51 protein-coding genes are annotated in these 50,955 nt (G+C 73.1%); 35 read left to right on the top strand and 16 right to left on the bottom strand.

Translation table 11 applies throughout. The features are described from left to right. Positions 1 to 78 precede the first annotated feature (78 nt). Positions 79 to 696: a phosphatase PAP2 family protein gene (locus ACFVHB_RS31390; protein ID WP_380328974.1), complete on the bottom strand. Its 618-nt coding sequence runs from the start codon at positions 694 to 696 to the stop codon at positions 79 to 81. 205 nt (positions 697 to 901) lie between these two features. Then, entirely contained in the window at positions 902 to 2,074 is a 1,173-nt protein-coding gene (locus ACFVHB_RS31385) for an NlpC/P60 family protein (RefSeq protein ID WP_380328977.1), read from the bottom strand. Between the two features lie 248 nt (positions 2,075 to 2,322). Between ACFVHB_RS31385 and ACFVHB_RS31380 the strand changes: the two genes are divergently transcribed. The 6 genes from ACFVHB_RS31380 to ACFVHB_RS31355 all read left to right on the top strand — a co-directional run bounded on the left by ACFVHB_RS31380 (position 2,323) and on the right by ACFVHB_RS31355 (position 9,933). Beyond that, positions 2,323 to 2,673, top strand: coding sequence for a hypothetical protein (locus ACFVHB_RS31380; protein ID WP_360190542.1), 351 nt, complete (start codon positions 2,323 to 2,325; stop codon positions 2,671 to 2,673). A gap of 172 nt (positions 2,674 to 2,845) precedes the next feature. Next, positions 2,846 to 3,658, top strand: coding sequence for a hypothetical protein (locus ACFVHB_RS31375; RefSeq protein ID WP_380328972.1), 813 nt, complete (start codon positions 2,846 to 2,848; stop codon positions 3,656 to 3,658). Continuing rightward, positions 3,648 to 4,949, top strand: a complete 1,302-nt coding sequence (locus ACFVHB_RS31370; protein ID WP_380328970.1) for a hypothetical protein — start codon at positions 3,648 to 3,650, stop codon at positions 4,947 to 4,949. The genes ACFVHB_RS31375 and ACFVHB_RS31370 overlap by 11 nt, the downstream gene beginning before the upstream one ends. A 7-nt stretch (positions 4,950 to 4,956) precedes the next feature. Next, the gene (locus ACFVHB_RS31365) at positions 4,957 to 6,531 is read left to right on the top strand and encodes an SCO6880 family protein (protein ID WP_380328968.1); all 1,575 of its coding nucleotides are present in this window, start codon (positions 4,957 to 4,959) and stop codon (positions 6,529 to 6,531) included. An 18-nt stretch (positions 6,532 to 6,549) separates the two neighbouring features. Next, positions 6,550 to 7,899: an ATP-binding protein gene (locus ACFVHB_RS31360; RefSeq protein ID WP_380328966.1), complete on the top strand. Its 1,350-nt coding sequence runs from the start codon at positions 6,550 to 6,552 to the stop codon at positions 7,897 to 7,899. Positions 7,900 to 8,139: 240 nt separating this feature from the next. After that, positions 8,140 to 9,933 (top strand): bifunctional metallophosphatase/5'-nucleotidase, encoded by a 1,794-nt coding sequence (locus tag ACFVHB_RS31355; protein ID WP_380328964.1) that lies wholly within the window; start codon positions 8,140 to 8,142, stop codon positions 9,931 to 9,933. A 67-nt stretch (positions 9,934 to 10,000) separates the two neighbouring features. Here the strand turns inward: ACFVHB_RS31355 and ACFVHB_RS31350 are convergent, their stop codons facing one another. The 5 genes from ACFVHB_RS31350 to ACFVHB_RS31330 all read right to left on the bottom strand — a co-directional run bounded on the left by ACFVHB_RS31350 (position 10,001) and on the right by ACFVHB_RS31330 (position 15,657). Beyond that, a complete protein-coding gene (locus tag ACFVHB_RS31350; RefSeq protein WP_380328962.1) occupies positions 10,001 to 11,551 on the bottom strand; it encodes a sensor histidine kinase in 1,551 nt (516 codons plus the stop codon). After that, on the bottom strand, positions 11,548 to 12,321 hold the full coding sequence (locus ACFVHB_RS31345) for a response regulator transcription factor (RefSeq protein ID WP_380328960.1): 774 nt from the start codon (positions 12,319 to 12,321) through the stop codon (positions 11,548 to 11,550). The genes ACFVHB_RS31350 and ACFVHB_RS31345 overlap by 4 nt, the downstream gene beginning before the upstream one ends. Before the next feature lie 131 nt (positions 12,322 to 12,452). After that, positions 12,453 to 13,661 carry a S1C family serine protease gene (locus tag ACFVHB_RS31340; protein ID WP_380328958.1) on the bottom strand — a complete coding sequence of 403 codons (1,209 nt, stop codon included), beginning with the start codon at positions 13,659 to 13,661 and terminating at the stop codon, positions 12,453 to 12,455. 89 nt (positions 13,662 to 13,750) lie between these two features. Beyond that, a complete protein-coding gene (locus ACFVHB_RS31335; RefSeq protein WP_380328956.1) occupies positions 13,751 to 14,803 on the bottom strand; it encodes a LacI family DNA-binding transcriptional regulator in 1,053 nt (350 codons plus the stop codon). 122 nt (positions 14,804 to 14,925) lie between these two features. Further along, positions 14,926 to 15,657, bottom strand: coding sequence for a response regulator transcription factor (locus ACFVHB_RS31330; RefSeq protein ID WP_380328954.1), 732 nt, complete (start codon positions 15,655 to 15,657; stop codon positions 14,926 to 14,928). 727 nt (positions 15,658 to 16,384) lie between these two features. On the opposite strand from ACFVHB_RS31330, the gene ACFVHB_RS31325 reads away from it, so the two are divergent. The 7 genes from ACFVHB_RS31325 to ACFVHB_RS31295 all read left to right on the top strand — a co-directional run bounded on the left by ACFVHB_RS31325 (position 16,385) and on the right by ACFVHB_RS31295 (position 21,003). After that, positions 16,385 to 16,678, top strand: a complete 294-nt coding sequence (locus tag ACFVHB_RS31325) for a MoaD/ThiS family protein (protein WP_380328952.1) — start codon at positions 16,385 to 16,387, stop codon at positions 16,676 to 16,678. A gap of 5 nt (positions 16,679 to 16,683) precedes the next feature. Next, the gene (locus ACFVHB_RS31320) at positions 16,684 to 18,003 is read left to right on the top strand and encodes a hypothetical protein (RefSeq protein ID WP_380328950.1); all 1,320 of its coding nucleotides are present in this window, start codon (positions 16,684 to 16,686) and stop codon (positions 18,001 to 18,003) included. Positions 18,004 to 18,246: 243 nt separating this feature from the next. After that, entirely contained in the window at positions 18,247 to 18,966 is a 720-nt protein-coding gene (locus tag ACFVHB_RS31315) for a DUF2993 domain-containing protein (RefSeq protein ID WP_380328948.1), read from the top strand. 223 nt (positions 18,967 to 19,189) lie between these two features. Beyond that, positions 19,190 to 19,270: an Ms5788A family Cys-rich leader peptide gene (locus ACFVHB_RS31310; protein WP_350517234.1), complete on the top strand. Its 81-nt coding sequence runs from the start codon at positions 19,190 to 19,192 to the stop codon at positions 19,268 to 19,270. 229 nt (positions 19,271 to 19,499) lie between these two features. Next, on the top strand, positions 19,500 to 20,333 hold the full coding sequence (locus ACFVHB_RS31305; RefSeq protein WP_380328946.1) for a sulfurtransferase: 834 nt from the start codon (positions 19,500 to 19,502) through the stop codon (positions 20,331 to 20,333). 40 nt (positions 20,334 to 20,373) lie between these two features. After that, complete coding sequence (locus tag ACFVHB_RS31300) at positions 20,374 to 20,664, top strand: DUF1416 domain-containing protein (RefSeq protein WP_093861460.1); 291 nt, start codon at positions 20,374 to 20,376, stop codon at positions 20,662 to 20,664. Positions 20,665 to 20,727: 63 nt separating this feature from the next. After that, positions 20,728 to 21,003, top strand: a complete 276-nt coding sequence (locus ACFVHB_RS31295; protein WP_380328944.1) for a DUF3099 domain-containing protein — start codon at positions 20,728 to 20,730, stop codon at positions 21,001 to 21,003. Between the two features lie 104 nt (positions 21,004 to 21,107). Here the strand turns inward: ACFVHB_RS31295 and ACFVHB_RS31290 are convergent, their stop codons facing one another. Then, complete coding sequence (locus ACFVHB_RS31290) at positions 21,108 to 21,473, bottom strand: DsrE family protein (protein ID WP_380328942.1); 366 nt, start codon at positions 21,471 to 21,473, stop codon at positions 21,108 to 21,110. A gap of 284 nt (positions 21,474 to 21,757) precedes the next feature. Between ACFVHB_RS31290 and ACFVHB_RS31285 the strand changes: the two genes are divergently transcribed. The 3 genes from ACFVHB_RS31285 to ACFVHB_RS31275 all read left to right on the top strand — a co-directional run bounded on the left by ACFVHB_RS31285 (position 21,758) and on the right by ACFVHB_RS31275 (position 23,933). Continuing rightward, positions 21,758 to 22,342 (top strand): FABP family protein, encoded by a 585-nt coding sequence (locus ACFVHB_RS31285; RefSeq protein ID WP_380328940.1) that lies wholly within the window; start codon positions 21,758 to 21,760, stop codon positions 22,340 to 22,342. A 153-nt stretch (positions 22,343 to 22,495) separates the two neighbouring features. Beyond that, the gene (locus ACFVHB_RS31280; protein ID WP_380328938.1) at positions 22,496 to 22,960 is read left to right on the top strand and encodes a Fur family transcriptional regulator; all 465 of its coding nucleotides are present in this window, start codon (positions 22,496 to 22,498) and stop codon (positions 22,958 to 22,960) included. A 10-nt stretch (positions 22,961 to 22,970) separates the two neighbouring features. Next, entirely contained in the window at positions 22,971 to 23,933 is a 963-nt protein-coding gene (locus ACFVHB_RS31275) for a YgfZ/GcvT domain-containing protein (protein WP_380328936.1), read from the top strand. Between the two features lie 3 nt (positions 23,934 to 23,936). On the opposite strand, the gene dtd is transcribed toward ACFVHB_RS31275, so the two are convergent. Further along, positions 23,937 to 24,377: a D-aminoacyl-tRNA deacylase gene (gene dtd, locus ACFVHB_RS31270; RefSeq protein WP_380328934.1), complete on the bottom strand. Its 441-nt coding sequence runs from the start codon at positions 24,375 to 24,377 to the stop codon at positions 23,937 to 23,939. Between the two features lie 467 nt (positions 24,378 to 24,844). On the opposite strand from dtd, the gene ACFVHB_RS31265 reads away from it, so the two are divergent. The 3 genes from ACFVHB_RS31265 to ACFVHB_RS31255 all read left to right on the top strand — a co-directional run bounded on the left by ACFVHB_RS31265 (position 24,845) and on the right by ACFVHB_RS31255 (position 26,849). Next, positions 24,845 to 25,468, top strand: a complete 624-nt coding sequence (locus ACFVHB_RS31265; protein ID WP_380328932.1) for an ABC transporter substrate-binding protein — start codon at positions 24,845 to 24,847, stop codon at positions 25,466 to 25,468. 78 nt (positions 25,469 to 25,546) lie between these two features. Continuing rightward, a complete protein-coding gene (locus tag ACFVHB_RS31260) occupies positions 25,547 to 26,506 on the top strand; it encodes an asparaginase (RefSeq protein ID WP_380328931.1) in 960 nt (319 codons plus the stop codon). Positions 26,507 to 26,633: 127 nt separating this feature from the next. After that, entirely contained in the window at positions 26,634 to 26,849 is a 216-nt protein-coding gene (locus tag ACFVHB_RS31255) for a dodecin (protein WP_360188980.1), read from the top strand. Positions 26,850 to 27,031: 182 nt separating this feature from the next. Here the strand turns inward: ACFVHB_RS31255 and ACFVHB_RS31250 are convergent, their stop codons facing one another. Continuing rightward, positions 27,032 to 27,523 carry an inorganic diphosphatase gene (locus tag ACFVHB_RS31250; protein ID WP_030244505.1) on the bottom strand — a complete coding sequence of 164 codons (492 nt, stop codon included), beginning with the start codon at positions 27,521 to 27,523 and terminating at the stop codon, positions 27,032 to 27,034. 76 nt (positions 27,524 to 27,599) lie between these two features. On the opposite strand from ACFVHB_RS31250, the gene dacB reads away from it, so the two are divergent. The 6 genes from dacB to folE all read left to right on the top strand — a co-directional run bounded on the left by dacB (position 27,600) and on the right by folE (position 35,572). Further along, positions 27,600 to 29,225: a D-alanyl-D-alanine carboxypeptidase/D-alanyl-D-alanine-endopeptidase gene (gene dacB, locus ACFVHB_RS31245; protein WP_380328929.1), complete on the top strand. Its 1,626-nt coding sequence runs from the start codon at positions 27,600 to 27,602 to the stop codon at positions 29,223 to 29,225. 119 nt (positions 29,226 to 29,344) lie between these two features. Beyond that, entirely contained in the window at positions 29,345 to 30,526 is a 1,182-nt protein-coding gene (locus tag ACFVHB_RS31240) for a zinc-dependent metalloprotease (protein WP_380328927.1), read from the top strand. 291 nt (positions 30,527 to 30,817) lie between these two features. Beyond that, complete coding sequence (gene tilS / locus ACFVHB_RS31235) at positions 30,818 to 31,945, top strand: tRNA lysidine(34) synthetase TilS (RefSeq protein ID WP_380328925.1); 1,128 nt, start codon at positions 30,818 to 30,820, stop codon at positions 31,943 to 31,945. A 70-nt stretch (positions 31,946 to 32,015) separates the two neighbouring features. Beyond that, positions 32,016 to 32,570, top strand: coding sequence for a hypoxanthine phosphoribosyltransferase (gene hpt, locus ACFVHB_RS31230; protein WP_030059589.1), 555 nt, complete (start codon positions 32,016 to 32,018; stop codon positions 32,568 to 32,570). Positions 32,571 to 32,805: 235 nt separating this feature from the next. Beyond that, complete coding sequence (gene ftsH, locus ACFVHB_RS31225; protein ID WP_380328923.1) at positions 32,806 to 34,857, top strand: ATP-dependent zinc metalloprotease FtsH; 2,052 nt, start codon at positions 32,806 to 32,808, stop codon at positions 34,855 to 34,857. 109 nt (positions 34,858 to 34,966) lie between these two features. After that, positions 34,967 to 35,572: a GTP cyclohydrolase I FolE gene (gene folE, locus ACFVHB_RS31220; RefSeq protein WP_030309924.1), complete on the top strand. Its 606-nt coding sequence runs from the start codon at positions 34,967 to 34,969 to the stop codon at positions 35,570 to 35,572. A 56-nt stretch (positions 35,573 to 35,628) separates the two neighbouring features. Here folE and ACFVHB_RS31215 read toward each other — a convergent pair whose 3' ends face one another. After that, entirely contained in the window at positions 35,629 to 36,417 is a 789-nt protein-coding gene (locus tag ACFVHB_RS31215; protein ID WP_380328921.1) for a ferritin-like domain-containing protein, read from the bottom strand. A gap of 142 nt (positions 36,418 to 36,559) precedes the next feature. Then, positions 36,560 to 37,720 carry an alpha/beta hydrolase gene (locus tag ACFVHB_RS31210; RefSeq protein WP_380328919.1) on the bottom strand — a complete coding sequence of 387 codons (1,161 nt, stop codon included), beginning with the start codon at positions 37,718 to 37,720 and terminating at the stop codon, positions 36,560 to 36,562. 375 nt (positions 37,721 to 38,095) lie between these two features. Between ACFVHB_RS31210 and ACFVHB_RS31205 the strand changes: the two genes are divergently transcribed. The 7 genes from ACFVHB_RS31205 (at position 38,096) to ACFVHB_RS31175 (ending at position 44,654) form a co-directional block, all read left to right on the top strand. Next, a complete protein-coding gene (locus tag ACFVHB_RS31205; RefSeq protein ID WP_380328917.1) occupies positions 38,096 to 39,931 on the top strand; it encodes a phosphatidylglycerol lysyltransferase domain-containing protein in 1,836 nt (611 codons plus the stop codon). Between the two features lie 86 nt (positions 39,932 to 40,017). After that, complete coding sequence (gene folP, locus ACFVHB_RS31200) at positions 40,018 to 40,890, top strand: dihydropteroate synthase (RefSeq protein WP_380328916.1); 873 nt, start codon at positions 40,018 to 40,020, stop codon at positions 40,888 to 40,890. Positions 40,891 to 40,921: 31 nt separating this feature from the next. Then, positions 40,922 to 41,404, top strand: a complete 483-nt coding sequence (locus tag ACFVHB_RS31195; protein WP_380328914.1) for a nuclear transport factor 2 family protein — start codon at positions 40,922 to 40,924, stop codon at positions 41,402 to 41,404. 247 nt (positions 41,405 to 41,651) lie between these two features. Then, the gene (folB, locus tag ACFVHB_RS31190) at positions 41,652 to 42,011 is read left to right on the top strand and encodes a dihydroneopterin aldolase (protein WP_030288941.1); all 360 of its coding nucleotides are present in this window, start codon (positions 41,652 to 41,654) and stop codon (positions 42,009 to 42,011) included. Positions 42,012 to 42,051: 40 nt separating this feature from the next. Next, entirely contained in the window at positions 42,052 to 42,651 is a 600-nt protein-coding gene (gene folK, locus ACFVHB_RS31185) for a 2-amino-4-hydroxy-6-hydroxymethyldihydropteridine diphosphokinase (RefSeq protein WP_380328912.1), read from the top strand. A gap of 206 nt (positions 42,652 to 42,857) precedes the next feature. Beyond that, complete coding sequence (locus tag ACFVHB_RS31180) at positions 42,858 to 43,346, top strand: DUF3180 domain-containing protein (protein ID WP_380328910.1); 489 nt, start codon at positions 42,858 to 42,860, stop codon at positions 43,344 to 43,346. Positions 43,347 to 43,469: 123 nt separating this feature from the next. Next, positions 43,470 to 44,654: a hypothetical protein gene (locus tag ACFVHB_RS31175; protein WP_380328908.1), complete on the top strand. Its 1,185-nt coding sequence runs from the start codon at positions 43,470 to 43,472 to the stop codon at positions 44,652 to 44,654. A 187-nt stretch (positions 44,655 to 44,841) separates the two neighbouring features. Here ACFVHB_RS31175 and ACFVHB_RS31170 read toward each other — a convergent pair whose 3' ends face one another. Together ACFVHB_RS31170 and ACFVHB_RS31165 are read right to left on the bottom strand one after the other, a co-directional pair. Further along, the gene (locus tag ACFVHB_RS31170) at positions 44,842 to 45,417 is read right to left on the bottom strand and encodes a TerD family protein (protein WP_380328906.1); all 576 of its coding nucleotides are present in this window, start codon (positions 45,415 to 45,417) and stop codon (positions 44,842 to 44,844) included. Positions 45,418 to 45,542: 125 nt separating this feature from the next. Then, positions 45,543 to 46,040, bottom strand: a complete 498-nt coding sequence (locus tag ACFVHB_RS31165; protein WP_380328904.1) for a hypothetical protein — start codon at positions 46,038 to 46,040, stop codon at positions 45,543 to 45,545. Between the two features lie 53 nt (positions 46,041 to 46,093). On the opposite strand from ACFVHB_RS31165, the gene arfB reads away from it, so the two are divergent. Beyond that, positions 46,094 to 46,528: an alternative ribosome rescue aminoacyl-tRNA hydrolase ArfB gene (arfB, locus tag ACFVHB_RS31160; RefSeq protein WP_380328902.1), complete on the top strand. Its 435-nt coding sequence runs from the start codon at positions 46,094 to 46,096 to the stop codon at positions 46,526 to 46,528. Positions 46,529 to 46,590: 62 nt separating this feature from the next. On the opposite strand, the gene ACFVHB_RS31155 is transcribed toward arfB, so the two are convergent. Continuing rightward, on the bottom strand, positions 46,591 to 47,118 hold the full coding sequence (locus ACFVHB_RS31155) for a flavin reductase family protein (protein WP_380328900.1): 528 nt from the start codon (positions 47,116 to 47,118) through the stop codon (positions 46,591 to 46,593). 367 nt (positions 47,119 to 47,485) lie between these two features. Between ACFVHB_RS31155 and ACFVHB_RS31150 the strand changes: the two genes are divergently transcribed. Further along, positions 47,486 to 49,300 (top strand): diguanylate cyclase domain-containing protein, encoded by a 1,815-nt coding sequence (locus tag ACFVHB_RS31150; RefSeq protein WP_380328898.1) that lies wholly within the window; start codon positions 47,486 to 47,488, stop codon positions 49,298 to 49,300. 144 nt (positions 49,301 to 49,444) lie between these two features. Beyond that, on the top strand, positions 49,445 to 50,431 hold the full coding sequence (locus ACFVHB_RS31145) for a hypothetical protein (RefSeq protein ID WP_380328896.1): 987 nt from the start codon (positions 49,445 to 49,447) through the stop codon (positions 50,429 to 50,431). 77 nt (positions 50,432 to 50,508) lie between these two features. On the opposite strand, the gene ACFVHB_RS31140 is transcribed toward ACFVHB_RS31145, so the two are convergent. Beyond that, positions 50,509 to 50,955: amidohydrolase family protein (locus ACFVHB_RS31140; RefSeq protein WP_380328894.1), on the bottom strand; the 447-nt coding region annotated here is incomplete at its 5' end.

The raw sequence follows: 50,955 nt of genomic DNA, 5'->3' as shown, positions 1-50,955 counted from the left end.
TTGGACTTGAGCGGACGTCACGACGGCGGGCGGCAGGGCGGCGGGGCGGCGGGGTTCGGCGGGCGCCCCGGCCCGGGGTCACGGGGCCGCGATCAGCGGGGCGACGGCGGTCCGGCTGAGCGCGTGGCAGAGCGGGACGAGGACGGCCATCGCGATCGGCGCCAGCAGCAGCACCACCGCGGTGGCGAGCGCGAAGCCGCCGATCACGTCGGTGGGGTAGTGGACGCCCATGTACATCCGGCAGAAGCCCTGCAGCAGGGCGAGCCCGCCGGCGATCCAGCCCAGCCGCCGGTTCACCAGGAACAGCGCCACGGCGATGCCCATCGACATGGTCGAGTGGTCGCTGACGAAGGAGTGCGTGCCGGCCTTGCCGTCCACCAGCACGTCCAGCCCGGGGTGGTCGACGAACGGGCGCGGCCGGTCCACGATGGCCGCGATCGGGAGGTTGGCCAGCTCGGCGATGGCCACCGAGAGCGGGGCCCAGAGCAGGCCGGCCACGGCCACCGGGGCGTCCGGGCGGCGTCTGGCCTGCAGCCAGCCGACCAGGCCCAGCATCGCCAGGCCGATCAGGATGCCGTACTCGCCGATCCAGGAGACCACGTGGTCCAGCCAGTCCGGGGAACGCTTGGCCAGGCCGTTGACGGCGTAGAGCAGGCCGAGGTCGGGGTTGGTCGTGTCGGCAAGCGGCGTCGACACGCCGCACCTCCTTCTGGTCCGCAGCACCTGTTCGTTCCGGCCGTGGGCCCGCCCAGCCCCTCCCGGCTCGGACCGGTGCGGAGGGGTGACGCGCAACCACCGGACACAACGTCATAACCGGCGCACAGCGTTCCACGGAAACGCGCGGTTATGGAAACTTGACTCAGCGTCCACACCGCACTCACACCAGCGGGCCCGGGGCGGGTCAGTTCTTTGCAGGCGTTTGACCTGGACCTGTCGGGGCGGGGCCGGCCGCGACCGCCGCCCTGGACGTCGGGGCCGCGGGCGCGGCGGCGGCGGGCTGGTTGGCGGGGGCGGGGGTCGGGGACTCGGGAGCGGTGGTGCCGGGGCGGCTCGGGGCGGTGATGCTGCCGTCCGCGTTGCGCCCCGGCAGGGCCTGGGCGCCGTCGGAGGTGACCCGGGTGGCGCCGATGTACTCCCTGGTGTCGATCTTGTCGTAGCGGATCACCGCACCCGTGTGCGGCGCGTTGATCATGTAGCCGCCGCCGACGTAGATGCCGACGTGGTGGATGCTGCGCGGATCCGTCAGGTCCGTCGCCCAGAACACCAGGTCCCCCGGGCGCAGTTGGTCGCGCGAGGGGTGCGGACCGGCGTACCACTGGTCGTTCGCGACCCGGGGGAGGGTGATGCCCACGCTGGCGTACGCGGCCTGGGTGAGCCCGGAGCAGTCGAACCGCCCGTTCTGCGAGGGCAGGCCCTCGCCGCCCCACAGGTACGGGGTGCCGAGCTTGGTCTGGGCGAAGTAGATCGCGCCGGACGACTGCTGGGAGACCTCCACCGGCGCGGTCGGCGCGGTGAAACTGCGGGCCATCGCCTGGATGTTCCGCACGTAGCCCTGCGTCTCCTTGTACGGCGGCACCCCGTTGTACTTGGTCACCGCGTACGGGCCGGCGTTGTAGGCGGCCAGCAGGTTGGCCTGGCGGTCGCCCGGAACGCCGGCGACGTCCTTGGCGAGCGCGCAGTCGAAGGTCGCCGCCGAGGCGATCGCGTCCATCGGGTCCCAGACGTCCTTCCTGCCGTCATTGTTGCCGTCGGTGCCGTATGTCGCCCAGGTGCCCGGCATGAACTGCGCCATTCCCTGCGCACCCACGCCGGACTGGGCGCGAGGGTCGAAACCGCTTTCCTGGTACAGCTGCGCCGCGAGCATCGGCGGCGAGATCTCCGGACAGAGCGAGCCCCACTGCTGGATCGGCGCCTGGTAGGCGGCCGGAACGGTGCCCGGCGAGAGCGCGGCGCGATTCGCCGACTGCTGCGGCGCACCACTCGCCGCATACGTCCCGACCGTGACCAGTCCGATGAAGCCGACCGCGACAACTCCCGCAGCGGCGGCGGCCGTACCGCCCTTCCGGAGTACCATCAGCACCATCCCGACGAATCGTCAGTCGAAGTGTCCCGGAAGGCGTTGCTCACCGCAATCATCAGAGATACAAAGAGTGAGCGCTATCCTTCGTACGGTGGACATCCTCGCGTACGTGTCCGATGCCTCACGACCAATCCGCGAGAAGCAGCCAAGTCGACATCAGATCTGGCCAAGAATAGGTACCGACCCTTCGCGCGGACGGGGTCTGGGGCCTTGAATTTGCCTGATCGGGCGGTGAGATGGAAATGAACCTGAGCAGCGTGGACAGCATCGCGATCGGCCACCTGGCCGAGGACCCTCCTAAGAAGCCGAATATCGACACCATCATCGGCGGGATCGCCCCGGACTGGGGCCCGTTCGCGAGCCTCGGGTCGGAGGCCCGGGTGATGGTCGAGGTCGTCATGGCCGTGGCGATCCTGGCCTGCCTCGGCATCGCCGTCTGGGGCGCGGCCAAGCAGCGCATCGGCGCGACCGCCATGCGGGACAGCTTCGGCGCCGAACAGGGCAAGGGGCTGATCATCGCCGGCCTGACCGGCGTGTTCATCATTGGATCACTCGGCACTCTGTTCACCATTGTGTACGGCATGGCCATCTGACGATCGGACAACCCGGACGCGCACCGGCGGGCCACCCATCCGCCCCGCCGTCCGGCCGTCCTGATCCGCCGGATTCCCCGCCGGGAACCCGTCCATCACCCCGCCCTCCGCCCCCGTCCACGGGCGGAGGGGCCCCGGAGCCGCCCCGGCTCCCCGCACCAGGAGGGCCGCCGTGCCGTTGTCCGACGACCAGCCGCACACCCGTACGCGGTTGCCGGTCGGCGAACAGGCCTCCTCCCAGCCGAGCGCCCGTCAGCCCAGGCCACTGCGCACCCTGCTGACCGTCCTGGCCGTCGTCACCCTGCTCGTGGTCGCGATCTCCATCGCCAACCGCGGCAAGGCCGACCCCGGCACCGGCGGCCGCTCCGCCGACGCCGCCCCCACCGCCGCCTCCGGCGCCGGCCCCGCCCCCAGCGGCGACCAGCCCGTCGGCACCACCACCAACGGCATCGCGAGCGGCTTCCCGCGCACCGACCAGGGCGCGCAGTCCGCCGCCGCCAACTACGCGGTGGCGATCGGCTCCGCCGACATGTTCCGCACCGACAGCCGCCACACCATCGTCGCCACGATCACCGACCCGTCCGCCACCGCCACCCTCCAGTCCCGCCTCGACCAGGGTTTCGGGGGCGACACCGCCGCCCGCTACGGCCTCGACGCCCAGGGCCGCGCGCCGAAGGGCCTCACCTTCGTCAGCCGCACCGTCCCGGCCGGCACCAAGTCGGTCAACTACAGCGACAACGACGCCAAGGTCGAGGTCTGGTGCACCGGCCTCACCGGCCTCGCAGGGGAGCGCTCCGTCCAGCCCGTCACCGCGAACTGGTTCACCCTCACGCTCACCCTCCGCTGGACGGGCACCGACTGGAAGCTCGCCGACTACGCAAGCCGGCAGGGCCCGGCCCCCATGCCGGGCGACCAACAGGCCGCCACCGCCGAGGAGATCACCGGCGCCGTCCAGCAGTTCGGGGGTTTCCGCTATGCCCGTTGATGCCGTTACCAGGAGATTGTCCCGGGTCGGTGGGGTCTTTGGTGCTCTGGTCGTCCTTCAGGCAGCCGCAGTGGCGGTTGCCTCCCAGGCGTTCGCCGATCCCAGCCCCAGCCCCAGTCCCACCGCGTCTCCGACCGGGAACGACTGTGATGTTCTGCCGCTGCCCGGTAGCGGCGTTTACTGTGCCTCCAAGCCGGGTGGCGGCTCCCTCCCCGGGACCGGGGCCGTCGGGAGTGTGACCGATCCGCTCGGGTCGTTGGCGAAGGGGTGTGCGCAGGCGGCGGCGTGGGTGGTGCGGAGCCTGTCGGGGGCGATCGACGGGACGACGCAGGTGGACTTCACCAACGCGTCGTTCCTGCAGCAGTACGCGGTGGTGTTCGCCGCGTCGACGATCATCACGCTGGTGCTCTGGCTGCTGGCGGTGACGAAGCGGGCCGTGCGCGGGGCGCCGTTGACGACGGCGATCTCGGAGGCGATCGGCTTCCTCTGGCTGACCGTGGTGGCCTCGGCGTTCACGCCGCTGATCCTGTACACCGTGGTGAGCGCGACGGACGGGCTGACCAAGGCGATCGCGGTGGGGACGAAGTCGGACACCGGGACGTACCTGGGCGGGTTCGCGGACACGTTGGAGAAGGGCAACATGGGCGGCGGCCCGCTGATCCTGATCATCGTGTCGCTGGTGGCCGTGCTGGCGGCGGCGGTGCTCTGGGTCGAACTTCTGATCCGGGCGGCGATGCTGTACGTGGGCGCGCTGCTGGGGACGGCGGTGTACGCGGGGCTGGTGGACAAGCAGTTGTGGAAGCACGTGCGCCGCTGGGCGGGGGTGATGCTGGCGGTGGACCTGGCGAAGCCGATCATCGTGATCATCCTCGGTCTGGCCGGCGCGGTGGCGACCGGTGCCGGGGCCAGTGACGACTTCGCCCGGGTGCTGTCGGGTCTGGCGATCCTCTTCCTGTCGATCTTCGCGAGCGCCGCCGTCTACCGCTTCGTGCCGGGCTTCGGCGACGAGATCATGAGCATGCGCAACGCCCGGGCCAACGCGGTGTCGGCCGGTTCGGCGATGATCAACGGAACGGCGAACCTGTTGAAGCAGGGCATCAGCACCCACGGCGACCGCGGTCCGCAGGGGGCCGGCGGCGGTGGTGGGGCCGCGGGCGGCGGTTCGGTCGCGCCGGGCATCGCCGCCCACGCCGCGCGGACCCCGGCGCCGCCACCGCAGGCCGCGCCGCCGGCCTCGGTGCCGATGCGCGACGTTCCGATCCGCGACAGCAATCCAGCGAAGGGAGGGTGACGGGTAAGTGAGCAGCGAACCGCTCGGCCAGTACGGTGCCCAGTACGCCCAGCCGTACGTGCACCAGCGCCGCACCTACCTGATCGGCAAGGCCCGCCCGAACGCGCCGATCGGCCGCAACCGGGAGTCCGGCGAGATCGTCCTGATCATCTTCGGGGCGTTCCTCGGCATGGTCTGGGGCCTGATGATGCCGATCCTGCCGCTGCGCATCGCGGGTCTGGTCGGCCTGCCGCTGCTGGCCATCGCGGCGGTCTACGTGCCGTACCGGCGCCGGACGTTCTACAAGTGGGTGGAGATCAACCGCACCTACCGCCGGACGGTCCGCAGCGGCCGGGCGGTGTGGAAGTCGGACGCGATGGACGCCGGCACCCGGCTGGACGGCCGCGAGGTCGAGGTCGGGCCGCCGCCCGGGGTCGGGCGGCTGCGCTGGCTGGCGGCGCCGTTCGGGCCGGACGAGGTCGGGGTGCTGATGCACCTGGAGCGGCGCACGGTGACGGCGGCGATCGAGATCGAGGGGCCGGGCGTCGGCCTGCGCGACTCGGAGGACCAGGAGGCCCTGGTCGACCGCTTCGGCACGCTGCTGAAGCACGTCGCCAACGGGGACGGCTTCGTGACCCGGCTGCAGATCCTGGCCCGGACGCTGCCGGCCGACCCGGACGCGCACGCCAAGGACGTGGAGCGGCGCGGCGACCACGACGCGCCGCGCTGGCTGAAGGAGTCGTACGACCAGCTGCAGTCGATGGTGTCGACCTCCTCCGAGCAGCACCGCGCGTACCTGGTGGCCTGCATGCACTACACCCGTGACCTGGCGGCCGAGGCGCACGCGATGGGCCGGACGGCGACCGGCCGACGGGCCCGGGACGACGAGGGCCTGGCCGCGGTGATGGCCCGTGAGCTGACCGACATCTGCGCGCGGCTGGCGGAGGCGGACATCCGGGTGCGCCAGCCGCTGGGCCAGGCCCGGCTGTCCTCGCTGCTGCACTCGATGTACGACCCGGACCACCCGATCGACCACATCCAGGCGATGTCCCGGCGCAACGCCTGGCCGGCCGAGCTGGACGCGACGCACCCGCAGTACCTGCAGGCGAAGACCCGAGAGTCGGCGACCCGCGAGCCGTGGTGCCACGCCACCGCCTGGATCAAGGAGTGGCCGCTCACCCCGGTGGGCGTCAACTTCCTGGCCCCGCTGCTGGTGCACACCCCGGACGTGATCCGGACGGTCGCGGTGACGATGGACCTGGAGCCGACCGACGTCGCGATCGAGCGGATGCTCACCGAGAAGACCAACGACGAGGCGGAGGCGAGCCGCGCCGCCAAGATGAACCGCACGGTCGACCCGCGCGACCTGGCCCACACCGGCCGGGTCGACCAGCGCGGTGACGACCTGGCGTCCGGCGCGGCCGGGGTCAACCTGGTCGGCTACATCACGGTGTCCTCGCGCAACCCCGAGGCGCTGGCCCGGGACAAGCGGACGATCCGCGCCTCGGCCGGCAAGAGCTACCTCAAGCTGGAGTGGTGCGACCGCGAGCACCACCGGGCCTTCGTCAACACCCTGCCGTTCGCCACCGGCATCCGCCGCTGATCCACCTGGAGGCCCCGCATGGCGATCGGCAACCTCACCGACGCGTTCACCAGCCTGATGTTCGGCAAGGTGGAGACCACCCGGCTGCCGGTGCGCACCTCCACGGGGCAGGCCCAGGCGGTCTACCTGCCCACCGCCGCCCCGGGGCTGGGCGACTCCGGCGTGATCATCGGCCGCGAGGTGTACAGCGGCAAGGGGTACGTCTACGACCCGTTCCAGCTGTACGGGCAGCAGCTGCCGGCCCCGCACTGGCTGGTGCTGGGCGAGTCCGGCAACGGCAAGTCGGCGCTGGAGAAGACGTACGTGCTGCGCCAGCTGCGGTTCCGGGACCGGCAGGTGGTGGTGCTGGACGCGCAGGGTGAGGACGGGGTCGGCGAGTGGAACCTGATCGCCGACGCGCTGGGCATAAAGTCGATCCGGCTCGACCCGATGGCGGCCCGGGACGGCGGGGTGAAGCTGAACCCGCTGGACCCGGCGATCACCCAGACCGGCCAGCTGTCGCTGCTGCGCACCATCATCGAGGTGGCGATGGGGCGCGGCCTGGAGGAGCGGGCCGGGTTCGCGTTGAAGGCCGCGCACGCCCACGTGGTGGCGACGGTGACCGACCGCCAGCCGGTGCTGGACGACATCATCGACACCCTGCGCAGCCCCGAGCTGTCCTCGGTGGAGTCGCTGGGCGTGGCGGTGGACGAGGTGCAGTCCTGGGGCCTGGACGTGGCGCTGGTGCTGGACCGGCTGGTGGACGGTGACCTGCGCGGCATGTTCGACGGGCCGACGACCGACGGCATCGACCTGGACGCGCCGCTGATCGTCTTCGACCTGTCGCACATCGACCGCAACTCGATCGCGATGCCGATCCTGATGGCGATCGTCGGCGTGTGGCTGGAGCACACCTGGATCAGGCCGGACCGGAAGAAGCGGATCTTCCTGGTCGAGGAGGCGTGGCACATCATCAACAGCCCCTTCGTGGCGCAGCTGTTCCAGCGGCTGCTGAAGTTCGGGCGCCGCCTCGGTCTCTCCTTCGTGGCCGTGGTGCACCATTTGTCCGACGTGGTGGACGGCGCGGCGGCCAAGGAGGCGTCGGCGATCCTGAAGATGGCCTCCACCCGGACCATCTACATGCAGAAGGCCGAGGAGGCGAGAGCCACCGGCCGGGTGCTGGGTCTGCCGCGCTGGGCGGTGGAGATCATCCCCACACTTTCGCCGGGCATCGCGGTCTGGGACGTGAACGGCAACGTCCAGGTGGTGAAGCACATCATCACCGACACCGAGCGGCCATTGGTCTACACCGACCGCGCGATGACCGAGGACGCGGTGGCCGAGCGGGCCCGCGCGGAGCGGCAGTTGGCGTCCGAACCGGGCGTCTGACCGGGTCGGCCGGGCCGCCGGAGCGGTCCCGGCGGCGGCTCGGGGGCCGGCGGTCCGGCGTGTCGGCGCGGTGCGGCGGGGGCGGGCGGGTGGCGACGATTCGTCAGTAGGTAACCCTGTCGTTACGTTCAGGGTCCTGACAGCTACGCGCGTTGACTCTAGGCTGCACTCGCGCAACACACATGCCGGCGCCCGGAACTGTCCACAGCCGGGCGCTCTCTCAAGGGGCAGGGGACCCGCATGCTTTCCGTCAGATCCCGACGTGCGGTGCTGGCCGCAGTCGCCGCGGCCGGCCTGGTCGGCACGCTCGCCGTACCGACGGCCGCCCAGGCCGCGGACGCCAAGCGTCAGAAGACCGTCAACCTCCAGCTGCTGGCGATCAACGACTTCCACGGCAACCTGGAGCCCCCGGCCGGCTCCTCCGGCACCATCAAGGAGATCGACCCGGCCACCGGCCAGGTCGTCTCCACCCCGGCGGGTGGCATCGAGTACCTGGCCACCGCGCTGCGCCAGGCCCGGATCCCGGCCGACGACTCGATCACCGTCGCCGCCGGTGACATCGTCGGCGCCTCCCCGCTGACCTCCGCGCTGTTCCACGACGAGCCCACCATCGAGGCGATGGACAAGCTCGGCCTGGACGTCACCGCGGTCGGCAACCACGAGTTCGACGAGGGCGCCAAAGAGCTGATCCGCCTCCAGGAGGGCGGCTGCCACCCGGTGGACGGCTGCTACGAGGAGGGGCGCAAGTTCAAGGGCGCCAACTTCAACTACCTGGCCGCCAACGTCACCAACGAGAAGACCGGCAAGCCGATCCTGGCCCCGTACTGGGTGACCAAGTCGCAGGGCGTGAAGGTCGGCTTCATCGGCGCCACGCTGGAGGGCACGCCGAACATCGTGACCGCCGAGGGCGTCAAGGGCCTGAAGTTCGGCAACGAGGTCGCCACGATCAACAAGTACGCCGCCGAGCTGAAGAAGCAGGGCGTCAACTCGATCGTCGCGCTGATCCACGAGGGCGGCTACCCGGCCAGCAGCACGTACAACTACGACTGCGGCACCGCCGGCCAGGGCATCTCCGGCCCGATCGTCGACATCGCCAAGAACCTGGACCCGGCGATCGGCGCCATCGTCACCGGCCACACCCACAACGCGTACGCCTGCACCATCCCCGACCCGCAGGGCGTGCCGCGCTCGGTGACCAGCGCCGCCTCCTTCGGCCGGCTCTTCACCGAGATCAACCTGAAGCTCGACAAGACCACCGGCGCCATCGTGCGCCCGTCGGTCAAGGCCGAGAACCACGTCGTGCGCCGGACGGTCGAGAAGGCCCCGGACATGACGGAGCTGATCGCGCACTACTCCAAGCTGGCCGCGCCGATCGCCAACCGCCCGGTCGGCTACATCGGTTCGGACATCAACGGCCGCGGCAGCAGCGACCTGGAGAAGCCGCTCGGTGACGTGATCGCCGACGCGCAGCTGGAGGGCCTGGCCCCCGCGGACAAGGGCGGCGCGCAGGTCGCGTTCATGAACCCCGGCGGCATCCGCTCCGACCTGGTGTACAAGGCCAGCGGCGCCGAGGGCGACGGTGTGGTGACCTACGGCGAGGCGTTCACCGTCCAGCCGTTCACCAACATGATGCAGGTCAAGACGCTGACCGGCGCCCAGCTGGTCCAGCTGCTCCAGCAGCAGGTGAGCGGCCCGAACGACGCGGCGCCGAAGATCCTGCAGTCCTCGAAGAACCTGGCCTACACGCTGGACATGCGGAAGACCGGCGCGGCCCGCGTGCTGGTGGACTCGATCCGCCTCAACGGCGCTCCGATCGACCCGGCCGGCAAGTACCGGGTCGCGGCCAACGAGTTCCTGGCGGGCGGCGGCGACGGCTTCCCGGCCTTCGCGGCCGGCACCGACAAGCTCGTCGGCGCCTCGGACCTGGACGTGTTCACCGCCTACCTCGGTGCCCACAGCTCGGCGGCCTCCCCGCTGAAGGCGCCGGCGCAGGACCGCATCAAGGTCATCGGCCCGGGCAGCGACATCGACTGACCGTGTGCCGGACATGAGACGGGCGGGGCGCTGTCGGGGCGCCCCGCCCGTTCGTCTTCCCCGCGGCTCAGGCGGGGGTCGGTCCGCCGGGCAGCCGGACGGTGGCCAGGGCGCCCGGCCCGCCGTCCGGGGCCGGGCCGAGCGACACCTCGCCACCGGCCTCCCGCACGCTCTGCGCCACGATCGACAGCCCCAGCCCGGAGCCGGGGAGCTGGCGCGAGGACGGGGAGCGCCAGAACCGGTCGAAGACGTACGGCAGCTCGTCCGCCGGGATGCCCGGCCCGTGGTCGCGGACGGTCAGCACGCCCCGGTCGAGGCGGACCTCGACGGTGCCGCCGGGCGGGCTGTACTTCACCGCGTTGTCGAGCAGGTTGATCACCGCCCGCTCCAGCGCGGCGGCGTCCCCGTGCACGTACCAGGGCGCGACGTCGGTCTCGAAGGCCAGCCCCGGCCCGCGCAGCTTGGCCCGCTCGACGGCCCGGTGGGCGGTCTCGTGCAGGGCGACCACGGCGAGGTTGCGGACCTGCCGGGGCGAGTCCGGGCGGGAGAGCTGCAGCAGGTCGCCGATCAGGACGGTGAGTTCCTGCATCTGCGCCTTCATGTTCCCGAGCAGCTTGGTCCGGGTGCCGGCGGGCAGCGGACGGCCGGTCTCGTCGCTGCGGATCAGCAGGTCGACGTTGGTCCGCAGGGACGTCAGCGGCGTCCGGAGCTCGTGCCCGGCGTCGGCGATCAGCCGGGTCTGCCGCTCCCGGGAGTTGGCGAGCGCGGTGCTCATGGAGTTGAAGGACGTGGAGAGCCGGGCGATCTCGTCGCTGCCGTGGACGGGGATGGTGGTGCCGACCTCCTCGGTGCGGGCGATGTGCTCCACCACGTCGGTGAGCCGGTCGACCGGCTTGAGGGCGGAACGCGCGACGAGGCGGCCGGCGAGCCCGGCGAGGACGATGCCGCCGACGGCGACGCCGCCGAGGATGAGGGCGAGTTGGTTGAGGGACTCCTCGACGGTGCCCACCGGGTCGGCCACCAGGTACGTGTGGACCTTCCCGTCGAACAGGAACGTGGAAACGCGCACGCGCACGTCCTCACCGGTGCTGAACGACCCGTCGCGGTACGTGTAGCGGCCCGGCCGCGCGGGGCCCTGCAAGGCCTTCAGGTCGGTCGGGGCGATCGTGATGGCGTGGGTGGCGCCCGTCGGCAGGCAGGGCTGGCCGTCCGGCGAGACGACCTCGACGGTCCACTTGGGGGCGCCGACCAGGATCCGGCCGCCGCCCGGAGTGCTGGCCGCGCTCGCCGCCGTCGCCGCGGCGAGCGCGGCGTTCGACGTCGGGGCACACCAGTAGTAGTCGCGCAGCCCCTGCTGCGGCTTCCCGCCAGGTGGTCCGTCCTGGACCGGTGAGGGCGGCGCGGTGGCGAGATTGCGGTCCACTTGGTCGTACAGCCGCTGTTCCACGATGAACCAGCACGCCAGGGCCGACAGCGCGATCGCCACCGCGACCGCCGCCGCCGTGAGGAAGGTGAGCCGGCTGCGCAGGGAGCGGGCGCGGTACCAGGTGAGCAGGCGCCGGTGGCGCGGGACGCGGGGCGGGGCCAGCGGGGGAGGCGGCGGGACGGTGTCGTTCACGCCTGGGTGCCGGCGGCCGGGCGGAGGGCGTAACCGACGCCGCGTACGGTCTGGATGAGCCGGGGCATGCCGCCCTGCTCGGTCTTGCGGCGCAGGTACATCACGTAGACGTCCAGGGAGTTGGAGGAGGGCTCGAAGTCGAAGCCCCAGACCGCCTTGAGGATCTGTTCGCGGGTGAGCACCTGGCGGGGGTGGGAGAGGAACATCTCCAGCAGCATGAACTCGGTGCGGGTCAGCTCGACGGGCTTGCCGGCCCGGCTGACCTCCCGGGTGGCGGTGTTCATCCGCAGGTCGGCGAAGGCGAGCACCTCGGTGTCGTCCTCGACGGCCGCGGCCCGCGCGGCGGCCTCGGCGGCGAGGGCGTTGCGGCGGAGCAGGGCGCGGACCCGGGCGAGCAGTTCGTCGAGTTCGAAGGGCTTGGCGAGGTAGTCGTCGGCGCCGACGTCGAGGCCGGTGACCCGGTCGCCGACGGCGTCGCGGGCGGTGAGCATGAGCACCGGGACGGTGTCGCCGCGCGAGCGCATCCGGCGGACGGCGGTGAGGCCGTCCATCCGGGGCATCATGACGTCGAGCAGGACGAGGTCGGGCTTGTCGCGCTCGACGGACTCCAGCGCCTCGTAGCCGTCGGTGGCGGTGGTGACCTCGTAGCCCTCGAAGGCGAGGCTGCTCTCCAGGGCGTCCCGGAGGGCGGGTTCGTCGTCGACCACGAGGAGCCGGGCGGACGGCTGTCCGGGCTCGGCGGGGGTGCGGTCGTCGGCGGACGGGGTCATGGGCGGTTGCCCTTTCTCGGTCGTCGGAGGGCCTGCTCGGTGGGTTCGCTCGATGGGCTGACGCGGTGGGCCTGCTCGATGGGCCCGCGCGGTGGGGCCGCGGGGAGTGTCGGACTGCTCAATTGTCCGGCTCAGAGGTTCCGGCCGGCCTCCAGCTCGGGCAGCACCTGCTTGATGTCGTTGACCGGGATGGCGAAGCCGAGGCCGACGCTGCCGGCCGTGCTGCCGCCGGCGGTGGAGCTGGTGCCGGTGGGCGAGTACATCGCCGAGTTGATGCCGATGACCTGCCCCTTCGCGTTGATCAGCGGGCCGCCGGAGTTGCCGGGGTTGAGCGCGGCGTCGGTCTGGAAGGCCTTGTAGGTGGTGGTCTGGCCGCCGCTCTGCGGGGTGCTGCCGCGCAGGCCGGGCAGGTTGGGGAAGCCGAAGCCGCCGTTGCCGCTGGTGGTGCCCTCGTCGACCTGGACGGTGACCTCGCGGTTCTCGGCGCTGATGATGCCGGAGGTGACGGTGCCGGTGAGGCCCTCGGGGTTGCCGATCGCGACGACCGGGTCGCCGACCGCGACGGTGGAGGAGTCGCCGAGGGTGGCGGGGGTGAGGTTCTTCGCGCCGCTCGCGGTGATCACGGCGACGTCCAGGGCCTTGTCGGTGCCGGTGACGGTGGCCCTGGCGGTGGAGCCGTCCTTGAAGGTGACGGTGACCTGGCCGCCGGCGGCCGCGCCGGAGACCACGTGGTAGTTGGTGAGGATCCGGCCGTTCTTGTCGAGGACCACGCCGGTGCCGGTGGAGGTGCCGTTGGCGGTCCTGACGGTGACCTGGACGACGCTGGGCGAGACGGCGGAGGCGATGGCGGCCACGTCGGCGCTGCCGTCCGAGCGGGCGGAGACCGGGCTGGCGATGGTGGCGGTGCGGCCGGCGGAGCCCTGCTCCCCGGCGGCGACCACGCCACCGGTCACCCCGCCGAGCACGGCGGCGACCGCGGCGACGGCGGTGACCAGGGCGACCCGGCCGCGGAGGAGGCCCCGCCGGGCGCGGCCGCCGTGGGAGGCCGGGCCGCCGGGCTCGGGCGGCCCGGGCGGGGTCGGGGGCGCGGCGGGCGGCGGAGGGGGCGGGGCGACCGGGGGCGTCCCGGCGCCGGGGTACCCGGTGGTGCTGCTGTCGAGGACCGTGCCCGGGATGACCTGGCCGTCGGCCGCGTGCCGCGGGTGCCGGCCGGCGTCGTACGCGTCGTACGGCGCGCCGTACTGCCCGCCGTGAGCGCCGCCGTACGGCGCCCCGTACCGCTCGCCGTACCCGCCGTGCTCGCCGTGGTGCTGCCGTCCGTGACGCTGCTGATCGCTCATGCCGACCAACGTCCGTCCGCCGGATGAGAATCCGATGAGAGCCGGCTCAGAACGCTCCGAGAAGCCCGTTGACTTCTCATAAAGCCTGGTCAGGCCCCGGACGGCGCCCCGTCCGGGTGACAGCCGCAGGAACGGCGGATGACCAGGCGGGACGGGAACTTGCGGACCCGTTCGGTGTCCGAGCCGGGCACCATCAGCGAGTCGTCCAGCACCAGGTCCACCGCGGCGCGGGCCATCGCGTCCCGGTCGGAGGCGACGGTGGTCAGCGGCGGGTCGGCGAGGGCGGCCTCGGGGACGTCGTCGAAGCCCGCCACCGCGAGGTCCTCCGGGACCCGCAGGCCGAGCTCGCGGGCGGCCCGCAGCACGCCGATCGCCTGGTCGTCGGTGGAACAGAAGATCGCCGAGGGCCGCCGCTCCGAGCGCAGCACGCCGAGGGCGACGTCGTAGGCGCCGTAGCGGTGGAAGGGCGCGTCGATCAGGTACGGCTCGGTGGGCAGGCCGTGCGCGTCCATCGCGCGCTGCCAGCCCTCGACGTGGTCGATGACCGGGTCGCCGGGCGCGGGGGAGTCGACCGGGCCGCCGAAGCAGGCCACGTACGGGTGTCCGTGCTCCTCCAGCAGGTGGCGGACGACGGCCTCGGCGCCGCCCACGTCGTCGGTGACCACCGCGACGTCGTCGATCGCCTCGGGCCGGCGGTGCAGCAGCACCACCTTCGCCCCCTCCATCGCGGCGAACTCCTCGGCGGCCCGCTGCGAGGGGCCCTGGCTGACCAGGATCAGGCCGGAGACCCGCATGCCGAGGAAGGCGCGGACGTAGTGCACCTCGCGGTCGTCCACGTAGTCGGAGTTGCCGATCAGCACGAGCTTGCCGCGCTCGGAGGCGGCTCGTTCCACGGCGTGCGCCATCTCGGCGAAGAACGGCTGGCGGGCGTCGGGGACGACCATGCCGATCAGGTTGGTGCGGCGGGAGGCCATCGCCTGGGCGACGCTGTTCGGCCGGTAGCCGAGCTGCTCGATCGCCGCGAGCACCTTCTCCTTGGTGGCGGGCGCGACCGGGCGCGGCCCGTTGTTGATGACGTAGCTGACGACCGCGGTCGAGGTCCCAGCCAGTCGGGCTACATCGTCGCGCGTCACTTTGGCCACGAGGGGAGTCTACGCGGGTGGCGTCCGCCGGGGCAGTGGGAGCTCGGCCGGTGGGCGGAATGCCCGGGACACCGCCGGGCGAATCAGGACAGGCCGGGCGGGCGCACCCGCCCGGCCGTCGGTCAGGCCTCCGCCGGGGCCGAGGAACGCTGCGTGAGCTCCGGCCGCTCGCCCTTGTCCGGCTTCTCCGGGACGACGAAGCGGTAGCCCACGTTGCGCACGGTGCCGATCAGCCCCTCGTGCTCCACGCCGAGCTTGGCGCGCAGCCGCCGGACGTGGACGTCGACCGTCCGGGTGCCGCCGAAGTAGTCGTAGCCCCAGACCTCCTGCAGCAGCTGCGCCCGGGTGAAGACCCGGCCGGGGTGCTGGGCGAGGTACTTGAGCAGCTCGAACTCCTTGAAGGTGAGGTCGAGCACCCGGCCCTTGAGCTTGGCGGAGTAGGTGGCCTCGTCGACCGAGAGGTCGCCGTTGCGGATCTCCATCGGGCTGTCGTCGGTGGTCACCTGGAGGCGGCCGAGGGCCAGCCGCAGCCGGGCCTCGACCTCGGCGGGGCCGGCGGTGTCCAGCAGCACGTCGTCGATCCCCCAGTCGGCGGTGACGGCGGCCAGGCCGCCCTCGGTGACCACCAGGATCAGCGGACAGCCGGTGCCGGTGGAGCGCAGCAGCTGGCAGAGGCTGCGGATCTGCGGCAGGTCGCGGCGGCCGTCGACCAGGATGACGTCGGCGCTGGGGGTGTCGACGAGGGCGGAGCCCTCGGCGGGGGCCACCCGGACGTTGTGCAGCAGCAGGCCGAGGGCGGGCAGCACCTCCGCTGAGGGCTGCAGTGCGTTGGTGAGGAGGAGCAGAGAACTCATACCCGGTTAGTCCCCTTTCCGGGTCGTCGCGGTCGCGTTGCGGCTGCCGCCACAGCCGGATGGCGCTCGTTCGAGCGGGTGCCGCGCGCCGTGCGACCCGGGAAGGGCGGTGGCGGGCGGCGGGAGGGAGGGGGAACGCGAGGACGCCGGGTGCCCACCGGAGGACTCGCCGGCGTGCACGGCGCGACGGCCCGCGCGCCCGGGGTCCCGCAACCCCGGGAGCACCGCTTCTGCCCTGCTCATCCCGCGAACCTTCCGGTCTGTCCGGAACCGGGCGGCGGCCCGGCGCCGGTTTCCGTACACCCCGGCCGGGCCCGGGCACGTCGTTGTGCCGCGAATGGCGGGGCGGTCCCTGCGGCGCGCCGGGGGTGGACCGACGAATCGCAAGGACGTCCGTACTGGCGTCCTGAAAGCACAAAAGGATCCGGGGGCGACTCTGCCCGGATCCCTCAGGGGACGAGAATAGCCGACCGGCCCCCGCGCCGGGAGGGCTCGAAGGGCGGGGTTCGGCCGATCCGGGCGGATCCGGGGTGAGCCTGGCCACAGCTTCGCCGGGCGCCGGCAGCGGCCAGGCCAGGGCGATTGCCGGTCGCGGCGACGGACACGCCATCATGGGACGCACATCGGCGGCACCGTGCGCGTACACCTTTCGGGTGGTGCGCGGCCGCTCCGGTGACGACCCGACCGGGGTACCGGGCCCGGGCGAGGACGACGAGAAGGGGTTGCCATGAGTGCGACCACGGAGCCGGCGGGCGCCGCCCGGGTGAGCGGGACGATCCGCTACTGGGCGGCGGCGAAGTCGGAGGCCGGGCTGGCCGAGGAGCCGTACCGGGCGGCGACCCTGGCGGAGGCGCTGGCCGCGGCCAGGGAGCGGCACGCCGACCGGCCGAAGCTCGTCCGGCTGCTCGGGCACTGCTCCTACCTGGTGGACGGCTCGCCGGTCGGCGGCCGTGACCACGCGACCGTGGCCCTCACCGAGGGCGGGACGGTCGAGGTGCTCCCGCCGTTCGCGGGAGGGTGAGCGGCGTGACGGATCCGAACCACGTGAACGACCCCGCCGGCTGGCCGCGGCAGGCGCAGCCTCCGCACCCGTACGCGCAGCAGCCGCCGCACCCGTACGACCCGCAGCACCCGTACGACCCGCAGGCTCCGCAGCACCCTCGTGCGCAGCAGGCGTACGCGCCGGAGCCGTATGCGCAGCAGGGGCACGCGGCGCAGCCGCACGCCCCCGGACCGGATTACGCGCCCGGGCCCGATCAGTTCGGGCAGCAGCAGTACGCCCCGCAGCACCCGTACGCGCAGCAGTCGCCGCACGGCGCGCCGCTCGTGGACGAGGGCGCGACGACGCTGCTGCCGCCCGTCCCGGCGGTGGACGACGCGGCGGCGACCACGCTGCTGCCGCCGGTGGTCGTGTCGGGCGCGCTGCCGACCGCCGCCCCCGGCCACCCCCAGGCGCCGGCTCCCGCGCCGGCCGCGGCTCCCGCCCCCGGGCCGGTCCTCGACCCGCCGACCATGACGCTCAAGCGTCCGGTCGCGCCCGCCGCGCCGTACGCCGCGGTCCCCGCGCAGCCCGCCCCGGCGGGCCCGCCCGGGCCCGCCGCGGCCGCGCCGGCCGGGCCGCCGGTGCGCACGCCCCGGACCGGCTCGCCGATCATCGACCCGGGCCTGCAGCCCGCCCTGATCACCGCCGGCGCCGCCGCGCTGCTGGCCGGTGGCGCGGCGCTCGGACAGGTCGCGCTGGCCCTGGTGGTGGCGCTGCTCCAGGGCCTGACGGCGGCCGGCTGGTTCCGGCTGAACGGCATGTGGCCGGCCCGCCAGGGCATCGCGCTGGCGGCGCTGGCCGGGTTCACGGCCGACGCGGCGGTGCTGCTGGCCGACACCGACGGCGGCGCGGCCGCCGTGGTCGGCGCGCTCGGCGGCTTCTTCCTGCTGGTCCTGGTGCTCCAGACGTTCCGGCCCTCGGACCCGAAGGAGCGGTTCTACGCGTTGACCGTGCTCGGCTCGGCGACCGTGATGACGGTGCTCTGCACCGCGCTGCTGCTGGCCGACTGGGTGCCGGCGGCGGTCGGCGCGGTCGCGCTGGCCACGGTGCTGGCCGCCGCGCCGCTGCCCGGCCCGAAGCAGCTGGGCCCGGTGCTCGGTCTGGTCGCGGCCGTGGTGTTCGGCCTGGTGGTGGGCGCTCCGCTCGCGCTGGGCGCGCTCGCGGGCCTCGGCGCGCTGGTCGGCCGCCGGGTGGCGGCGTACGACTTCCCCTCCCGTTTCGTGCACATGACGGCGGGCGTGGCGCTGCCGCTGGCGGTGGCCTCGCCGCTGGTCTGGATCGCCACCCGCCTGCTGGTCGGCTGAGCTCCGGCACCTCCACCGCGACGTCCCGCCCCGGAACCAAGCTCCGGGGCGGGGCGTCGTACCGTTCTGCGGGCGGCCGTCCCGGCTCGGCACGGCCGGCACGATCAGCACGACGGACACGGCCGGCACGACGGACACGACCGGCACGGCCGGCACGACGGACACGACCGGCACGACCGGCACGGCGGACACGACCGGCACGACCAGCAGGACGACAGCGACAGGCGACGACGGGGGAGAGCGATGCGCGGTTGGCTGAAGGCGACGATCGGGCTGACGGTGCTGTGCGGCCTGCTCGTGGGCGCCGACCGGATCGCCGTCGGGGTGGCCGAGGACGAGGCCGCCGACCAGATGGTGAAGAGCGGCCGGATGAGCAAGCGCCCCGACGTGTCGATCGAAGGCTTCCCGTTCCTCACCCAGGCGCTCTCGATGAAGCTGGACGACGTCCGGATCTCGGCGGACGGGCTGACCGTGGGCGACGGCAACCGTCAGGTGGCGCTGCACTCCTTCAAGGCCAAGCTGTCCGGGGTCGAGGTGAGCGACAGCATGCGGAGCGCCACCGTGGACGACGGCACCGGCACCGGCCTGATCACGTACGCGGACCTGGCCCAGCTGCTGCCCCCGGCCTCCCAGCTGGTGCCGAGCGCGGGCAAGCTGCCGATGATCGGCCCCAGCACCCGGCTGAGCCTCTCCTACGGCGGCCCGGGCAAGATCAAGGCCTCGCTGGGCCCGCTCCCGATCGGCGAGGGCTCGGTGCACAGCCAGGGCAACACCGTCACGGCGGACGGCTTCAAGCTCAGCGGCATGGCCGGGATGCTGGCCGGCCTGACCAACCAGCAGGTGGAGCCGGTGAGCTTCACCCTCTCGGCGATGCCGGCCGGCCTCAAGCTGGCGTCGGTGGCGCCGCAGGAGGACGGCCTCCAGCTGACCTTCGACGGCAAGGACGTCAAGATCATCGGCTGACCGCAGCCCCTCCCGCCGTTCCGCTCCGCGAGACGCGCTGTCCAGCGCCGGCCGCGGAGCGGCGGTGTTCCCGCCCCGTCGCCACCCCGGTGCGAAGCCCCGGACGGCCCCTGGCCGGCTCCCGCCTTCCATGGGATCGTCAAATCTCAACATTCGATTCATCTGGTCTCACCATTCGACACGCTGATGACAGCGGGCGTCCGGTGTCCCTAGCATCGTCGGCATGAAGCGACAGACGGACCTCACGAAGCGGCGGGCGGTAGACCTGTGCCGCGTGGCCGCCTGTCTGTGTCGAATGCGCTAACTCGGCATCCTGGCAGGGCAGTTGTAGCCCGCCGCCGATTCCCCCGGCGACCTGGCCCGACCTCCGGGCCGGCCGTCGCCGCTGCCCCCCGCAGACCACCGCCCGGCCGTACCGCGCGCCCCTTCTCGTCCCAGTATTCGGACAGGAATTCGGACCGGCCGCCGGGAGACCCGCAGCATCCCGTAGCAGCAGCACCTTCCGCCAACCGCCCCCGGATGGAGAACACACCATGAGCCGCAGCGACGTCCTGGTCGACGCCGACTGGGTCCAGGCCCACCTGGACGACCCGAAGGTCGTCATCGTCGAGGTCGACGAGGACACGTCCGCCTACGACAAGAACCACATCCGCAACGCGGTCCGGATCGACTGGAAGAAGGACCTCCAGGACCCGGTCCGCCGCGACTTCATCGACCAGGCCGGCTTCGAGGCGCTGCTCAGCGCCAAGGGCATCGCCAACGACGACACCGTCGTCCTCTACGGCGGCAACAACAACTGGTTCGCGTCGTACGCCTACTGGTACTTCAAGCTGTACGGCCACGGCGACGTCCGCCTGCTCGACGGCGGCCGCAAGAAGTGGGAGCTGGACTCCCGCGACCTGGTCTCCGAGGTGCCGGCCCGCGCCGCGACCGAGTACAAGGCGCAGGCCGCCGACTCCTCGATCCGCGCCTTCCGCGACGACGTGATCGCCGCCATCGGCAACCTGAACCTGGTCGACGTGCGCTCGCCCGACGAGTTCTCCGGCAAGCTGCTCGCCCCGGCCCACCTCCCGCAGGAGCAGTCGCAGCGCCCCGGCCACGTGCCGAGCGCCCGCAACATCCCGTGGGCCAAGAACGCCAACGACGACGGCACCTTCAAGAGCGACGACGAGCTGAAGGCCCTGTACGAGGCCGAGGGCATCGACCTGGCGAAGGACACCATCGCCTACTGCCGGATCGGCGAGCGCTCCGCGCTCACCTGGTTCGTGCTGCACGAGCTGCTCGGCCAGGAGAACGTCAAGAACTACGACGGTTCGTGGACCGAGTACGGCAGCCTCGTGGGCGTGCCGATCGAGCTCGGCAACTGAGCCACCGGCTCGACCCGTAAGTCAGAAGGGAAGACAAGACATGTGCGGTGCGAAGGCCGGCGGCCCGGACCTGGCAGGAGTTGACGTGGCGAACGAGACGATCATCCAGGGTTCCGTGACCCGAGACGGCGAGCCGGTCAACGGCTACGTCCGGCTGCTCGACGAGGGCGGCGAGTTCACGGCCGAGGTGCCCACCTCGGCGACCGGCCAGTTCCGGTTCTTCGCCCGCCCGGGCAAGTGGACGCTGCGCGCGCTCGTCCCGGGCCAGACCGTGGACCGCCAGGTGGTCGCCTCCCAGGGCAACCTGACCGAGGTCGCGATCGCCGTCTGATCCACGCGGTGACCCGCCCGAGGGCCCCTGCCGAGCAGGGGCCCTCGGGCATACCGTTGAACCGTGCAGGCACGCCGGCGACACCGCTACTACTTCGCCATGATGGCCGTCTGCCTCGGGCTGTTCGTGCTGGCCTGGGGCGTGGTGCGGTTCTGGTCCGTCCCGGCCGCGATCGGCATGTGCCTGGTCGCGATGGTCATCCCCCCGGCCGCCGCGGTCTTCGCCAACCGGCGCGACCCGGAGGACGACTGGTGGAACGACCCGCGCTGGGACGACCCGAAGTGGGACGAGCCGGGCCACGACCGGGACCGCCCCGACCACGAACCGCGCGACGGGTGACGCGCCACCGCTGGGGCGCGCCGCTCACGCGAGACCGCTGACGCGCGACCGGTGGCCGCGGCGGTGGCGGTGGCGCGTGGCGCATCGCGGCCAGTGCGCCGCGGCTAGTAGACGAGCGCCTGCACGCCGTCGGCCGTGATCTCGCTGACGAAGACCTGCGCGCCCGCGATCCGGACACCCTCGACGGTGTCCTGCTGCTCGATCCCGCGCCGCGCCGCGCACTGGGTGCAGAGCGTGACGGTGCCGGCCGCCAGGATCGACTCCAGCAGGTCCGGCAGCGGCGCCGCGTGCGGCAGCTCGAACTCCGCCGCCCGCCCGGGCAGGGCGAACCAGGACGACTCCCCGGTCAGCCAGAGCGAGACCTCGATCCCGCTGGCGACGGCGACCGCGGCCACCGTGAAGGCCTGCGAGCAGCGCTCCGGCGCGTCCGCCCCGGCGGTGACCTTGATGACGAGCTTCTTCGACGACATGACCGTCACCCTAAGTCCCGCCGCAACCGCGACGTGGTGGGGCTCACCGCGACCCCCGGGCACCCGGCGGATAGAGTGAGCGCCAGCAAAATCCACCACACTGTCGCCGCCCTGGGAGCCCCCCGTGTCCGGTCTGGAAATGTTCTTCGACGGTCTGCTGGCCCTCATGGCCGTGCTGATCACCTGGTTCGCCATCTTCTCGGTGATGAAGCTGTACCAGGGCCAGCGCTGAGCGGTTGCCGTACGGTTGAAGCAGTCCCACACCGACGACAGCGACCAGGAACATGATCGAGATCCCCTCTGACCTCCACAAGGACGTCGTCCCGCTCGCCTTCCTCCTCGGTACCTGGGAGGGCGCGGGCGTCTATGACTTCCCCGGCACGGAGAAGTGCAACTTCGGCCAGGAGATCGTCATCCGGCACGACGGCCGGCCCTTCCTGGAGTTCCGCTCCCGCACCTGGGTGCTGAACAACGAGGGTGAGAAGGTCCGTCCGCTGGAGAACGAGCACGCGTTCTGGCGGATCACCAGCAACCACGACGGCACCAGCGGCGTCCGCGGGATCGAGATCTCCTCCATCCGTGACGACGGCACCGTGGAGATCTGGTACGGCGAGCTCGCCGACGGCAAGCCGCAGATCGACGTCTCCACGGACGCCGTGGCCCGGATCGAGGGCTCGCCGGAGTACTCGGGCGGCAAGCGCCTCTACGGCTTCGTCAACGAGGAGCTGCTCTGGGTCGGCGAGAAGGCCGCCCCGAACGTCCCGCTGCGCCCGTACATGTCGGCGCAGCTGAAGAAGGTGCTCAGCCCGGCGCAGCTGATCAAGGACATCAACGACCTGCCGGACGACGGCATCGCGTTCTTCCGCTGAGCACACCGCGGCCGGGCACACCGCCGCTGGGCACACCGCGGCCGGGCACCCCGCCGCTGAGCACACTGCGCACCACCTGAGGTAGGGACCGGCCGCCGGCCGGTCCCTACACTTGCCTCAGGACCCGACCTTGACCTTGGCAGGGACAACACCGTGGCGGACACCGACAGCACCGGCCTCCGGCTCTCCGGCGACTGGAAGGCCGACCTGCGCGAGCGCGGCTACCGGCTGACGCCGCAGCGCCAGCTCGTCCTGGAGGCGGTCGACGAGCTCGGCCACGCGACCCCGGACGAGATCCTCGGCCACGTCCGGCGGACCGCCAGCGGCATCAACATCTCCACCGTCTACCGGACCCTGGAGCTGCTGGAGGAGCTCGGCCTGGTGTCGCACGCGCACCTCGGCCACGGCGCCCCGACGTACCACGTGGCGGGCCGGCACCACCACCTGCACCTGGTCTGCCGGGACTGCGGGGCGGTCACCGAGACCGAGACCGAGGTCGCCCGGCCGCTGATCGAGAGCCTGCGCGAGCGGCACGGCTTCGACACCGACCTGGAGCACTTCGCCATCTTCGGCCGCTGCGCCGACTGCACCGCCAAGCGCGCGGAGGGCCGGTCGTAAGCTGGCCGGTATGAAGAGCCCGCTGCTTGCGCTGCCCGGTGCCGTCCCCGCCGAGGGAACCGACGAGGGCGTGGCCGCCCACTACGGCGACATCTTCCGTGAGCAACGGAGCCTCGCTCGCGGCACCGGCTTCGTGGACCTCTCGCACCGCGGCGTGATCACCGTCACCGGCGAGGACCGGCTGACCTGGCTGCACCTGCTGCTCACCCAGCACGTCAGCGCACTGCCGCCGCAGCAGGCCACCGAGGCGCTGGTGCTCTCCCCGCACGGGCACGTGGAGCACGCGCTCTACCTGGTCGACGACGGCACCACCACCTGGGCGCACGTCGAGCCGGGCACGCAGCGGGCGCTGGTCGGCTACCTGGAGAGCATGAAGTTCTTCTACCGGGTGGAGGTCGCCGACGCGACCGCCGACTACGCGGTGGTGCACCTGCCGGCCGGCTCCACCGCCCCGGTGGACGGCGCCGCGGCGGTGCGCGAGCTGCCGTACGGGCGGGACCTCTTCCTGCCGCGCGCCGAGCTGGCGACGCTGACCGGGGCCTACGGCCCGGCGGCCGGGATCTGGGCCTACGAGGCGCTGCGGATCGAGGCGCACCGGCCCCGGCTCGGCTTCGAGACCGACCACCGGACCATCCCGCACGAGGTGGACTGGCTGGCCACCGCCGTGCACCTGCAGAAGGGCTGCTACCGCGGCCAGGAGACGGTCGCCCGGGTGCACAACCTGGGCCGCCCGCCGCGCCGCCTGGTCTTCCTGCACCTGGACGGCACCGAGGAGGTGCTGCCCCCGCACGGCACGGAGGTGCGGCTCGCCTCGGACCCGGACGGCCGGGCGCTGGGCGTCGTGACGTCCTCGGCGCGCCACCACGAGCTGGGGCCGATCGCGCTGGCCGTGGTCAAGCGGAACGTCCCGGTGGACGCGGTGCTGCTGGCCGGCACGGTGCCGGGGACGCAGGACGTGATCGTCCCGCAGTAGCGGTCAGACCTCGACGAGCACCGTGAACGGACCGTCGTTCACCAGCGCCACCTGCATGTCGGCGCCGAACCGGCCGGTCTCGACCTTGGCGCCGAGCGCGCGCAGCTGGGCGACCACCTCGTCCACCAGCGGCTCGGCGACCGGGCCGGGGGCGGCGGCGTTCCAGGTGGGGCGGCGGCCCTTGCGGGCGTCCCCGTAGAGGGTGAACTGACTGATCACCAGCAGCGGGGCGGCCAGGTCGGAGCAGGACTGCTCGACGCCGTCCCGGTCGGGCGGCAGCAGCCGCAGGGTCCAGAGCTTGCGGGCCAGCTGGGCCGCCTTGGCGGGGGTGTCGTCGTGCGTGACGCCGACCAGGACGCAGAGCCCGGGCCCCTCGATCGCGCCGACGGTCTCTCCGGCCACCGTCACCCTGGCCTCGGCCACTCGCTGCACCACTGCTCGCATGCGGCCATTGTGCCGGAGCGGCCGGGTGCGTCCGCACTCCCGCTGGGGGCGCTCGCTGGACTGGCGTGCGCCGGGTAGCGCGCGCTTGCGCACCCTTTGGCGCCGCGCTTCCTGCGGAAAGCCCCGGTCATATCAGCCACCCCCGTTCGCCAGGGGGCCGTTCGGGTGCACGGGCGGTGCGGCGGCGGCGGGCGGAGTGGCACGCTGGGGGACCGTACAAGGGGTCCGGGGCGCCGAGTCCGCCGCGCCGGGCCCGGTTCGGCCTGTCGATCGAATCGACAGGTCAGGCGTTCTGGTGGTGTCGCCCCGACGGGTGGCACCGCCCGGGGGCGGGAACCTTCGGGGGCGTCCCGACGTGCCATCGGACGGGTGCGCGCGACGGCCCGCCCCGGGGGACGGGCCGGACCGGCGGCAGGCGACGGGGTGCCGCGAGCGGGCGGGATCGGACGACGGCAGGTGGTTGGTGGATGGACGCGAGCAGCGCGGCACAGGACCGGTCGGGACGGACACCCGAGGGCGCGGGTGCGGCGGGGGGAGCCCCCGGCCGGGCGGAGGGCCCGGCGGGCGAACCCGATCTGGGGCGGCTCGGTCTGGCGCAGCTGCGGACCCTGCGCCGCGAGACCCTGGAGCAGGAGGCCGACCTCTCGTACCTGCGGCGGCTGCTGCACGGGCGGATGGACATCCTCCGGGCCGAGCTGGACCGCCGGCCGGGCACCGCGGTCCGGGCGGCGGCGGGGGGCGACGGCCCGCTGGGCGGCGCCCTGCTGGACCGGCTGCCGGCCATCCTCACCGACGCGCCGTCCTCGGTGCGGCGCTCCGCCCGGCACGTCACGCTGGGGCCGCCGCGCGGCCGGGAGTCCCGGCTGGAGGCGGACGAGCTGATGGGGGACGTCGAGCTGGCGGACCTCGCCGCGCACCCGGAGGAGGAGCTGCTGGCCGCGCTGGACCGGCTGCGGGCGCACGAGCGCGAGGTGTCCGGCCGCCGGCAGCGGCTGTTGCGGACGGCGGACGGCTGCAGTGCCGAAATCACCCGCAGGTACCGTGATGGGGAAGCGCGGGTCGACGACCTGCTCGCGGGCGGCCCGCTCTGACCGGGTGGGAGGCCCCGGGGGCGGGCGCCGGGCCCGGGCTCGCCCCCGGCCCACCCTCACCCCGGAAGGCTTCCCGCCATGTCCAACTCCGCCGCCCTGCCCGTCCTCGCGGAGGTCATACGCTCGGGTTTCACCGAGGGCCGGCACCACGGCTCGCTGGTGCTGCTCGCCGCCGACGGCTCGGTCGAGTTCGCGCTGGGCACCCCTGACGCGCCGGTGTTCCCGCGGTCGTGCGCCAAGCCGTTCCAGGCCGTGGCCACGCTGCGGGCGGGGCTGGCGATCGAGGGCGAGCTGCTGGCGCTGGCGGCGTCCAGCCACTCCGCGGAAACGTTTCACCGCGACGGCGTGCGGCGGATCCTGGCCGGTGCCGGGCTGGACGAGTCCGCCCTGCGGACCCCGGCCGACCTGCCGCTGGACGAGACCGAGGCCGAGCTCCACCTGAAGTCCGGCGGCGAGCGCGCGCCGATCATGATGGACTGCTCCGGCAAGCACGCCGGCTGGCTGGCCGCCTGCGTCGCCAACGGCTGGCCGACCGAGGACTACCTCGACCCGGCCCACCCCGTCCAGCTGCTGGCCCGTGAGGCCCTCCAGGAGGCCACCGGCGAGTCGGTGGCGCACGCCGGGGTGGACGGCTGCGGCGCGCCGCTGCTGGCGGTCAGCCTGACCGGCCTGGCCCGCGGCTACCGCGCGCTGGTGCTGGCCGGGGAGGGCACCCCGCAGCGCCGGGTGGCCGACGCGATGCGCGCCCACCCCGAGTACGTGGCCGGCACCCGCCGGGCCGACACCTGGCTGATGCGGGCGGTGCCGGGCGCGCTGTCCAAGATGGGCGCCGAGGCGGTGCAGGTGGTGGCGCTGGCGGACGGCCGGGCGCTCGCCTTCAAGATCGACGACGGGGCCGAGCGGGCCCGCGGCCCGGTCCTGGCGGCCGCGCTGCGCCGGCTCGGGGTGCAGACGGCGGACGACACCATGGCGCGGATCGGCGCCTCGCCGCTGCTCGGCGGCGGCGCCCCGGTCGGCGAGGTCCGCGCGGCGTTCTGAGGCGTGCCCCGGGCGGCCTTCCGAGGCGCGTCCCGGGCGCTCCCTGTCCGGCGGCGGCCGGGGTGCGGGGCGGCCGCCGCCGGTGCACGGTGGACCGGGGGCCGTCGCACAGCTGAGGGAGTCCGTCATGAGCGAGCACGTGTACCGGGTGACCGAGATCGTCGGGTCCTCGACCGAGTCGGTCGACGCGGCGATCCGCAACGGGGTCGAGCGGGCGGCCCGGACGCTGCGCAACCTCGACTGGTTCGAGGTGACGCAGGTCCGGGGCCACCTCGCGGACGGCCGGATCCAGCACTTCCAGGTCGGCCTGAAGATCGGCTTCCGGCTGGACGACCAGGACTGATCCGAGCGGGACCGGACCGCGCGGGACTGATCCGAGCGGCACCGGACCGCGCGGGACCGGAGCCGGGCCCCGGGCCCGGACACGGCGGAGGCCGGGGCTCGCGGACGACTCCGCGGACCCCGGCCTCCGACTGCCTCGACCTACCTCGAACTGCCCTGGGCGAACGAGATCGGCACGACGGCTCAGTGACCGCCCTGCTCCGCCAGGCGCTTGATCGACGCGGTCACCTCGGCCTCGGCCTCGGCGCGGCCGACCCAGTTGGCGCCCTCGACCGACTTGCCCGGCTCCAGGTCCTTGTAGACCTCGAAGAAGTGCTGGATCTCCAGGCGGTCGAACTCCGACACGTGGTGGATGTCCCGCAGGTGCTCCCAGCGCGGGTCGGTCGCCGGGACGCAGAGCAGCTTGTCGTCGCCGCCGGCCTCGTCCGTCATCTGGAACATGCCGATGGCACGGCACTTGATGAGGCAGCCCGGGAAGGTGGGCTCGTCCAGGATGACCAGCGCGTCCAGCGGGTCGCCGTCCTCGCCGAGCGTGCCCTCGACGTAGCCGTAGTCGGCCGGGTAGCGGGTCGAGGTGAAGAGCATCCGGTCGAGCCGCAGACGGCCGGTCTCGTGGTCGACCTCGTACTTGTTACGAGAGCCCTTCGGGATTTCGATAAGGACGTCGAACTCCAACGGTTCCTCCAAGGTAGGGACTGACAGAATCCAAGTGTCTCCTACGGGAGTGAGTGCTCAGGAAAGGGGCCGGTCGGTGGGTGCAGGGGTCGGGGCGGGGAACCGTCGCAGGGGGACGGCGGCCGGACTGTTCGGGGCGGCACTACTGGTCGCCGGCACGGTCCTCGGCTCGGGAACCGGCGCGTACGCGCAGCCGTCCCCGACGCCCGGCGGACGCACCGCCCCCGGCCAGGGCGAGAACGAGGACCAGGACGGCAAGCACGGCGACAACGGGAACGGCAACGGCAAGGGCAGGGGGCGCTCCGGCGGCACCGAGACGCCGCGCCCGGGCGGCACCGGGGCCACCGGCGGTCCGGCCGCCACCACGGGCCCCGGCACCGCCACCGGCAGCCCCGGCGCGCCGGCCGGGGCCCGCCCGGCACCCGCCGCCGGCGCGGTGCTGGCCTCCGCCGGGGCCGGCCCGGCCGCCGGGACGCCGACCGCCCAGGGGCTCCAGCAGGCGCTCGCCTCCGCGCTGGGCGACAAGAACCTGGGCACCGTCAGCTACGCCGTCGCGGACGCCGCCGACGGCCGGCTGCTGTACGGCTCGGGGGAGAACAACCCCGCCACGCCCGCCTCCACCACCAAGCTGGCGACCTCGGTCGCCGCCCTCTCGCTGGTCCCCGGCGACACCCGGCTCACCACCCGGGTCGTCAAGGGTGCGAACCCGGGCGACATCACCCTCGTGGGTGGCGGCGACCCCACCCTCACCGCCCTGCCCGCCGACCAGGTGCAGGTCGGCGGCGTGCCCGCCGACCCCGACACCGCCCCCGCCTCGCTGGACGCGCTGGCCCGGCAGACCGCCGCGGCGCTCAAGGCCGCCGGCACCACCGCGGTCAAGCTCGACTACGACCTCTCGCTGTACTCCGGCAACCCGCAGCACAAGAACCACGACGCCACCAACATCGCGCTGGTCGTCCCGCTGATGGTCGACGAGGGCAAGGCCGACCCGAAGAGCAAGGAGGACGCGCCCGCCCGCGTCGCCGACCCGGCCGGGGCGGCCGCCGAGGCCTTCGCCACGCTGCTGAAGGCCCAGGGCATCACCGTCGAGGGCAAGGCCAGGCAGGCGACCGCCCCGGCCGCCGCCGGCGCGCCCGTCCTCGGCAAGGTGGACTCGCCGACCGTCGCCCGCCTGGTCGAGCGGCTGCTGACCACCTCCGACAACACCCTCGCCGAGGCGGTCGCCCGCCAGGCCGCCGTCGCCGCCCACCAGCCGGCCAGCTTCGAGGGCGCCGCCACCGCCGTGAAGCAGGAACTCGCCCGGCTCGGCGTGCCGATGGCCGGCGTGGTGCTGAACGACGGCAGCGGGCTGAACCCCGACAACGCGATCGCGCCGGCCGTCCTGGTCCACCTGCTCGCCCTGGCCGCCTCCGACCAGCACCCGACGCTGCGCCCGGTGCTCACCGGCCTGCCGATCGCGGGCTTCACGGGCACCCTCGGCAAGCGCTTCGGCGCCGGCTCGGGCGCGGCCGACGCGGCCGGCCTGGTCCGCGCCAAGACCGGCACCCTCAGCGGCGTCAACACCCTGGCCGGCACCGTCGTGGACAGCGAGGGCCGGCTGCTCTCCTTCGCGGTGATGACCAAGACCTCCGCCCCCGCCGACACCGCCCGGGCCGCCATGGACCGCGTCGTAGCCCGTCTCGCGGCCTGCGGCTGTCACTGACGCCGCGTCGGCCGCGGCCGGCGGAACGATCCGGTCCGGGGCCCGGCCGGACCGCCCGGGATCCGGGCGGTCCGCACCGGTGGCTCCCCCCGGTGGGCGGGAGCACGTACGGTGAGGGCATGACGAGCGCGAGCGGCGGTGCTGACATGGTCGACTGGAATCTCGCGGTCGCAACCGCGACCAGGCTGGTGCGGCCGGGGCCGGAGGTGAGCCGGGCCGAGGCGGCCGCCGTGGTGGCCGAGCTGCGCCGGCACGCGCTGGAGGCCGAGGAGCACGTCCGGGCCTTCACCGGCATGCGCTCCAGCAGCCTCGCCGAGGCCGCCGCGACCCCGGTGCTGATCGTGGACCGCCCCGGCTGGGTGCGGGCGAACGTGGCGGGCTTCCGCACCGTCGTCCAGCCGCTGGTGGAGAAGCTGCAGGCCCGCCGGGCGAACAGCGCCACGGCCGGGGTGTTCGGCACGGTGGGGGAGAAGGCGACCGGCATCGAGGTCGGCGCCCTGCTGGCCTTCCTGGCCACCAAGGTGCTCGGCCAGTACGAGACCTTCGCGCCGGCCGAGCCCTCGCTGGAGGCGCCGGACAGCCCGGCCGCCCTGTTCGACAAGCCCCGGCTCGGCCCGGACGGCCCCGGCCCGGGCCGGCTGCTGCTGGTGGCGCCGAACATCGTGCACGTCGAGCGGGAACTGGACGTCGACCCGGCCGACTTCCGGCTCTGGGTCTGCCTGCACGAGGAGACCCACCGCACGCAGTTCACCGCGGTGCCGTGGCTGCGCGACCACATCCAGTCCGAGGTGCAGTCCTTCCTGGCCGAGACGGACGTCGACCCGGGCGCGCTGCTGGACCGGCTGCGCGACGCGGCCGGCTCGCTCGGCGCCGGCCTGCCCGGCGTCGGCAACCGCGGTGAGGGCGGGCAGACCTCCACCGGTCTGCTGGAGATCGTCCAGTCGCCCGCCCAGCGCGAGATCCTGGGCCGGCTGACGGCCGTCATGTCGCTGCTGGAGGGCCACGCGGACGTGGTGATGGACGGCGTCGGCCCGGCGGTGGTGCCGACCGTGGCCGAGATCCGGGAGAAGTTCCAGCAGCGCCGGGACCGCGGCGCCAACCGGCTGGACCTGGTGCTGCGCCGGCTGCTCGGCATGGACGCCAAGCTCCGCCAGTACCAGGACGGCGCGGTCTTCGTGCGCGGGGTGGTCGAGCGGGTCGGGATGGACGGCTTCAACCGGGTCTGGACCTCGCCCAACACCCTGCCGACCAAGGAGGAGATCCACGACCCCGCCGCCTGGGTCTCCCGGGTGGTGGGGTAGTCGCCCGACGGCCCGCGAGCCGGCGGGCGGACGGGCTCGCCCGCCGCTCGGTGGTCGGCAGCGGTCAAACCCGTTCGTACGAGTGGTCCAGTCGTGCAGATGGCGGGTGAAGATACGTTTCTCCATTCACCCGAACGTGGGACGGTGGTCGTACCGGTGGCGCGGGTGGCGTAGCGGGTGCCTCCTTTCTGCCACCATCTGTGAGCGCCCGGTAACACGGTGCTCACAGATGCGCGGTCCCCGCCGCGCCCTCCGCCGTCCTGTCCCCCCTCCGCCAAGGAGCCGTCCGCCGTGGGCCCACACCCCGCTGTCGCCGCGATACGCCTGGCCGTTCGCCGCACGCTCACCGACCTCGCCGCCGAGGCCGGCACCACCTTCACCGCGCCGGTGCGCGAGCCCCGCGAGCGCCCCGCTGGGGCGCCGCTGGTCGGCGCCACGGTCGGGACCACCCTGATCGGCAACGCCCACCGCCACCCCTCCGGGCTGCCCCGCACCCCGGCCGCACCCGGCTCGCCGCTGGTGCTGGTCGCCGTCAGCGGCGGCGCGGACTCCATGGCGCTGGCCATCGCCGCCGCCTTCGAGGCCCCCAAGATCGGTCTGCGGGTCGGCGCCGTCACGGTCGACCACGGTCTGCAGGACGGCTCCGCCGACCGGGCCGCCCAGGTCGCCGAGCGGCTCCGCTCGCTCGGCCTCGACCCGGTCGAGGCGATCCCGGTCCGGGTCGGCCGGGACGGCGGCCCCGAGGCCGCCGCCCGGGACGCCCGCTACGCGGCCCTGGACGAGGCCGCCGAGCGGCACGGCGCGGTCGCCGTCCTGCTCGGCCACACCCGCGACGACCAGGCCGAGACGGTGCTGCTGGGCCTGGCCCGCGGCTCCGGCGCCCGCTCGCTGGCCGGGATGCCGGCCCAGAAGGGCCGCTACCGCCGCCCGCTGCTGGAACTGGACCGGGCCGCCACCCGGCAGGCCTGCTCCGCCCAGGCGATCCCGGTCTGGGACGACCCGCACAACTGCGATCCCGCCTACACCCGCTCCCGGGTGCGCCACGAGGTGCTGCCGGTGCTGGAGAAGCACCTCGGCGGCGGCGTGGTCGAGGCACTGGCCCGCACCGCCCGGCTGTTCCGCGACGACGCCGACGCGCTGGACCAGTGGGCGGCGCTGGCCGAGCGCGACCTCCGGACGGGCGAAGGCACCCTGGACGCCGCGAAACTGGCCGAACTGCCGCCCGCGGTGCGCCGCCGGGTGCTGCGCCGGGCCGCGCTGCGGGCGGGCTGCCCGGCGGGCGACCTGTTCGCGCGTCACCTGGAAACGATCGACCTGCTGGTCACCGGATGGCGCGGCCAGGGGCCGTTGCACCTACCCGGGGGCGTCGAAGCCACCCGCAGGTGTGGCACGCTGGTCTTTCGGCGGCAGGGCGACTGACGGGCGGGCATGCCCCGGGGTCACCGGCCGCCGGCCACACAGACCCCGAACGTTTGAGGACGTATCCCCGGTGGACCAGAACGACATGGGCGCTGACCTCGCGAAGGTGCTCATCAGCAAGGACGAGATCGACGCCAAGCTCCTTGAGCTGGCCGAGCGCATCGACCGGGACTACGCAGGCAAGGACCTGCTGATCGTCGGCGTCCTCAAGGGTGCCGTGATGGTCATGGCCGACCTCGCCCGTGCCCTGCACTCGCAGGTGACCATGGACTGGATGGCGGTCTCCTCCTACGGGATGGGCACCAAGTCCTCCGGCGTGGTGCGGATCCTCAAGGACCTCGACACCGACATCGCCGGCCGGGACGTCCTGATCGTCGAGGACATCATCGACTCGGGCCTGACCCTGTCCTGGCTGCTCGGCAACCTGGGCTCGCGCGGCCCGGCCTCGCTGGAGGTCTGCACCCTGCTGCGCAAGCCGGACGCGGCCAAGGTCGAGATCGACGTCAAGTACGTCGGTTTCGACATCCCCAACGAGTTCGTGGTCGGCTACGGCCTCGACTACGCGGAGAAGCTGCGTAACCTGCCCTTCATCGGCACCCTCGCCCCGCACGTCTACGGCGGCTGAGAGGGACCGGGCCCCGTTCGGGCCAACGGGCGGGAACAGTACGTCGTCCCCGCCCGTTGGATCGGGGGGAAATAGAAGCAATCGTGTCGCTGCGCTCCCGCCACGGGCGGGTCCGACTGCGGTACGGTCCAATAAAACCGCTCTTCACATGAGCACAGACCGGATGCGCCGGCGGCCCACGGCCCCGCGGCGCCGTTGAGTGGCAGGAGGGACGGGGCGGCGACGCCCCGCATGGATGGACGTCAAGCGATACTTCCGTGCGCCGATCATGTGGATCGTGCTGGCCGTCCTCGCCGTCATCGTGCTGATGCAGGTCGTTTCGGACTCGAACGGCTACAAGACGGTGGACACCGGGCAGGTCGTCGCAGCGATCGATGCCAAGCAGGTCAAGTCGGCGCAGATCACCACCGGTGACTCGAACACGATCAAGATCCAGCTGAAGGACGGCGCCAAGCTGTCCGACGCCGGTACGGGCAAGCCCCCGTCCGGCACCAAGTTCCAGGCCTCGTACATCGGCGACCAGGGTGTCGCGATCGCCGACAAGCTGCAGGCCCAGATCAACGACAACGACCAGAGCACGCTCTCCGACGGCTACACCATCAGCCCGGAGAAGCAGAGCACCTTCGTCAGCCTGCTGCTGTCGATGCTGCCCATCGTGATCATCGTGCTGGTCTTCCTGTTCCTGATGAACCAGATGCAGGGCGGCGGCTCGCGGGTCATGCAGTTCGGCAAGTCGAAGGCCAAGCTGCTCACCAAGGACACCCCGAAGACCACCTTCGCGGACGTCGCCGGTGCGGACGAGGCGGTCGAGGAGCTCCACGAGATCAAGGAGTTCCTGCAGGAGCCGGCCAAGTTCCAGGCCGTCGGCGCCAAGATCCCCAAGGGCGTGCTGCTGTACGGCCCGCCCGGTACCGGCAAGACCCTGCTGGCGCGCGCCGTCGCGGGCGAGGCCGGGGTGCCGTTCTACTCGATCTCCGGCTCGGACTTCGTCGAGATGTTCGTGGGTGTCGGCGCCAGCCGCGTCCGCGACCTCTTCGAGCAGGCCAAGGCGAACGCCCCGGCGATCGTCTTCGTCGACGAGATCGACGCCGTCGGCCGGCACCGCGGTGCGGGTCTCGGCGGCGGCCACGACGAGCGCGAGCAGACCCTCAACCAGCTGCTCGTCGAGATGGACGGCTTCGACGTCAAGGGCGGCGTGATCCTGATCGCCGCGACCAACCGCCCCGACATCCTGGACCCGGCGCTGCTGCGCCCGGGCCGTTTCGACCGCCAGATCGCGGTGGAGCGCCCCGACCTCCAGGGCCGGCTGGACATCCTCAAGGTGCACCAGAAGGGCAAGCCGATCGCGCCCGACGTCGACCTCTCGGCCGTCGCCAAGCGCACCCCCGGCTTCACCGGCGCGGACCTGTCGAACGTCCTCAACGAGGCCGCTCTGCTGACCGCCCGCTCGGACAAGAAGCTGATCGACAACGGCATCCTGGACGAGGCGATCGACCGCGTCGTGGCCGGTCCGCAGAAGCGCACGCGGATCATGTCCGACAAGGAGAAGAAGATCACCGCGTACCACGAGGGCGGCCACGCCCTGGTGGCGGCGGCGTGCCCGAACAGCGACCCGGTGCACAAGATCACCATCCTGTCCCGCGGCCGGGCCCTCGGCTACACCATGGTGCTGCCGGACGAGGACAAGTACTCCACCACCCGCAACGAGATGCTCGACCAGCTGGCCTACATGCTGGGCGGCCGCGCGGCGGAGGAGCTGGTCTTCCACGACCCGACCACCGGCGCCTCGAACGACATCGAGAAGGCCACCGCGACCGCGCGGGCCATGGTCACCCAGTACGGCATGACCGAGCGGCTCGGCGCGATCAAGTTCGGCACCGACAACTCGGAGCCGTTCCTGGGCCGTGAGATGGGCCACCAGCGCGACTACTCGGAAGAGGTCGCCGGGCTGGTCGACGAAGAGGTCAAGAAGCTCATCGAGAACGCGCACAACGAGGCCTGGGAGATCCTGGTCGAGAACCGCGACGTGCTCGACAACCTGGTCCTGGAGCTCCTGGAGAAGGAGACCCTCAACAAGGAGCAGATCGCCGAGATCTTCGCCCCGGTCGTCAAGCGCCCGGCCCGGCCGGCCTGGACGGGTTCCGCCCGCCGGACGCCCTCCACCAGGCCGCCGGTGCAGTCGCCCAAGGAGCTGGCGCTCACCAACGGCGCCGCCGCCACCGAGGCCGGTCCGGTCGACGTGGTGAAGCTCCCGCCGCTGCCGGCGGAGCCCCCCACGGAGGGCTGATCCGGCACCGCACAGGACGGAATGGATGCCGCGTCACCGGGGTTTGTACCCTGGAGGCGCGGCATCCGTGCTGTTCAGCCAAGTCGTTCCCCTAGTTAGCGAGGCCCGCATGATCGACCCGGTGACGCTCGACGGTCCGCCCGCCGTCGGGACCTTCGACCAGAAGCGGGCCGAGAACGCCATCCGCGAGCTGCTGCTCGCCGTGGGCGAGGACCCGGACCGCGAGGGACTGCTGGAGACGCCGGCCCGGGTGGCGCGGGCCTACAAGGAGATATTCGCGGGCCTCTGGCAGGAGCCGGAGGACGTCCTCACCACCACCTTCGACCTCGGCCACGACGAGATGGTGCTGGTCAAGGACATCGAGCTGACGTCGGTCTGCGAGCACCACCTGGTGCCGTTCCGGGGCGTCGCGCACGTCGGGTACATCCCGTCCACCAGCGGCAAGATCACCGGACTGTCCAAGCTGGCCCGGCTGGTGGACGTCTACGCCCGCCGCCCGCAGGTGCAGGAGCGGCTCACCAGCCAGGTCGCGGACGCGCTGATGCGGATCCTCGAACCCCGCGGGGCGATCGTGGTCGTCGAGTGCGAGCACATGTGCATGTCGATGCGCGGCATCCGCAAGCCCGGCGCCAAGACCATCACCTCCTGCGTGCGCGGCCAGCTCCGCGACCCGGCCACCCGGGCCGAGGCGATGAGCCTCATCATCGGGCGCTGACGAGCCCCGTCATCGGGCGCTGACGGCTCCGGCCGGCGGGCCCGGAGGCAGACGGGTCAGAGCACCTCGCGCTCGGCGTGCGGCGGCGCGGGGGTGCCCAGGGCGTTGCGGCGCTCCGGCATCCGCAGCCGCACCATCCGCCGCCAGCCGAACGCCAGGTCGTACAGGTAGAGCGCGTGGACGCCGGCCGTGACCACGGCCAGCCGCCAGCGCGGCCACTTGAGGATCTTCGCCATCCGGGAGGTCACCGCCAGCCCGACGTCCCGGTGGGTGCGGATCTCGCCGCGGGCGCTGGTCTCCAGGGTGTGCCGGATGTACGGGCCGTGGCCCTCGGCGGCGAGCCGGAGCAGCTCCTCGTGGCAGTACGCGAGGTGGTTGTCCTCGTCGGCGGAGATCATCCGCATCGCCCGGCCGAGGTCCGGATTGTCGCCGTACACCTTGACCAGCTGGCGCATCTGCTCGGCCGCGCGCTGCTCGGTGACCCGGCTGTGCGCCAGATAGGTGATGATCTCCCGGTCGGCGAGCGGCACGTCGCTGGTCAGCCGCTCGTGCGAGAGGCCGACGCCCTGGCGCTCCAGCAGCATGCAGTAGTCGGCCTCGACGGGGACCTCCACCTTGGGCAGGCCGCGCTTGTTCAGCAGCTGGGTGAAGATCCGGCCGTGCTTGCGCTCGTCGGCGCCGTGCCGGGCGATCTTGGGGGCGAGGACCGGGTCCCGGGTGAGTGCGGTGATCCGCTCGTTCTCCCAGCCGCCCTGGTCCTCGCCGCCGGCCGCGATGCTGCAGAACAGCTGGTACGCCTCGTCGTTCCGGTAGATCTCGTCGAAGAGCGATCGGGTGCTGAGCATGGGGCCTCCTGCCCGGATCCGGGACGGCGCCGGCCGTTCGGCCGGGCGGTCGCGATACGTTCCCCCCGGGGACCGGCCGGGCCGTCCGACCGGCCGGTAGTCACCCGCCCGGCGGCGCGGTGGTCCGGCCCCCGGTCGGGCGTCACATCCAGGTGAGCCGGGCGCTCATCCACTCCAGGGCGGCGGGCAGCTCCCGGACCCAGCTGTCGAAATTGTGGCCCCCGTCGTCCAGGTACAGCGACTCGACCTTGAACTGCGGATTGGCCGCGGACACCTGCTGGGCCAGCTCGACGAACTTCACCGTCTCCGGGTAGTCGGTCTCCGTGCGGGTGCTGACCACCAGCAGCGAGAGGTTCGGCGCCGGGAGGTTCTGCAGCCGCCAGGTGAGGTCGCTCTGATCGGCCAGCGCCTTGTCGCCGCCGAAGAGGCTGCCGCCGGTGAACTGGTCCTCGACCACCTTGAACTCCCCGTGCATGCCCGCCCCGCTGCCGAAGACGTCCGGGAAGCGCATCGCCAGCCGCATCGCGCAGCTGCCGCCGGCGGAGTAGCCGAGCACGCCCCAGGACGAGGGCGAGCGGCTGACCCGGTAGGTCGCGCGCAGCGCCTCGGGCACGTCCTTGGCGAACCAGGACTCGGTGCGCGGGCCGCCGGGGACGTCCACGCACTCGGTGTTGCGCGGCGGAGCGACGGTCGGGCGGACCATCACGACGATCGCCGGCGCCATCTTGCCGGCCTTGTGCAGCTCCCAGACGGTCTGCGGGACGGGCAGTTCCTTCACCAGGTGCAGCGTGGTGCCGGGGAACCCGGCGATGGTGAGCAGCACCGGGAAGCGCACCATGGCGAGCTTGGGGTCGAAGTACTCCGGCGGGAGGTAGACGAACATCTGGTCGGAGAGGCCGGACTCCTTGCCGATGAGCCGGACCGACTCGATCTTGCCGACCTCCTCCGGCGGCCCCTTGGGCAGGTCGGTGACGCCCTCCAGGCCCCCCTCGTCGGTGGGCTGGATCGGCGAGTCGGAGACCGGCGTGCCGCCGTGGTGGTTCTCGTTGCTGGTGAGCGTGAGCTTGGCGCCGCCGGGGTCGAGCAGGTCGTGCCAGGAGGTGTAGAACCCGAAGGTGTTGTTGACCGAGAGCGCGAGCACGGCCAGCACGGAGACCTGGGTGACCGTCAGCAGCCCGATCCGGCCGAGCACCGGCAGCGGCCGCTGGCGGGCCAGCCTGGGCCAGAGCCAGAGCGTGGCGAGCAGGGCCGCCGCGCCGAGCGCGAGCAGTGAGTTCACCAGCGCGTCGCTGGTCAGTTCCATGCTGTCGGCCTTCCGCTGGGACGCTGTCGGGGCACGCTTCCATGGTCTGACGACCAGTCAGGCCGGACCATCGGGGCTGGTCCGTCCGGGTGCCGGGGGCAGGCCGGGAGGCCGGGCGCGATCCCACGCAACCGGCGCCCTAGAATGCGGCGTCCACCGTACGTACCGGGTATGCGGGGGTCCGTCGCGCCACGCGGCGAGGGGTCCCGGCTCCCACCCTCGGCTCAACCGCAGCGCCCGCCGATCACCGGTTACCATCCGTTTCCGGATGCTTGGTGTGCGCATTGCCTGATGAAGGAAAAGGCATGAAGGTCCCTCACAACTCCTCCCCCGGAGTGACAGGACTGCGCTCCGCAGCCTCTACGCTGAGCTTCCATGAGCGTTCCCGTGTCCGTTGAGCCGAGCCCAGAGCAGCCGCCCCGTCGCCGCGGCCTGCAGACGCTTCGTACCCAAGCGGCCGCCGTCCCGAGGGCCTGGCTCCCGGGTGCGGTCGGCTACGCCTGTCTGCTGATCGGCCTGGTGGACATCGCGAGTGCGGTGTTCCCCAAGCTCCGGCACACCAAGGTGCACACCTTCGCCGGGCAGCTGCCGGGCGGCACCACCACGCTGGCCGCGGCCGGCACCCTGATGGTCGGCCTGCTGCTGGTGCTGCTCGCCCACGCCCTGCGGCGGCGCAAGCGGCGCGCCTGGCGGGTGGTCTGCGTGCTGCTGCCGGTCGGCGCGGCGCTGCACATCCTGCGCTGGCACCAGATCGGCCCGGCGGTCGTCTCGCTGGTGCTGTTCGCGGTGATGCTGGTGCACCGGCGCGAGTTCTACGCCAAGGCCGACCCGCGCACCCGCTGGCGGGCGGCGGTCAACCTGGTCGTGATGGGCACCATCAGCGTGCTGCTCGGCCTGCTGATCGTCTCCACCCGGACCAAGTACGAGATCGGCCACCCGGGCGTGTTCGAGCGGCTCGAACACGTCGGGTACGGGCTGTTCGGCTTCGAGGGCCCGGTCGACTACACCTCGGGCCGGATGTCCGAGCTGGTCGCCTACCTGCTCGGCGGGATGGGCCTGATCACCGCCCTCACCACCGCGTACCTCGCGCTGCGCCCGGAGAAGCCCAAGCCGGAGCTGACCGCCGAGGACGAGGAGAAGGTCCGCGGGCTGCTCGACCGGCACGGCGAGCGGGACTCGCTGGGCTACTTCGCGCTGCGCCGAGACAAGAGCGTGCTGTTCTCGCCCTCCGGCAAGGCGGCGATCTCGTACCGGGTGATCTCCGGCGTGATGCTCGCCTCCGGCGACCCGGTCGGCGACGTGGAGGCCTGGCCGGGCGCGATCAAGGTGTTCATGGCCGAGGCCCGCGAGCACGCCTGGGTGCCGGCCGTGGTCGGCTGCAGCGAGGTCGGCGGCGAGGTCTGGACCCGCGAGGCGGGGCTGGACGCACTGGAGCTGGGCGACGAGGCGATCGTCGACACGGGCGCCTTCTCGCTGTCCGGCCGGGCGATGCGCAACGTCCGGCAGATGGTCAAGCGGATCGAGCGCAACGGCTACTCCTGCCAGGTGCGCAAGGTCGCGGACCTCACCCAGGAGGAGAAGTACCGGATCGCCGACGCCGCCGCCCGCTGGCGCGGCACCGACACCGAGCGCGGCTTCTCGATGGCGCTGGGCCGCTTCGGCGACCCGCTCGACGACGACTGCGTGGTGGTCACCGCCCACAAGGCCCCCGAGGAGGGCGAGGGCGGCGACGACCTGAAGGCCGTGCTGCACTTCGTGCCGTGGGGGCCCGACGGCATCTCGCTGGAGCTGATGCGCCGCGACCGCGCCGCCGACCCGGGCCTGAACGAGCTGCTGATCGTCGCCGCCCTGCAGGCGGTGCCGGCGATGGGCATCCGCCGGGTCTCGCTCAACTTCGCGATGTTCCGCTCGGCGCTGGCGCGCGGTGAGCGGATCGGCGCCGGCCCCGTCCTGCGGGCCTGGCGCGGGCTGCTGGTGTTCCTCTCGCGCTGGTTCCAGATCGAGTCGCTGTACAAGTTCAACGCGAAGTTCCAGCCGGAGTGGGAGCCGCGCTTCCTGGTCTTCCCGAACAACCGCGACCTGCCGCGGATCGGCTTCGCCGTGATGCAGGCCGAGGCCTTCATCACGCTCGGCATGCCGCGCTTCGGCCGCAAGAAGCAGCGCCAGGGCCTGATGCCGGCCCCGCGCCCGGAGGTCACCGAGGCCGCCTGAGCCCCGACGCACCGCCCACTGGACCCCGGCCGGACCTCCTCCGGCCGGGGTCCGCTTCGATGACGGCCGGTTCGATAATGGAGAGCATGAGCGATTCGCTTTCCCTCTCGCTGCCGGCCGGACTGCCGCGGCTCGACCGCTGCGCCGTGATGGGCGTGGTCAACGTGACGCCCGACTCCTTCTCGGACGGGGGGCTGTGGCACGACCCCGCCCGCGCCATCGCGCACGGGCTCGCCCTCCGGGCCCGGGGCGCGGACCTGGTCGACGTCGGCGGCGAGTCCACCCGCCCCGGCTCGGACCGGGTGCCCGAGGAGGAGGAACTCGGGCGGGTGCTGCCGGTGGTCCGTGAGCTGGCCGACGCCGGGGTGCTCGTCTCCGTCGACACCATGCGCGCCTCCGTCGCCGAGCAGGCCGTGGCGGCCGGCGCCCGGCTCATCAACGACGTCTCCGGCGGCCTGGCCGACCCGGCGATGGCCCGGGTGGTGGCCGAGACCGGCGCCCCCTTCGTGGTGATGCACTGGCGCGGGCAGTCCGCCGACATGGACCGGCTGGCCGTCTACGACGACGTCGTCGCGGACGTGGTCGGCGAGCTGACCGCCCGGGTGGACGCGCTGCTGGCGGCCGGGGTGAAGGAGGAGCAGCTGATCCTGGACCCGGGGCTGGGCTTCGCCAAGACCGCCGCGCACAACTGGGCGCTGCTCGGCCGGCTCGACGCGCTCACCGCGCTCGGCCGTCCCGTCCTCGTCGCCGCATCGCGCAAGCGGTTCCTGGGTACGCTGCTCGCCGACCCGGAAACCGGGGAGCTGCGCCCGGCCAGGGAGCGCGACGACGCGACCGCCGCGGTGTCGGTGCTGTCGGCGCGGGCCGGCGCCTGGGCGGTGCGGGTGCACGACGTGGCCGGCACGGCGGATGCCGTCCGGGTGGTCGCGGCCTGGCAGCGCGCGGCCCGCTTGGGGTGAAACGGGAGGGTCTGTGGCAGGTGACGGCAGGGTGAGCGGCGAGACCGCGGGTCAGCGGGCCGGGGAGGCGGACCGGGAGGCCGTCCTGGAGGCCAACCGGGCGCTCTACGAGGCGCTGGAGAACGGCGATCTGGAGGCGGTCGAGGACGCCTGGCTGGGGGCCGCCGAGGCCGACGACAAGGGCGGCGTGGTGTGCGTGCACCCCGGCTGGCCGGTGCTGCGCGGGCGGGCCCAGGTGACCCGCTCGTACATGCTGATCATGGCGAACACGGAGTACATCCAGTTCATCCTGACCGACGTCGAGGCCGAGGTGCACGGGGATGTGGCTCTTGTCACGTGCACGGAAAACATCCTTTCGGGTGGTGAGGCCGAGGAGGAGGGGGAGCTCGGACCGCTGGTCGGCGGAAAGGTCGTCTCCACCAATCTCTTCCGGCGCACACCGGCCGGCTGGAAGCTCTGGTCGCACCACGGGTCACCGGTGCTGACCAGCGGCGACGACGAGGACGAGGACTGATCCCGGGGCCGTCGGGAAACGGTCGTCCGGCGATCGCCCGGGAATTTCCGGCCGCTCACCGAACGTTCACGTCAATCGCCATTCCGGCGTGCGTGGCGTCGGTTCGTGCCGGGTAGGACGGTCAGGCGTTGTCCGCGCTCGCAGGTAGATTCGAAACGGAGTGGCGGGCGCGATGCCCGCCTTCGCCCTGCCTGCCCGCTTTCCGTCCGCGGCAGGGCCCGTCCGACTGGGAGCAGTGATTCGTTTGCTGGACCGCGTCACCCTGCGGGGCCTGCGTGCCCGGGGCCACCACGGCGTCTTCGAGCGCGAGCGCGTCGAGGGCCAGACCTTCGTGGTGGACCTCGTGCTGTACCTGGACACCCGCCCCGCCGCGTCCGGCGACGACCTCACCCGCACGGCGCACTACGGCATCGTGGCCGAGGAGGTCACGGCGATCATCGCCGGCGAGCCGGTCGACCTGATCGAGACCCTGGCCCAGCGCATCGCCGACCAGTGCCTCAAGCACGACGCGGTCGAGGAGGTCGAGGTCACCGTGCACAAGCCGGACGCCCCGATCACCGTGCCGTTCGACGACGTGACCGTGACCATCCACCGGGGCCGCGCGTGATGTGCGCCGCGCGCCCGGTCTCCGATGCAGAGGGAATTCGATGAGTACCAGTGACCCGACCGCCTCGCCGACCACGTTCGACCTGGAGAACCGGGTGGACTCGGCCGACACCACGCTGCACAGCCAGCGCTGTGCCGTGATCGCCCTCGGCTCCAACCTGGGCAACCGCCTGGAAACCCTCCAGGGCGCCGTCGACGCGCTCGCCGACACCCCCGGGCTCAAGGTCAAGGCCGTCTCCGCGGTGTACGAGACGGAGGCCGTCGGCGGCCCCGACGAGCAGCCCAACTACTACAACGCGGTGGTCGTGCTGCGCACCACGCTGCCCCCGCGCGACCTGCTGGAGCGCGGCAACGCGATCGAGGACGCCTTCGGGCGGGTCCGCACCGTCCGCTGGGGCCCGCGCACCCTGGACGTCGACATCCTCGCGTACGAGGGCGTCACCAGCGACGACCCGCAGTTGCTGCTGCCGCACCCGCGCTCGCACGAGCGGGCGTTCGTGCTCGCGCCCTGGCTGGACGCCCAGCCGGAGGCCGAGGTGCCCGGCCACGGGCAGGTCGCCGCGCTGCTGCAGGCGCTCGGCGGCGCGGACGCGCAGGGCGTCCGGCGGCGCGAGGACATCCGGCTGACGCTGCCGGAGTAGGGCTTCCGGCCGGCCGCCCGGCGCGCCCGTCCGGCGCCCGGGGCGGCCGGGAACTCCGGCGGGGGCCCCGGCCGTACGAGTAGGTGCCGGCCCCCTCACGCACACCGGTGTCCGCCGGGCCGGGCCCGGTACGGTGGCCTGGCGCCGTCGTACCCCACCCGGGGGCGGCCGCCCGACTCTGGTACCCCGGGAAGGACCACGTCCGAGTGAAGCTGCTTCGCCTCCGCCTGCTGGTCGGCATCATCGCCGTCGTGACGGCGCTGTCCTGGGCCGGCGCCAAGCTGTGGGCCTCCCTGGACACGCTGCCCGCCGTGCCCGGCGCGGCGCCGGTGGTGCTGGCCGCGGTGGCGGTGATCCTGCTCGCCACGGCGATCTCGCTGCGGTCCCGGCTGAAGGCGGCGCGCGAGCGGCAGCCCGGCGCCAAGCGGGTCGATCCGCTCGGCGCGGCCCGGGCGGTGGTGCTGGGGCAGGCGAGCGCGCTGGTCTCGGCCGTCGTCACCGGCATCTACGCGGGCGCGGGGATCTACCTGCTGGGCGAGCTGGACGTGCCCGCCCGCAAGGACCAGGCCATCACGGCCGGTCTCGCGGTGCTCGCCGGTTCGGCGGTGATCGCGGCGGCGCTCTGGCTGCAGCACGTGTGCAAGCTGCCGGAGAACCACGACGGTCCGAGCGGTCCGGCGGCCACCCACCGCTGAACGGGGACGCGCGGGTGACCCCGGGGTGACGGGCCGGGTACGTGCGGCACGGCTCGCGCAGTGTCAAGGGCCAAAGCCGACCCTGGGCTGACACGGCCCCAATTCGCACGCTAGTTTCTTGGCATGTCTCGCGGACGTCATCGCCATTCCTCCGTCCTCGGCCGGGTCTTCCCCCCCACCGCCGCCGGCGTGCTCATCGTCGCCGCGGTGGCCGCGCTGATCTTCAGTCAGGACACCGTCCTGGTCCGCTCGGTGGGCGTCGCCGCGGTGCTCGCGGCGCTCGGGATCGCGGTGCTGCTGCGCCAGCGCGACCGGGCCGCCCGGGCCGCGGCCGAGGTGTCCGTCGCCCAGCGGCTGCGGGCCGAGGAGCGCTTCGAGGAGCAGCTCGCCGAGGCCGAGTACGCCGCGGAGGTCGCCGAGGAGCGGGCCACCCGGTTCGGCCGGCGGCTGACGGCGGAGAAGTCGCGCCTGGCGAAGGCCGAGACCGAGATCGCCAGGCTGCTGCGCGAGCGGGCCGTGATGGTCGCCGAGCAGGCGCTCAAGGAGGCCGAGGCGACGCAGCGCGCGCTCGCCGCGAGCCGCCCCAAGTACCCGGCCAGCCCGGCCGCGTTCGTCCGCGCGGCGGCCGTGCTGCGGCAGCTGGAGCGGCGAGCGGCGGCGCAGCAGGAGCAGCGGGAGCGTGCGGCCGGGGCGGAGCTCGCGCTGCGCGCCCGTACGGCGCCGGCGGCCGTCTCCGCGCCCGCACCGGCGGTGCCCGCGGTGCCGGCTCCGGTGGCTCCCGCCGTCCCCGCTCCGGTGGCTCCCGCGGTCCCCGCGCCGGCGGTGTCCAGGCCCGCGGTGGCGGCTCCGGCCGTCCCGGCGCCCGCGGCCCCGGTGCGGCCGGCGCTGACCGCGACGGTCGGTCAGCTCGGCGGCGCCCAGGCCGCACCGGTGCTGCCGGCCGAGCGGCAGCGGCCGCGGCCGCTGCAGTCCGGGGCGGTGCGCGGGCAGGGCTTCAGCTTCTTCGGCCGCAGCGGTGGTGCGGCCGCCCGGCCGGCGGCTCCGGCCCCGGCCGTGGGCAGCGTCGCGGAGCTGGGCGAGCGCGCGGACCTGGCCGACGTGGTGGGCGACGAGGCGGTGGCGGCCCAGGCCGAGGCCCAGGCCCAGGCTGCGCAGGCCCAGGCCGCGCGGGCCGAGGCCCGGGTGGAGCCGGAGGGCCGGGAGACGGAGCCGGCCGAGGCGGCGCAGGCACAGCCGAAGGTGGTCGACCTGACCCAGGACGACGAGACCGAACTGCTCCAGCTCCCGGAGCTGCGCGCCACGCGCTGACGCCCGGACCACGCTGCCCTCGGCGCAGGAGACCGGTCCGACCGGTCTCCTGCGCCGAGGTGTTTCCGCCCGGGAACGGCGGAGTGCCTGTGAACGGCGGCGTGCCCGGGAACGGTGGCGTGCCCGGGAACGGCGGAGCGCCCGGCCCCCGACGGAGTGGGGCCGGGCGCTCCGCGCCGTGGTGGCGTCAGATCTGGACGCCGAAGTCCTGGGCGATGCCCGCGAGGCCGGAGGCGTAGCCCTGGCCGACGGCGCGGAACTTCCACTCGGCGCCGTTGCGGTAGAGCTCGCCGAAGATCATGGCGGTCTCGGTGGCGGCGTCCTCGGAGAGGTCGTAGCGGGCGATCTCGGCACCGCCGGCCGCGTTCACGACGCGGATGTAGGCGTTGCGGACCTGGCCGAAGTTCTGCGAACGGGCCACGGCGTCGTAGATCGAGACCGGGAAGGTGATCTTGACGGCGTCGGCCGGGAGGCCGGCCAGGTTGACGTTGATCGCCTCGTCGTCGCCGGCGCCCTCGCCGGTGCGGTTGTCACCGGTGTGGACGACGGTGCCGTCCGGGGTGCTGGTGTTGTTGAAGAAGACGAAGTGGCTGTTGGACAGCACCTTGCCGTCCGCGTTCAGCACGATCGCGCTGGCGTCGAGGTCGAACTCGGCACCGGTCGTGGTGCGGACGTCCCACCCGAGACCGACGGTGACCGCGGACAGGCCGGGGGCCTCCTTGGTCAGCGAGACGTTGCCACCCTTGGAGAGGCTCACTGGCATGGTGTGTGCAGTCCCTTCGTTGCTTTTGCCCGGGATAACGCGAGCGGACGTGGGCTTGGTTCCACGCTCCGCGGCACATTCTTTTGGGTGAATCGCGTTCGGGCAACGGCCGGATCAAAGCCCGGTCAGATTCTCCGGAACCGGCCCTGGAGTGACCAGATGTTCGGATTGTCGGCCAGATCGGGGTGCATGTCGAAGAGGTCGGCCAGGGTGTCCTGCAGGAAGTCGCGGGCCTCGCGCCGCAGGTCGCCGTGGCGGACCACGGCCGGCTCCTCGTCCGGCAGCCAGGTGGCGCTGATCTCGACCCAGTTGAAGCGGCGGGCGAACCGCAGCAGCTCGGTGTTCTGGGTGAAGTCGAGGTCGGCGGTCTGCACCCGGGCGGCGCGGCCGCCGTCGGGGTCGCGGTCCAGCTGTTCGGCGATGTCGCAGAGCGCCCAGGCGAAGTCGAGCACCGGCACCCATCCCCAGGCTGTGGACAGTTCCGTGCCGTCGCTGTCCAGGTAGACGTCGCCGCAGAACAGGTCGTACCGCAGCGCGTGCACGGAGGCCGTGCGGTAGTCGGTCTGCGGGGGGTCGGGGAAGCGGTTGGAAAGGGAGTAGCCGAGCTCGATCACACCGGCCATTGTCCCGGTAAAACGGGGTGACCGGCACGGGCCCGGCGCGGGATGATGGGCCCATGCCCGAGCCCATCCGCGTACGGGGGTCGGTGGTCGTCCCCGACGCCGAGCTCGTCTGGCGCTTCTCGCGTTCCTCCGGCCCCGGTGGCCAGCACGTCAACACCTCCGACACCCAGGTCGAGCTGCGCTACGACCTGGCGGCCTCGGCGGCCCTGCCCGAGGTGTGGAAGGAGCGCGCCCTGGAGCGGCTGGCCGGCCGGCTGGTGGACGGGCGGGTGCTGGTGGTGCGCGCCTCGGAGCACCGTTCGCAGTGGCGCAACCGCGAGGTCGCCGCGGCCCGGCTGGCGTCGCTGCTGGGCGAGGCGACGGCGCCGCCGCCGAAGGCCCGCCGGGCGACGAAGCCGAGCAGGGGCATGGTCGAGCGGCGGCTGTTCAACAAGCGGCACCGGGCCGAGCTGAAGCAGGGCCGGCGCGCCCCGCGGGGCGGCGAGTGACGCGGTCTTGACGGCGGCGAGAGGGCGCGCGTACTCGACGCGGTCGGGGGCGCGGCCGGGCCTCAGCCCAGCTGCCGGTAGCCGCCGCGGAAGTAGAGCAGCGGGCGGCCCCCCGGGTTGGGCACCACGGCCTCCAGGACGCGGCCGAGCAGCAGCGTGTGGTCGCCGGCGGGTATCCGCTGCTCGGTGCGGCACTCGACGGTGGCCAGCGCGCCGTCGATCAGCGGCGCGCCGCTGTACCGGCCGCGGTGGTGCGGCGCGTCGGCGAACAGCAGCCGGTCGCTGAGCCGGCCCTTCATGGCGAACCGCGAGCCCAGCGTCTTCTGCTCCTCGGAGAGCAGCGAGACCGCCCAGGTCTCCGCGCGGGCGAGCACCTCGTCCATCCGGGAGTCCTCGCGGACGGAGATCAGCACCAGCGGCGGCTCCAGCGAGACGGAGAGGAAGGACGTGGCGGTCATGCCGACGTCCTCGCCGTCGTCCGGGTCGTGGACGGTCACCAGACTCACCCCGGAGGCGAGCTGGGAGAGAGCCGCCCGGAACTCGTCGGGCGTTGCTTGGGAGGCAGCTTCGGGCTGCGGGGACGAGTACACGTACCGCACGGTAGTCGGCGCGGGTGCGGAACGGCATCGGCCCGTGGTCGTAGGACCAGCGCCGCAGGGGTGACGGGCCACGGCCACGCTCACCCCCAGGAGTGAAGGCAGGGGGCCTGGCGGCCGCCTGGTGACTTGAGTGCGCGGCCAATGCGGCCGACCACCAGAAATGTTCCGATAAAGCACTGTGTCCCGTTACGGGTGGATGGACTGATTAAGGGCGCATTAGTCCCGTGTGATTTAAGTCACAAGTGGTGGCCTATTGCTGACCGAGCGTGCCGAACGCTGTGCTCCCTGTGATTCAGTTCTTCTGGCAATCGGACGATAACCATTCAAGAACTATCCGAAGCAGCCGGGGAGCCCCCGCATGGAAGCCGAGTCGGAGCCGTACGTCCGTCTCGCGACCCTCCGCACCTTGCACCGGGTCGTGGCGGACCTCAACGCTGCCCGCAGCCTGGCGGGCACGCTGCAGGCCGTGGTCGAGGGCGCGGTGCACGGGCTCGGCTTCGACGCCGCCGCGGTCAGCCTGGTCCGGCCGGACGGGGACCTCGTGGTGGCGGCCGTCTGGGAGCTGGAGGAGAGCGCCATGGGCGGTCCCTCCGTGCTGCTCGGCCAGGTCGGCTCGCGCGAGTCCTGGGACCGGCTGCTCGGCGTCAGCGACCACTGGGGCACGCTGCGCTTCCTGCCCTACGACCGCGGCTGGGCCGTGGCCAGCGACATCCCGCGCTGGATCGGCGACGGACCGATGCCCGTCTACGCCAACGACTGGCACCCGGCCGACGGCCTGCTCGCCCCGATGTACAGCGCCGGCGGCGACCTGCTCGGCGTCCTCTCGGTGGACCGGCCGCGCAGCGGAAAACGCCCCGGCGCCTGGACCAGGGAGGCGCTGGAGATGTTCTCCCTGCAGGCCTCCATCGCCATCGGCAACGCCCGGCTGCGGGCCGAGATGCAACGCGCGCTGGCCCGCCTGGAGAAGGAGCAGCAGGCCCTGCGGGCCAGCGAGGAAAGCTTCCGCCAGGCCTTCGAGTACGCGCCCAGCGGGATGGCCATCACCGAACTGCACGGCGCCGGCCGCGGCCAGCTGACCAGGGTCAACGACGCGCTCTGCCGCCTCCTCGGCCGCCCCCGCGCGGTGCTGCGCCAGCAGAGCTTCGCCGACCTCGTCCACCCCGACGACCGCGCCCTGCTGGAGCGCACCAGCGCGGAGAGCGGCCGCGCCGAACTGCGGCTCTCCCGGCGCGACGGCGGGTACCAGTGGGTCTGCCTGCGCAACTCGATCGTCGCCGACGCGGCCGAGGGCCCGAGCTTCCTGCTCACCCACGTCGAGGACATCGAGGACCGCAAGCGGCACGAGCTCCAGCTCGCGCACCGGGCCAGCCACGACGCCCTCACCGGCCTGCCGAACAGCGCCGAGCTCAAGGCCCGGCTGGGCCGGCGGCTCTGCAACGAACCGCAGACCGTCGGCGCCGTCGCCGGAGCCGCGGCCGGGCTCGGCGAGGGCCCGTACCAGCAGGCGTACGGCTTCCCGGCCGACTCGTACAGCGCGCACACCGCGTACGAGGGCCTGGACGGGACGGACCCGCTCTCCGGTCCGGTGCACCACTACGGCTCCGCCGAGGGCTACGTGCTGCCGGCCGCGGCACCCGGAGGGCCGGTCGGCTACGGCGAGCACGTGCACGCGGTGGTCCCGGCCGACCACGGCGCGGGCGGCGACGTCTGGTCCGGCCCGTTCCGCTCGGGCGGCGCGACGGTCGCCGAGAAGGGGCTCGCGGTGCTCTTCTGCGACCTCGACGGCTTCAAGTCGATCAACGACCGGTTCGGCCACAACGCGGGCGACGCCGTCCTGGTCGAGGTGGCCCGCCGGCTCAGCCAGGCGGTGCGGGACGGCGACACGGTGGCCCGGCTCGGCGGCGACGAGTTCGTGGTGCTGGCCGACGGCATCGGCCGCGAGGAGGCCAAGGACCTCGCCCACCGGCTGCGCAACGCGATCATCCCCCCGATGCGGATCGACGGCCGGGCGATGCGGGTCGGCGTCAGCCTCGGCATCGGCTGGGCGGGCTGCGGGATGAGCATCGAGGAGGTGCTGCACACCGCGGACGAGCGGATGTACGACGAGAAGCGGGCCCGCGGCGGTGCGGTGCGCGGCGCCCGGGGCGAACGGTCGCACCGTCGGGCCGGCTGACGTCCGCATTCCGGACCAAAGCTACCGGCGGGTTGTCAAGGGGTCTTTCCGGACGGCCGGGAACGGCAGGTAGGGTTCCGGGGTACGAGCGACCACTAGCGCCGGCGGCACGGCAGCCCGGCGACGCGAAACGCGATGGGGGAGTTGACCACCGTGACGACCGCCGGCAGCAACGGAGTGCCCGAGGGCCCGGAAGGCGGTGCCCCGCAGGACGACGACCCCTTCGGCTACCTCTACCGTCCGGCCGACGGCAGCCCCGCGCAGGCGGCCGAGCCGCAGCAGGGCGTGCCGCGGACGCCGTACAGCCGCCCGATGGAGGTCGGCCGCGCCCAGTACGGGCAGCAGCCGTACCCGCCGCAGCGCCAGCAGCCGTACCCGGCGCAGCAGCCGGGCTACCCCCAGCCCGGCCCCGGCCAGCCGTACGGGCAGCAGCCCGAGTACGGCGGCCCGCCCCCCCAGCAGAGCCGGTACGCCGAGCACTCCCGGCCGCGGCCGGGCGAGGAGCGGCCGAGCAGCGGGCGGAGCAAGGGCGCGGTGATCGGTGCGGTGGCGGTGGTCGCGGCCATCGCGATCGGCGCCGGGATCGCGCTCTCCACCGGGGACGCGGACGGCGACAAGAAGGCGAACGGCGGCAAGACCGGCAGCCAGACCGCCGCGCCGCCGGTCCCGAGCGCCGGCACGGGCAGCCCGTCCGGCACCGGCTCTCCGTCGGCCTCCGCCTCGGTGTCCGGGCCGGTCACCGTCGACGCCGGGCAGCTGCAGGCGCAGAACGCGCCGTCGGGCAACACCGTGAAGGGCGCCAAGTCGGCGGACGGCGGCTACCTGACGCTGCAGCAGGGCTCCACCGTGAGCTGGACCGGCGAGGTCGCCGCGGCCGGGACGTACAAGCTGACCGTCCACTTCAACAACGCGGCGGGCGACGTGAAGGCCACCGCGGCGGTCAACGGCAAGGACTGGCCGAGCGGGCTGTCGTTCAAGAACTACTCGCCCGGCAAGGACCCGGCGTCCTCCTGGTACACGACGTTCATACTCCCGCAGCTGCAGGTCGGTTCGAACACCGTCGCGATCGCCAACCCGAGCGGCGGGTCGGTGCTGATCGACCAGGTCACGGTCGAGCCGTACGGCGGCTGAGCCCGCCCGCGCCCGGACACCCGACGGCCGCCCGCTCCCCCCGGGGGGTGGGCGGCCGTCGGCGTCCGAACGGCCCGTCAGGCGGGCTTGACCGTGCCGAAGCGCCCGCCGCCGGTGATCCACTCGCCGCGGCGCATGACGGCGACCAGGTCGTACGTGGTGGAGTCGACCACGACCAGGTCGGCGAGCTTGCCGGCCTCCAGCGAGCCGACCCGGTCGGCCAGGCCGAGCAGCCGGGCCGGGGTGGCGGAGAGCGACTCGGCGGCCTGGTCGAGGGTCAGGCCGTTGACGGTGAGGGCGCGCTTGAACGCCACGTCCAGGGTGAGCGTCGAGCCGGCGATCGCGCCGCCCTCGACCAGTCGGGCGACGCCGTCCTTGACGTCGACCTGGAGCGGGCCGAGCGGGTAGCGGCCGTCGCCCATGCCGGCCGCGCCCATCGCGTCGGTGATCAGCGCGACCCGCGCGGCGCCGGCGGTGCCGTACGCGAGGTCCAGCACCGACGGGTGCAGGTGCACCCCGTCGTT

The sequence above is a fragment of the Kitasatospora sp. NPDC127111 genome (genome assembly GCF_042677465.1).
In the GTDB taxonomy this organism is placed as follows: domain Bacteria; phylum Actinomycetota; class Actinomycetes; order Streptomycetales; family Streptomycetaceae; genus Kitasatospora.
Note: the sequence above shows the minus strand (reverse complement) of the source record. Positions and strands in the feature narration are given on the sequence as shown.

Bases quoted from the DNA above. Each gene is read 5' to 3' on its own strand.
- folE (WP_030309924.1), top strand. From the start codon at position 34,967: ATGATCGACCCGGTGACGCTCGACGGTCCGCCCGCCGTCGGGACCTTC.
- ACFVHB_RS31305 (WP_380328946.1), top strand. From the start codon at position 19,500: ATGAGCCGCAGCGACGTCCTGGTCGACGCCGACTGGGTCCAGGCCCAC.
- arfB (WP_380328902.1), top strand. From the start codon at position 46,094: ATGCCCGAGCCCATCCGCGTACGGGGGTCGGTGGTCGTCCCCGACGCC.
- ACFVHB_RS31325 (WP_380328952.1), top strand. From the start codon at position 16,385: ATGAGTGCGACCACGGAGCCGGCGGGCGCCGCCCGGGTGAGCGGGACG.
- ACFVHB_RS31175 (WP_380328908.1), top strand. From the start codon at position 43,470: ATGTCTCGCGGACGTCATCGCCATTCCTCCGTCCTCGGCCGGGTCTTC.
- ACFVHB_RS31345 (WP_380328960.1), bottom strand. From the start codon at position 12,321: ATGACCCCGTCCGCCGACGACCGCACCCCCGCCGAGCCCGGACAGCCG.
- ACFVHB_RS31360 (WP_380328966.1), top strand. From the start codon at position 6,550: ATGGCGATCGGCAACCTCACCGACGCGTTCACCAGCCTGATGTTCGGC.
- ACFVHB_RS31150 (WP_380328898.1), top strand. From the start codon at position 47,486: ATGGAAGCCGAGTCGGAGCCGTACGTCCGTCTCGCGACCCTCCGCACC.
- dtd (WP_380328934.1), bottom strand. From the start codon at position 24,377: ATGCGAGCAGTGGTGCAGCGAGTGGCCGAGGCCAGGGTGACGGTGGCC.
- ACFVHB_RS31265 (WP_380328932.1), top strand. From the start codon at position 24,845: ATGGACGCGAGCAGCGCGGCACAGGACCGGTCGGGACGGACACCCGAG.
- ACFVHB_RS31285 (WP_380328940.1), top strand. From the start codon at position 21,758: ATGATCGAGATCCCCTCTGACCTCCACAAGGACGTCGTCCCGCTCGCC.
- ACFVHB_RS31165 (WP_380328904.1), bottom strand. From the start codon at position 46,040: ATGGCCGGTGTGATCGAGCTCGGCTACTCCCTTTCCAACCGCTTCCCC.
- ACFVHB_RS31255 (WP_360188980.1), top strand. From the start codon at position 26,634: ATGAGCGAGCACGTGTACCGGGTGACCGAGATCGTCGGGTCCTCGACC.
- ACFVHB_RS31170 (WP_380328906.1), bottom strand. From the start codon at position 45,417: ATGCCAGTGAGCCTCTCCAAGGGTGGCAACGTCTCGCTGACCAAGGAG.
- ACFVHB_RS31260 (WP_380328931.1), top strand. From the start codon at position 25,547: ATGTCCAACTCCGCCGCCCTGCCCGTCCTCGCGGAGGTCATACGCTCG.
- ACFVHB_RS31370 (WP_380328970.1), top strand. From the start codon at position 3,648: ATGCCCGTTGATGCCGTTACCAGGAGATTGTCCCGGGTCGGTGGGGTC.
- ACFVHB_RS31310 (WP_350517234.1), top strand. From the start codon at position 19,190: ATGAAGCGACAGACGGACCTCACGAAGCGGCGGGCGGTAGACCTGTGC.
- ftsH (WP_380328923.1), top strand. From the start codon at position 32,806: ATGGACGTCAAGCGATACTTCCGTGCGCCGATCATGTGGATCGTGCTG.
- ACFVHB_RS31385 (WP_380328977.1), bottom strand. From the start codon at position 2,074: ATGGTACTCCGGAAGGGCGGTACGGCCGCCGCCGCTGCGGGAGTTGTC.
- folP (WP_380328916.1), top strand. From the start codon at position 40,018: ATGAGCGATTCGCTTTCCCTCTCGCTGCCGGCCGGACTGCCGCGGCTC.
- ACFVHB_RS31240 (WP_380328927.1), top strand. From the start codon at position 29,345: ATGACGAGCGCGAGCGGCGGTGCTGACATGGTCGACTGGAATCTCGCG.
- ACFVHB_RS31380 (WP_360190542.1), top strand. From the start codon at position 2,323: ATGAACCTGAGCAGCGTGGACAGCATCGCGATCGGCCACCTGGCCGAG.
- folK (WP_380328912.1), top strand. From the start codon at position 42,052: ATGAGTACCAGTGACCCGACCGCCTCGCCGACCACGTTCGACCTGGAG.
- ACFVHB_RS31205 (WP_380328917.1), top strand. From the start codon at position 38,096: ATGAGCGTTCCCGTGTCCGTTGAGCCGAGCCCAGAGCAGCCGCCCCGT.
- ACFVHB_RS31340 (WP_380328958.1), bottom strand. From the start codon at position 13,661: ATGAGCGATCAGCAGCGTCACGGACGGCAGCACCACGGCGAGCACGGC.
- ACFVHB_RS31315 (WP_380328948.1), top strand. From the start codon at position 18,247: ATGCGCGGTTGGCTGAAGGCGACGATCGGGCTGACGGTGCTGTGCGGC.
- ACFVHB_RS31300 (WP_093861460.1), top strand. From the start codon at position 20,374: ATGTGCGGTGCGAAGGCCGGCGGCCCGGACCTGGCAGGAGTTGACGTG.
- ACFVHB_RS31215 (WP_380328921.1), bottom strand. From the start codon at position 36,417: ATGCTCAGCACCCGATCGCTCTTCGACGAGATCTACCGGAACGACGAG.
- ACFVHB_RS31355 (WP_380328964.1), top strand. From the start codon at position 8,140: ATGCTTTCCGTCAGATCCCGACGTGCGGTGCTGGCCGCAGTCGCCGCG.
- ACFVHB_RS31290 (WP_380328942.1), bottom strand. From the start codon at position 21,473: ATGTCGTCGAAGAAGCTCGTCATCAAGGTCACCGCCGGGGCGGACGCG.
- ACFVHB_RS31210 (WP_380328919.1), bottom strand. From the start codon at position 37,720: ATGGAACTGACCAGCGACGCGCTGGTGAACTCACTGCTCGCGCTCGGC.
- ACFVHB_RS31275 (WP_380328936.1), top strand. From the start codon at position 22,971: ATGAAGAGCCCGCTGCTTGCGCTGCCCGGTGCCGTCCCCGCCGAGGGA.
- ACFVHB_RS31330 (WP_380328954.1), bottom strand. From the start codon at position 15,657: ATGAGTTCTCTGCTCCTCCTCACCAACGCACTGCAGCCCTCAGCGGAG.